Genomic DNA, 55,252 nt, shown 5'->3' on the forward strand with positions numbered 1-55,252 from the left:
GAAGTACTCGCCGCAGTACCCGTGCTTGAAGTACTCGCCGCAGTACCCGTGCTTCACGCAGGCCCTCGTGGACTGGCGTCCGCGGATCGACGAGGCGTTCCGGGACTCGCAGTTCCACATCACGGTGGAGGTCGCGCCGCAGCGTCCGGGGTACACCCCAGGGGAGGAGCCGCGCTGGGGCGAGCACCGGCCGGCGAGCTGTGGGCTCCTGCCGCACCCGAGGACGTCCCAGGCCCGTCCCGTGCCGGGGAAGAAGTTCGACGACGGCACCGACAACGTGGGTGGTTACCCCTCCAACCCGTCGTTCTCCGCCCTGCCGTCGATGTTCGCCGGTCCGTCGGGGGCGGCGGTGGCCGATCCCGACGCAGGGCTGGCCGGCACCACCCAGGAGCAGGCCGTCGTGGGTGCCCTGCTGGACCCGGGGCGCGCGCCGTCCGCCATCACGACGTTGCTCGCAGGACCCATGCTGCGCGGGACGACCGTCTCGCAGTCACCCGGCCGCTGACCGGCTCGAACGGCTGCTGACCGGCTCACCCGGCCGACGGCACCAGGGCCGCCAGGCCGCCCCACACGCTCGAGACGACGATGTCCGTGGCGTCCTCGACCCCGACGTCGGGCCGGGTGGTCCGCCACACGGCCAGCCGCTCGCACGCACCGATGACCACCTCGGCATACCCCTCGAGCAGGGTCTCGGGGACGCCCGCGAGGGAGGGGGCGGCCCGGAAGGCCGCCACGGTCGCCGCGGACTGCTGCTCGCGGATGGACTCGATGAGCGGGCTCGCCTGGGAGGCGACGGCGCCCTCCTGCTGGATGAGCACGAACGCGGTCGCGTGGCCGTCGATGAAGGTGAAGAACGCGTGGATGCCGGCGCGGAAGACCTCCTCGAGCGAGGCCGTCGGGCCGACGGACTCCCACGCGGACTCGGTCGCCTCGCGCAGCTGGGTGCGGGCCCGGGTGATGCACGCCGACAGCAGCCCCTCCTTGGACCCGAAGTACTCGTAGATCAGGGGTTTGGTGACCCCGACCCGCTCGGCGATGTCCTCCATGGTCGTCGCGGAGTAGCCGTTCTCGGCGAACACGAGCTCGGCGACCGTGAGGATCTGCTCCTCGCGCTGGGCGCGCGGCATCCGGACCCGGGTGGGCCGTGCGGAGGTCCCGGTGCGAGAGGCGGGGGCTCGACGGGAGGAGGTGGACGTGGGCACGCCCCGAAGCCTACCGCTACCGCCGGTAACTTACTGATGGTAAGTTGCCTTCATGGCCACTCCCCACCACCGGGTCGTCATCGTCGGCACCGGATTCTCAGGGCTCGGTATGGCGGTCCGGCTCGCCCAGCGCGGCGAGGACTTCGCCGTCCTCGAGCGGGCGGACGACGTGGGCGGCACCTGGCGCGACAACCGCTACCCGGGCTGTGCCTGCGACGTGCCGTCCCGCCTGTACAGCTTCTCCTTCGACCAGAAGCCGGACTGGAGCCGCGACTACGCGACGGCCGACGAGATCTGGGGCTACCTGCGCGGGGTCGCCGACCGGTACGGCCTGCGCGACCGGATCACCTTCGGCGCCGACCTCGTGGCGGCCGAGTACGACACAGAGCGGGAGCACTGGGCGCTGACCGCGGCGGACGGGCGACGCTGGACCGCGGACGCCCTCGTCCTCGGGGTCGGTGCCCTGCACGAGCCTGCCCGTCCCGACATCCCCGGCCTGGACGACTTCGCCGGTGCGGTCATGCACACGGCGCAGTGGCCCGAGCGCGACGACCTGGACGGCCGACGCGTCGCGGTCGTCGGCACCGGTGCCAGCTCCGTGCAGCTCGTGCCCGAGCTCGCGCCACGGGCAGGGCACACCACGGTGTTCCAGCGCACCCCGGCGTGGACCCTCCCCAAGCGCGACCTGCCGTGGAGCGCCCGGCGCAAGACGGCCTTCCGTCGGCACCCGGGTCTGCAGCGGGCGGTGCGCTGGCTCACGTACTGGCGGATGGAGGCGCAGGCGCCGTTGTTCGTGCGGTTCCCCGTCATCGCCCGGGTGGCCGAGCGCATCGCGCGACGGGAGCTCGCGAAGTCGGTGCGCGACCCGCAGGTCCGGGCCGCCCTCACCCCCGACTACACGTTGGGCTGCAAGCGGATCCTGCTCTCCAGCACCTACTGGCCGGCCTTCGACCGCGACGACGTCACCCTCGTGACCGACCCCATCGAGCGGATCGAGCCGCAGGCGGTCGTCACCGCGGGCGGAGCCCGGCACGAGGTGGACGCGATCGTCCTCGGCACCGGGTTCTCGCTCACCGGCAGCTACGACCGCATGGGCATCCGTGGGCTCGGGGGTCGCACCCTCGACGAGGCGTGGTCGCAGGGCGCGCACAGCCACCTCGGCATCACCGTCGCCGGGTTCCCCGAGCTCTACCTCCTGCTCGGGCCCAACACCGGGCTCGGCCACAGCTCGGTCGTCATGATGACCGAGTTCGCGAGCCGCTACATCCTGCAGGGACTCGACCGTGCCCATCGCGGTGCGCGCGTGACGACCGAGGCCGCGCAGGACGCCTTCACCGAGGAGATGCGCCGCAGGTCGCGCCACACCGTCTGGGCGACCGGCTGCAAGAGCTGGTACCTCGACCGGTTCGGCCACAACACCGCGCTCTGGCCCGGCTCGACCATCGCCTACTGGTGGCGCACACGGACGATGGACGACTCCGTGTTCGAGCCGGTCAGAGCAGAAACCGCCCGACGTCCCACGAAGGAATCCCTTGATGCGTAAGCCGTTCCAGCCCAAGGTCAGCATCGTCACCGGAGGCGCCTCCGGCATCGGCAAGGCCATCGCCGCGGAGCTCGTCGGTCGGGGCAGCCACGTCGTGCTGGCCGACCTCGACCTCGCGGGAGCCGAGGCGACGGCCGCCGAGCTCGGTCCGTGGTGCTCCGCCGTCGCCCTGGACGTGGCCGACGCGGCCGCCGTCCGGCAGGTCGTGCAGGACGTCGTCGCCGAGCACGGCCGCCTCGACGTGATGGTCAACAACGCCGGCATCGGCCTGGGCGGCCTCCTCGAGGAGCTCGACCAGCGGCACTGGGACAAGGCCATCGACGTCAACCTGCGCGGCGTCATCAACGGCGTCACGGCGGCCTACGAGGTGATGCGCGTGCAGCGCAGCGGCCACATCCTCAACACCGCCTCACTGGCCGGCCTCATCCCGGCACCGTCGATGCTGCCGTACACGACGACCAAGCACGCCGTGGTCGGGCTCTCGACGGCCCTGCGTGCCGAGGCCGCGTCGCTGGGCATCCAGGTCAGCGTGCTCTGCCCCGGTTTCGTCGACACCCCGCTGCTCGACTCGATGTACGAGGCGCCGGCGAGCTTCGGCGGCAGCAGCGTCCGGTCGCGGGTCAGGATGCTGCAGCCGCGGTTCCTCACGGCCGAGCTCACGGCCAGGCGTGGCGTCGACGGGCTCGCGGCCAACAAGGCCGTCATCCCGGTCGGGGCCATGGCGCACGTGACGTGGCGCGGCCTGCGGTACGTCCCGGTCGTGACGCGGGCGGTCATCCAGCTGCAGGCCAGCGGCGCCCGGCGACTCGCGTCCCGGGGGCGCTGAGCCGCGGCATACTGGGCCCGCCCCCGTGGCCCAACTGGCAGAGGCAGGCGACTTAAAATCGCCACAGGTGCGGGTTCGACCCCCGTCGGGGGCACCAGTGCACCAACCCCGTGCGCCGCGTGGCCCCGAGGTCGCTCAGAGGTCGACGTCCACCCACAGCGCCGCGTGGTCCGATGCGGCGTCCTGCTCGCGGGTCAGGGTCGGGTACATCTCCCAGCGCCGTGAGGCGGTCCAGACGCCCTTACGGAAGATGCCACCGGCCGTGATCGACGTGAAGACGGCCGGCGAGCACAGGATGTAGTCGATCTTGTTGGCCGTCCGACCGGTCGTGTACGTGCCGGGGTAGCCGCCGTCGTCGAACGAGGGGTGCGCCGAGACGTCCCTGAGGTCCGACGGAGCGCTCGACGTGCCGACGAGCAGGGGTGCCAGGGGAGCCGAGCCCGGGAAGTCGTTGAGGTCGCCGAGGACGACCACGTGCTCGTGTCCCTCGGCCCGTCGCTGCCGGTAGATCTCCGCCACGCGCTCGGCCTGCCGACGTCGGCGGGTGTCCGACTCCGATGCCTTGCCGTACCCCTTGGACTTGAAGTGGTTGACCAGGACGAGGAGCCGCCCACCGCCGGGCAGGCTGACGGAGTACTCCGGGCAGTCCCGCCCGAAGATCGGGCCTGCGAGGTCGGCGTCGTCGACGTGGCTGACGATGCCTTCGATCGGGTGGTCCCCGCGCGTCATGATGCCGACGTCGATGCCCCGGTCGTCGTTGCCGTCGACGAGCATGACGTGGCCGTAGATGCGGTCGCTGACGGGGCGCAGCAGGTCGACGTTGAAGCGTTGCAGGGCGATGCGGCTCTCCGCCTCGACCACGCCCAGCACGTCCGCGGCCAGGTCGTGCACCACCAGCGCGGTGTGGTGGGTCGCGAGCTCGGTGACGGCTTGGGTCCGCAGCTCCAGCCAGCCGACCCAGTCGCGGCGTCCCTCGGCGACCACCGTGAGTCCGCCGGCGCGAGGCCGGCTGAGCAGCCGTCCGCGGTTCTGCCGGAGCGTGACGTAGGTCCCCGAGTCGGACTTCTCGAGGCCGAGGTCGACGAGCAGCAGGGCGATGAGCGCCTTGTCGTCCGCGGTGTACGTCGGCCGCTGCAGCAGCCGGGTCAGGCGCGCGTACTTCTCCAGCAGGGTGCGGTGCGTCGACCAGTCGTCGCCGCCCAGGAGCCTGGCTCGATCGAAGAGGTTCTCCACGTTGAAGCTCGCGATCCGCACACCTCCAGCGTCCTCCGCGCCGGCCGCGCGGCGCCATACCCGGCAGGTGAAATCTCCGGCGCACCCACAGGTGGCGTTGCACGGGAACTCTGGGGTGGGTCCCACGCGTAGTCTGGGGTGAGCGGCCGACCGCAGGGCCGCACGACGCCCCTCAAGGAGCAACGCATGGCCAGCAACCCGGTGTTCGACCGGATCGAGAAGGAATCCCGTCAGGGCTACGCAGGCTTCGGCCGCGCGCCCCAGCAGCCGAGCGCCCCCGCGGGCGCGGGCCCGATGACGCCCCAGCAGCTGCAGGACCTCTACAACCAGCCGGCCGCCGGCCCGGCGCAGATGCGCCGCCTCACCATCGACGACGTCGTCATGAAGACGACGGGCCTGTTCGCCATCGTCGTGGTCGTGGCTGCGATCGCCTGGCAGCTCACGCCCTCGATCGGGATGCCGCTGCTGCTCGGTGGCATCGTCGCCACCCTGGTGCTCGGCCTGGTCATCGCGTTCAGGAAGACCGTGAGCGTCCCGCTCATCGTCGCGTATGCCGTGTTCGAGGGCCTGCTCGTCGGCTCCATCAGCTACGTCTACGCCACGGCCTTCGACGCGCCCGGCACCCCGGTGTTCCGCGGGATCGTCGCCCAGGCGGTGCTGGCGACGCTGTCCGTGTTCGCGGGCATGCTCATCGCCTACAAGACCGGCATCATCAAGGTCACCGAGAAGTTCCGCCGCATCGTCACCATGGCGGTCATCGGCTACGCGATCTTCGCGCTGATCAACCTCGTCTACGCCCTCGTCACCAACACCGCGTTCGGCATCGGCGGCTCCGGCCCGCTCGGCATCGGCATCTCGCTGTTCGCCATCGGCCTCGCCTCCGCCATGCTGGCCGTCGACTTCGACTCGATCGACCGCGCCATCGCGGCCGGTGCGCCGGAGAAGTACTCGTGGCTGCTCGCGCACGGGCTCATCGTGACGCTCGTGTGGCTGTACCTCGAGATCCTGCGGCTGCTCGGTCGCCTTCGCAACAACTAGCATTCGGCTGTGCCCCCGAGATCACCTGTCCCGCAGGAGGTCTCGACACAACTCCAGCGCGTGGTCCGACGGTGGCATCAGCTGCCGTTGGACCACGCGCTTCGTTGTGTCCCGACGGTGCGGGCCCTGCTCGACGACCTCGCGGGTGACGACGCCCCGCTGCTGCCAGACCTCGGACCCGGCGCCCTGATGGACCAGCTGACAGTCCTCGTCCACGATGCCTGCGCAGCAGGAGACCCCGGAGCCGACGACCTGTCGTCGCGGCTCCGGGGCCTCCTGGCGGACCTCAGCTGAGGCGCTCGTAGATGATGGCCATGCCCTGGCCGCCACCGACGCACATCGTCTCGAGGCCGAACTGGCCGTCACGCGCGGACAACCCGTTGAGCAGGGTCGTCGTGATGCGGGCGCCCGTGGACCCGAACGGGTGGCCGAGGGCGATGGCCCCACCGTGGACGTTGAGCTTGTCGAAGTCCATGCCCAGCTCGTCCGCCGAGGGCAGCACCTGCGCGGCGAACGCCTCGTTGATCTCGTAGAGGTCCATGTCCCCGATGGTCATGCCGGCCCGGGCCAGCGCCTGGCGCGAGGCCTCGACGGGGCCGAGGCCCATGATCTCGGGCGAGAGGCCGGAGACGCCGGTCGACACGACGCGGGCGAGGGGGGTGAGCCCCAGCTCGGCGGCCCTGGTGTCGCTCATGACGACGACCGCCGCGGCGCCGTCGTTGAGGGGGCAGCAGTTGCCGGCCGTGATGGTGCCCTGCTCGCGGAACACGGGGTTGAGTCCCTGCAGCGCCTCGAGGGTGACGCCGGAGCGGGGACCGTCGTCCTTGCTGACGACGGTGCCGTCGGGCAGCGTGACCGGGGCGATCTCGCGCTCGAAGAACCCGTCGGCGATGGCCTTCTCCGCACGGTTCTGCGACGAGACGCCCCACTCGTCCTGGCGCTCCCGGCTGATGCCCTTGAGGGTCGCGACGTTCTCGGCGGTCTGGCCCATGGACAGGTAGACGTCGGGGACGAGGCCCTGCTCGCGGGGGTCGGTCCAGGTCCCGTTCGACTTCGCGATGGCTTCGCTGCGCTCCTGCGCGGGCTTGAACGCGGGGTTCTGGTCGTCGCCCGCCGAGCCGCCCGCACCGGCCCAGTTGGTGTACTGCGAGACGCACTCGACGCCACCGGAGAGGAAGATGTCGCCCTCGCCGGCCTTGATCGCGTGGTAGGCCATGCGGGTCGTCTGCACCGAGGAGGCGCAGAACCGGTTGATCGTCGAGCCCGGCAGGCCGTCGAACCCGGCGAGCACGGAGATGACGCGCGCCATGTTGGAGCCGTGGCGGCCGGACGGCTCGGCGCAGCCCCAGTAGAGGTCCTCGACCAGGGTCGGGTCGAGCTCGGGGATCTTGGCCAGCGCGGCACGGATGACCTGCACCGACAGGTCGTCGGGGCGGATCTCCTTGAGCGAGCCCTTGAACGCCCGGCCGATCGGCGTGCGGGCGGTGGAGACGATGACGGCTTCGGTCACGGGGGTTCCTCCTCGTCGAGGGCGACCGCCGGGTGAGCGGTCGCTTAGTCAGCCTCGATGGTATGCCGTGCGGCCTCGTCCGGGCGCGGGTCACCCGGTGTGGCCTTGCTCTCGCCGGGCGCGTCAGGGGAGGGCGCGTCGCCCGACGGCGGCACGTCGCCGGTCCCGGTCGGGGTGCCGTCGGGGGAGGGGCTGTCGTCCTGGCGGTCGGGGACGGGGTCGTGCGGGCGTCGCAGCAGCTTGGCCCAGCGACCACGCGGGCCCCGGGCCTGGCCGGCGATCTGGGTGGCGCTCACCTCCGTGCCGGGGTCGCGCACGGCATACGTGGCCGCGACGGCGACGGGGCCGACGCCCTCGCCGCGCCGGGAGTCGGGCAGCCGGTCGTCGTCGCCCTCCCCGGACCACACGCCGAGCGCGGCGTACACGCTGGGCAGGAGGGCGGCCGCGGCGCGGGCGTACCCGGCCGGGGACGGGTGGAAGCGGTCGGCGCTGAACATCTCCTTGGGGCGCTCGTAGAACTCCGGCCCCAGCAGGTCGCCGAGGGACACGGTCCGCCCGCCGGCCTCGACCACCGCGACGGTCTGGGCGGCGGCGAGGTCGCGCGACCAGCGGCGGCCGATGAGGCGCAGCGGCTGGGGGATCGGCTCGATGGTGCCGAGGTCCGGGCAGGTGCCGACGACGACCTCGGTGCCGAGTGTGCGCAGCGAGCGCACCACCGTCTCGAGGTGGCGCACCGCGATGGCCTTGTCGATCCGGTGGGTGACGTCGTTGGCGCCGATCATGATGACGGCGACGTGGGGTCGGGGGACCCGGTCGAGCGCGTTGGCGAGCTGCAGCTCCAGCCCCGACGACTCGGAGCCGACGACGGCGGTGTTGGTGAGGCGGACCGGGCGGCCGGTGAGGGCCGAGACGCCGTTGGCGATGATCGCCCCCACGGTCTGGTGGGGGGTGTCGGCGCCCATCCCCGCCGCGGAGGAGTCGCCGAGCACGATGAGCTCGACCGGCTCGCCGAACCCCGCGCCATACGTGCCGTTGTCGTCGGGTGCGCCGTCGAAGGGCTGGCCGACGAGCCGTCGGGCGATCCGGGCCTCGACCTTGAGGACGCCGTAGCCGAGCGCGCCGAGGGCGCCGATCCCTGCCGCGAGCCCGCCACCGCCGTATGCCGCGGTGGCGGCGATCCTGCGTGCCCTGCGTGCCCGACCCATCACTGCCCTCCTCGCTCCGTCGACCTCACCGACTGTCCCTCACCAACGTCGTGCCTGACCTCAGGGTGCCCCACGAGGCGTGGTCCGGCCTCCCTCAACCGTCTGAGAGGATGAGGCGGTGAAGTACGCAGAGCACATCGCCGACCTCGTCGGGAACACGCCCCTGGTCAAGCTCAACTCGGTCACCGAGGGCATCTCGGCCACCATTCTCGCGAAGGTCGAGTACCTCAACCCCGGCGGGTCCGTGAAGGACCGCATCGCGCTGAAGATGATCGAGGCCGCGGAGGCGTCCGGCGAGCTCAAGCCCGGCGGCACCATCGTCGAGCCGACCTCGGGCAACACCGGTGTCGGGCTGGCCCTCGTCGCGCAGCGCAAGGGCTACAAGTGCGTGTTCGTGTGCCCCGACAAGGTGAGCCAGGACAAGCGCGACGTGCTCAAGGCGTATGGCGCCGAGGTCGTGGTGTGCCCGACGGCCGTGGCCCCCGACCACCCCGACTCCTACTACGAGACCTCCGACCGCCTCGTCCGCGAGATCGAGGGTGCGTGGAAGCCGAACCAGTACGCCAACCAGAACGGCCCCGCCTCGCACTACGAGTCGACCGGGCCCGAGATCTGGAACGACACCGACGGCCGCATCACGCACTTCGTGGCCGGCGTGGGCACGGGCGGCACCATCACCGGCACCGGCCGCTACCTGCGTGAGGCCTCGGCCGACCGCGATGGCGGGCGCGTGCGGGTCATCGGCGCCGACCCGGAGGGTTCGGTCTACTCCGGCGGCACCGGCCGCCCCTACCTGGTCGAGGGTGTCGGCGAGGACTTCTGGCCGACCGCGTACGACCCGTCGGTGGTCGACGACGTGATCGCCGTGAGCGACGCTGACTCGTTCGAGATGACCCGCCGCCTCGCCAAGGAGGAGGGCCTGCTCGTCGGTGGCTCCTGCGGCATGGCGGTCGTCGCGGCCTTGCGTGCGGCCAAGGACCTCCCGGCCGATGCGGTCATGGTGGTGCTGCTGCCCGACAGCGGTCGTGGCTACATGTCGAAGATCTTCAACGACGACTGGATGAACTCCTACGGGTTCATGCGCAGCGCGGGGCAGGCCACCGTCGGCGAGGTGCTGCACCAGAAGGCCGGCGACCTGCCCGCCCTCGTGCACACCCACCCGACCGAGACCGTCCGCGACGCCATCGAGATCCTGCACGAGTACTCGGTGTCGCAGATGCCCGTGGTCGGTGCCGAGCCCCCCGTCATGGCGGGGGAGGTCGCTGGTTCGGTGAGCGAGCGCGCCCTGCTCGAGGCGCTGTTCAACGGTTCGGCCCACCTGACCGACCCGGTCGAGAAGCACATGGAGCCCTCGCTGCCGCTCGTCGGTGCGGGCGAGCCGGTGTCGGTCGCCCGGCACGAGCTCGAGAAGTCGGACGCGATCATGGTGGTCGAGGACGGCAAGCCGGTCGGGGTGCTGACCCGCGCCGACCTGCTCATCTCCCTCGTCGGCTGACCGTCCCGCCCCAGGGCCTCGGACCTCAGCGCAGGCGGCGCGCCATGTCGGCGCGCGGCGGTGGCGCGAGCTCGGGGTGCAGGATCCCGGCCAGCGCCTCGACGCCGTCGACGAGGCGTGGCCCGGGGCGGGCGAAGCTCGCGTTCGCATCCACCGCCCAGACGGGTGCGTCGCTCGGCAGCTCGCCGGAGGCGATCGCGGCGTGGGCGAGCTCGATCGACCCCTCGAGGTCGTAGCCGCAGGGCGCGCAGACGACGACCTCGGGGGCGCTGGCACGCACGGCCTCCCACGTGACCCGCACGGACTTCTCCCCGGCGTCGCCGAGCGCGTTGGTGCCCCCGGCGACGGTCACCATCTCGGGCACCCAGTGCCCCGGGGCGAAGGCCGGGTCGGTCCACTCCAGGACCAGCGCGCGCGGCCGTGGCGCACCGGAGACGGACTCCTGCATGGTGGCCAGCCGCGCCCGGAGACCACGCACGAGCTCGGTTGCGGCATCGGGCCGGCCACTGGCCCGGCCCAGGGTGAGCACCGAGGCGAGCACCTCGTCGAGGCTGTGCGGGTCGATGGTGAGGACCTCGGCACGGCAGCCGAGGTAGGCGAGGGCGTCGTCCACGACCGACACGTCCACGGCGCACACCGCGCACAGGTCCTGGGTGACGACGAGGTCGGCGTCGAGGGACGACAGGGCACCGGCGTCGAGGTGGTAGAGGTCCTCCCCGGCGGCCATCGCCCGGCTCACGAAGGCGTCGATCTCGTGTGGTGGCAACCCCTCCGGGATCGCGGTGGTCGACACGATGGTGCGCTCGCGCGCCTCGGCAGGGGTGTCGCACTCGAAGGTCACCCCGACCACCTGGGGTCCCGCGCCGACCGCGAACAGGATCTCGGTCGTCGACGGCAGGAGGGACACGATGCGCATGCTCAGACCCTACGGGCAGCGGTGCCGTCGGGCGTGCGTCGCCGCCACGGGCCGGGTTAGGGTCGAAACGTGGATCGGTGGGAGTCGCCGGTGGAGAAGGCGATCCGGGAGGCGCAGGAGCGCGGGGAGTTCGACAACCTGCCCGGCGCCGGGAAGCCGCTGCGCAGCCTCGGCAACCCGGAGGTGGAGGACCCTGACTGGTGGGTCAAGGGCCTGGTCGAGCGCGAGAACCTCGACCTGTCGGGGGCGATGTCGCCGTCGATGGCGCTGCGCAAGGAGGCCGCTGGGTTCCCGGAGTCGCTGCTGGACCTGCGCACCGAGGAGAGCGTGCGCGCCGTCCTCGCCGACTACAACCACCGTGTCCGCGAGGACCGCCTGCGTCCCGGTGTCGGGCCGCGGTCACCCGTCTGGGCACGGATCGTCGACGTGGACGAGCTCGTGGAGCGCTGGCGGGTCCTGCGCGAGGAACGTCGTCAGCAGGCGGTGCGTGCTGCCCAGGAGGCCGCGGCCGTCACAGCAGGCGATGCATCACGTGCAGGCCGACGCGGCCGTGGCTCCTGGATTCGAAGGCTGCTGGGACTGTCGTGAGGACCTCGAACCCGAGGTCCTTCCACAGGGCGACGGCAGCGGTGTTGCTCTCCACGACGGCGTTGAACTGCACTGCGGCGTAGCCCTGCTCTCCCGCCCAGCGCAGCATCTCCTCGCCGAGCGCCCGACCCACGCCGTGGCCCCTGGCAGCCGCGCCGACCATGAAGCTCGCCGTCGCCACGTGGGCCCCGCGCCCGGGGCGGTTCGGTCCCATCTTAGCGCTGCCGAGCACCGTGCCGGCGTCGTCGACGGCCACGACGGTACGGCCCGGTGGCCGCTCGAACCACAGTCCGCGGATCTCGTCGTCGGTGAGGCCCTCGGGGTAGGCGTAGGTCTCGCCGTCGTCGACCACCTGGCGGAAGATCGGGGCGAAGGCGGCGAGGTCGTCAGGTCGGGCGTCGCGGATCAGCACCGCAGCAGCCTAGGCCGATGCGGCCGCAGCGCTCCCCGGCATGTGTCGGCACTACGGCACTGATCGCGCAGCGCGATCAGTGCCGTAGTGGTGGCGGGGTGGAGCGCAGGGTGCCCTGGGCCCGGGGGCTCCGGGGCGCCTCAGCTGCCGGAGGAGTCGTTGACCCGCAGCACGCTCTCCTGCGAGGGCAGCTGGTCCTGCTTGACCAGGCCGACGGGGCAGGTCATCCCGTTGGGGCCGTGGTTGCAGTAGCCACCGGGGTTCTTGTCGAGGTACTGCTGGTGGTAGTCCTCGGCGTACCAGAACGGGCCGGCGTCCTGCGCCGACCGCAGCTCGGTCGTGATGGTCTTGTAGCCGTGGTCCGTGAGCACCTTCTGGAACGCGTCGCGCGTCGCCTCCGCGGCCCGCTGCTGGTCCGGGGTGGTCCAGTAGATGGCAGAGCGGTAGGCGGTGCCGATGTCGTTGCCCTGCCGGTTGCCCTGGGTCGGGTCGTGGTTCTCCCAGAACTCCTTGAGCAGCAGCTCGGGGGTGGTCTGCTCCGGGTCGTAGGCCACGAGGACCGCCTCGGTGTGGCCCGTCTGGCCGGTGCAGCTCTCTTCGTACGTGGGGTTGGGAGTGAACCCGCCCATGTAGCCGGCGGCCGTCGTCACGACGCCGGGCTGGCGCCAGAAGATGCGCTCGGCACCCCAGAAGCAGCCCAAGCCGATGTAGAACACCTCGGTGCCGTCCGGCCACGGGCCCTCGAGCGGGGTCTTGAGGACGGTATGGGTTCCGTCGAGGTGGAACGGGCGCGTGGAGCGGCCCGTGAGGGCGCTCTCCGCGGTGGGCAGCGTGGTCTTGGCTCGCGATCCGAATATCACGCTCGGTTCAACGCGGACCTGCACGCGGCTGTTCCATCCCGCTCGCACCGTGGTGGCGGACGGGGACAGGGAGGCGGCAGGCTGGGGGGATGACCTCCACCGACGTCCGGGTGCTGCGCGTCGACGCCGAGGACCCCGCCCAGGACGGTGTGTTCCGTGCCTGGGCCGATGTCTACGAGGACGCGAGCCGGGACGCCCTCGGTGAGGCCCACTCGAGCTGGGGCCTCGAGGAGCGGCGTGAGCTGCTGCGCAGCACCGAGCGTCGGCGGCTCGCGTGGGCTGCCGTCGTCGGGAACACCGTCGTCGGTGCCGCCACGCTGGCCATGCCGCTGCACGACAACCTCGACACCGCCGACGTCGACCTCGCCGTCTCACCGGGCCACCGTCGCGCCGGGATCGGTTCGCGGCTGCTCGCCGAGGCCGAGACCGAGGCCGTGCGGGCGGGGCGCTCGGTCATCACCGCCGAGACGCAGTGGGGCATGGGACGCGAGGACGACGGGGGAGCCTTCGCCGCGAGCCGCGGGTATGCCGCCGCGCAGACGGTGCGGCGCAACACCCTGCCCCTGCCCGCTGACCGTGACCGGTTGCAGGCCGTCCTCGCCGGGGACGGGGCGGACGGGTACCGGATGCGGACCTGCTGGGACGGCATACCGCAGGAGTGGCTGGAGGGGCGTGCGGAGCTGAGCCGGCGGATGAGCACCGACGTCCCCCTCGGTGACCTGCGGCTCGAGGAAGAGGTGTGGGACGCCGACCGCGTGCGGTCGACGTACGCGCAGATCGCCGCGATGGGACGCCGGGTGGTGGACACCTTCGCCGTGCACCGTTCCACCGGTGAGCTGGTCGGCTACACCCAGGTGCAGGTCGACCGGAACGGTCTGGCCTACCAGCAGGACACCCTCGTCGTCCGTGGGCACCGCGGCCACGGTCTCGGCCTGCGCCTCAAGGCGGCCTGCACGCTCGCCGTGATGGACGAGCTCCCCGGCGTGAGGGGGATCCGCACCTGGAACGCCGACGACAACCTCCCGATGCTCGCGGTGAACCGCGAGGTCGGGTACGTGCAGGACGCCTGGCTGAGGGAGTGGCAGAAGGTGCTGTGAGGCCGACGCAGGACACGGGGGAGACTGGACGCATGAGCGCCGAGACCCCCTCCGCCCCGGCCGTGGTGACGGCGATCCACCTCGCCCCGGGCACCCGCCTGCCGACCAAGCCCGTCCAGCAGGTCGAGGCCGAGGCGGGCAGGGGGCTGGTCGGCGACCGCTACCACGGCACGCGCCACCGGCACGTCACCGTGCAGGCGCAGCCCGACCTCGATGCGGCCGCTGCCGACCTCGGGGCGCCGGTGCCGGCGGGCTCGACGCGGCGGAACGTCACCATCTCCGTCGGCCCGGTCCCCACGAGGCCGGGCACCCGGGTGCGGGTCGGTGACACCCTCCTGGAGGTGGTGCGCCTCGCCGCGCCGTGCCGCCTCATGGACGACCACATCGGCCCCGGCGCGATGCGGGCGCTGCACGCCCGGGGAGGGGCGGTCTTCCGCATCCTCGAGTCGGGCACCATCCGGTTGGGGGACGCGGTGGAGGTCCTCGACACCGACGGCTGAGCGCGGCGACCGAGCCGTTAGCCTTGCCGCCATGAGCGAGCAGCAGCACGGCAAGGACGCGGGCGGTTTCTCCACCCGCGCGATCCACGCGGGCCAGGAGCCGGACGCCGGCACCGGTGCGGTGATCACCCCCATCTACCAGGTGTCGACCTACAAGCAGGACGGCATCGGCGGCTTCCGCGGCGGCTACGAGTACAGCCGCTCGGCGAACCCCACCCGCACCGCGCTCGAGGAGTGCTTCGCCGCCCTCGAGGGTGGCGAGCGCGGCTTCGCGTTCGCCTCGGGGCTGGCCGGTCAGGACACCGTCCTGCGTGCCCTGCTCACCCCCGGGGACCACGTCGTCGTCCCCAGCGACGCGTACGGCGGCACGTACCGCCTGTTCAACAAGGTCCTCGTCCCGTGGGGCGTCGAGCACACGATCGCGCCCATGGGTGACGTCGAGGCGGTCCGGGCCGCGATCCGACCCGGGCAGACGAAGATCGTCTGGGTCGAGACCCCCACGAACCCGCTGCTCGGCATCGCCGACATCGCCGCGCTCGCGGACGTCGCGCACGAGGCCGGGGCGCTGCTGGTCGTCGACAACACCTTCGCCTCGCCCTACCTCCAGCAGCCGCTGTCACTGGGTGCCGACATCGTCACGCACTCGACCACCAAGTACTGCGGCGGGCACTCCGACGTCGTCGGTGGTGCGGTCGTCGTCGGCCGCGGGATCACCGTCCCCGGGTACGAGGACGCTGTGGATCGCGTTGCGTTCCACCAGAATTCGCTGGGTGCGGTGGCCGGCCCGTTCGACGCGTGGCTCGTGCTCCGCGGTCTGAAGACGTTGGCCCTGCGCATGGAGCGCCACAGCGACAACGCCGAGCGCGTCGTCGAGTTCCTGCTCGGCCACCCCGCCGTGAGCGCCGTGCACTACCCCGGTCTCGAGAGCCACCCGGGCCACGAGGTCGCGGCCCGCCAGATGAAGCGGTTCGGCGGGATGATCTCGTTCCAGGTGCGCGGTGGCGAGGACGTCGCGGTCAAGGTCTGCGGCGAGACGCAGGTCTGGACGTTGGGCGAGTCCCTCGGAGGCGTCGAGTCCCTCATCGAGCACCCGGCCCGGATGACCCACAGCTCGGTGCGCGGCACCGAGCTCGAGGTGCCGGCCGACCTCATCCGCCTGTCCACCGGTATCGAGGACGTCGAGGACCTCATCGAGGACCTCAAGCAGGCCCTCGACCGCCTCGGCTGAGCGACCGGCGACCGTGGCGCGGCTCCTCTGCGTCGACTTCGGCTCGACGTTCACCAAGGCCGCGCTCGTCGACTCCTCCGGCGAGGTCGTCGCCACCGCTGCCACGCCGACGACCATCGGCACCGACGTCCTCGACGGCTACCGCCTGCTGCGTCACGAGCTCGCCGTCCACGGCGAGGTCGACGAGGTCCTCGCCTGCTCGAGCGCCGGGGGAGGCCTGCGCCTCGCGGTCGTGGGGTACGAGCGTGAGGTGACCGCGCAGGCTGGGTATCGGGTCGGACTCAGCGCGGGGGCGCGGGTGGCGCACCTCGCCGCCGGGCCCCTGTCCGGCCCCGACCTCGCCGAGCTGCGGGCGTCGCGTCCCGACCTGGTACTGCTCGTCGGGGGCACCGACGGTGGCAACGCAGAGGTGTTGGTGCACAACGCCTCTCGTATGGCGCGTGCCCGCCTGGGAGCGCCCGTGGTCGTGGCGGGCAACCGGGACGCGCAAGGTGAGGTCGCCGAGGTCCTGTCGTCGACCGGACGCCGCTTCACCCTCGCCGACAACGTGCTCCCCTCCATCGGCGTCATCGCCCCCGAGTCGGCGCGTGCCGCCATTCGGGCGGCCTTCCTCGAGCACGTGATCGGGGGCAAGGGCCTGTCGCGCGGACCGGAGTTCGCCCAGATGGTGCAGGCGCCCACTCCCGACGCCGTCCTCGACGGGGTGGAGGTGCTCGCGGAACAGCTCGACGGCGACGTGATGGTCGTCGACGTCGGTGGCGCCACGACGGACGTCTACTCCGCGTTGCGCCCGCAGGGCGAGGACGCGGGACTGGCCAAGGACGTCGTGGCACCCCTGTGGCAGTCGCGCACGGTCGAGGCCGACCTCGGCATGCGCTGGAACGCCGTGGGCATCGTCGAGGCGGCCACGCGTGAGCACCTCCCGCTCAGCGACGGCCTCGAGGCGTATGCCGCGATGGTCGCGGCCGACCCGTCGCACCTTCCGGTCGACGACACCGAGCGTGCGCTCGACCTGGCCCTGGCCCGGGCGGCCGCAGTGGTCGCCGTGCGTCGGCACGCGCGGCCCTCGGGCCCGGGCGCCAGCCCACGGCCGCTGGCCGACGTGGGCGTCGTCGTCGGGTCGGGCGGTGTCCTGCGCCATGCCGACGACGAGGGTCGGGCCGAGGTCCTGGGGGCCGTCACGGCCGACCACGCCGGGGGCTGGAAGGTGCCGCGGGAGGCCGCGGTGGTGACGGACGCGGCATACCTGTTGTTCGCCGTGGGGCTGCTGCGCGGTGACCACCCGGAGGCCGCGAAGGCGCTCGCGCGCACCGTCGTCACGCCGACCTGACCGACCTGCCACGGGCCTCGTCCCGCGTGGAGAGCGGATCGGGGCGACCGGCGCAGGGGGAGCCGATCGCCCCGATCCTGTCGGGGGACGTCACACCACGTCGAAGAGCTCGGTGTGGACGCGACGTGAGGCGACGCCGAGGTCGTCGAGGATGCGGACCGTCGCGGCCACCATGGGCGCCGGCCCGCAGATGAAGAAGTCGACCCTGCCTGGCACGCGCTGCTGCGGGATGGCCGCGTGCAGCACCGCCTCGGTGAGCCACCCGACCTCGCCGCGCCAGTCCTGCGGTGGCTCCTCGAGGATCTCGACGACGTGCAGGTCCAGCCGCGCGTCGAGGTGCTCGTGGTCGGCCCGGTGCAGCAGGTCGTCCGCCGTCCGCCCGGCCACGATGAGCACGGCCCTGCGCCGGTCGCCGCGATCGGCGAGCGTCCGGAGCATGCTGAGCATCGGGGTGACCCCGACCCCGCCGGCGATGAAGACGAAGGCCGAGGAGCGCAGGCCGTCGAGGGTGAAGGAGCCGTGGGGTCCGTCGAGGTAGACGCGACGGCCGGGACGCAGGCCGGCGAGGATCTCGGTGAAGTCGCCGAGCGGCTTGATCGCGAACTCCTTGCGCCACGGCTCGGTGGCCGCGGAGGCGATGGTGAAGGGGTGCTCCTCGAACACGAACGGGGAGGCGCCGATCTTGAGCCAGGCGAACTGGCCCGGCCGGAAGGGCACCCCCGTGTGGCCCGACGCGTGCAGGACGACCGAGGTCGCCCCGGGTCCGTCGACGACCTGGTCCACGACGTAGGCGTTCCGCCTGGCCCGCATCGGTCGCCAGACCCACCGGTAGACGATGACGGCGAGCATCAGCGTGCCCAGCCCCTCGAACCAGATCCGCCCGAGGTCGTGGCGGGTGAGATCCTGCAGCCACACGACGTGCAGGGTCGTGGCGAGCACGACCGTGTTGGCGAGCAGGACGTGCACGAGGCGCCACCCCTCGTAGCGCGGGCTGCGCGAGCGGCGGCTGATCGCCAGCCCCACCATGGCGAGCAGCGCGATCGTGGCCACGCTCGCCGCCCACACCCGGGGCGGGGCGGTGCGGAGGTCGAACACGCCCAGGCCCTCGTCGGAGTGCGCGAGGACGAACACCACGTGCGCGGCGACGAGGGCGACGGCGACCAACGCCAGGGCCCGGTGCTGCCGCAGCAGCCGCTCCACACCCAGGTGCGAGGTGAGCGCGCGCAGCCGCGAGGGCAGGACGAACGCCGCAGCCAGCAGGGAGGTCGCGGCCAGCGCGGTCGCGAGCGACAGCACCCGCCAGGACCCCTGCTCCTCCGCCCGCTGGACGGTCAGCAGGATCCACCACGGGACGGCCAGCGCAGCGGCGATGACGAGCAGCCAGAGCGTGGGGGCAAGCCGGCGTCGAGTGGCGCCACCCCTCCAGGTACCCGGACGTCGGCCACCCCGGATCGAGAAGGCCACGAGGGCTCCTTGGTCGTGGGGGGAGACGACGACTGGACTGTAGGACCGGCCGGCGCCGAGCGTCCTCAAGAGGACCCTAAGCAGACCTCAAGCCACCGCCCCCAGTCGCCGCACCGGACCGCGCCGCCGCGGCCGGGGAGACCCGGCCATGGCCGTCCGGGGACGGCCCCGGCGGGCGATAGCCTGCGCCCATGGCATCACCGTTGCTGTCCGTCACCCTCGACGACGTCCGCGCTGCGCAGGACCTGCTCAGCGGAGTTGTCCGCCCCACGCCCCTCGAGTACAGCCGGGCGCTGTCCGAGCGGGTCGGCTCCGAGGTCTTCCTCAAGTGCGAGAACCTCCAACGTGCCGGGTCCTTCAAGATCCGGGGTGCCTACACCCGGATGGCGCGGCTCAGCGACGAGGAGAAGGCCCGCGGTGTCGTGGCCGCCAGCGCCGGGAACCACGCCCAGGGCGTGGCCCTGGCCGGCCAGCTGCTCGGCATCGACGTCAAGGTCTACATGCCGCACGGCGCCCCCATGCCGAAGCTCATCGCGACGCGCGCCTACGGGGCGACCATCGAGCAGGTGGGGACGACCATCGACGAGTGCCTCCTCAAGGCCCGTGAGTGGGAGGCCGAGACCGGTGCGGTCCTCATCCACCCGTTCGACCACCACGACATCGTCGCAGGGCAGGGCACGGCGGGGCTGGAGATCCTCGACCAGTGCCCCGACGTGAAGACGATCGTCGTCAGCACCGGGGGCGGGGGCCTGCTCGCCGGGATCTCGGTGGCGGTGAAGGCAGCCCGCCCCGACGTGCGGATCATCGGGGTCCAGGCGGAGCAGGCCGCGGCCTACCCGTTGTCGTTGGCCGCGGGGAAGCCGGTGGCGTTCGAGAACATGCAGACGATGGCCGACGGCATCGCCGTCGGCATGCCCGGGGACGTGCCCTACGCGCTGGTGCGCGAGCTCGTCGACGGCATGGAGACGGTGACCGAGGAGGAGCTGTCGCGGGCCCTGCTGTTCGTGCTCGAGCGCGCCAAGCTCGTCGTCGAGCCCGCCGGAGCGGCTGCGGTCGCCCACCTGCTGTCGCGTGCGGGCCAGCACGTCGACGGCCCGGTGGTGGCGGTCCTGTCAGGCGGCAACATCGACCCGATCCTGCTGCTGCGGATCATCCGGCACGGCATGGCCGCGGCCGGCCGCTACCTCCAGTTCCGGGTGCGGGTCTCCGACCGGCCCGGTCACCTCGCGAGGCTGCTCGCCGACTGCGCCGCGGTCGACGCGAACGTCCTCGAGGTCGAGCACATCCGGACCGGCACTACGATCACGGTCGACGAGGTCGAGATCGGCTTGCAGCTCGAGACCCGCGGCCAGCAGCACTGCGAAGAGGTGCTGCGCACGTTGCGGGGCAAGGGCTACCAGCTGAAGTTCGGCTGACGCGGGGGCCGGGGACCCGGCCGACCCGGACGACGAAGGGCCGCACCCACCGGGTGCGGCCCTTCGCTGTGTGCAGCTGGGGATCAGGGCACGTGGGGCTTGGCGGCCTTGATGGTGACCTCGATCTTCTTGCCGTTGGGCGCCTGGTAGGTCGCCTTCTCGCCGATCTGCTTGCCGTTGATGGCGGCGCCGAGCGGCGACTTCTCGCTGTAGACCTCGAGGTCGGTGCCCTCGGCGATCTCGCGCGAGCCGAGCAGGAAGGTGATGTCGTCGCCGAACATCTCCACGGTCACGACCATGCCGGGCTCGACGACGCCGTCGTCGGCGGGCTTGGTGCCCACGGTCGCGTTGTCGAGCAGCTGGGTCAGCTGGCGGATGCGGGCCTCCATCTTGCCCTGCTCCTCCTTCGCCGCGTGGTAGCCGCCGTTCTCCTTGAGGTCGCCCTCGTCGCGGGCCGCCTCAATCTTCTTGGCGATCTCCGTACGGCCTTCGCCGGAGAGCTGGTCCAGCTCGGCCTTCAGACGGTCGAAGGCCTCCTGGGTCAGGTAGCTCGCGGTGGGGGTCGCGGTCTCGCTCACGGTGTACTCCTTGATCGGGTCCCCGACGTGACGCGGTCGCGTCGTCAGGGAGGGGTGATACGCAGAAAGGTCCGGGCCGCACACGTTCACGTGGTCAGGCCCAGACCGCTTCGGTGAAAGGACAAGGGTACCCCGCGCGCGGCAAGCCGGTCCATTCACGACGGCGGTCGCAGGCCCGTCGTGGACACCGTGAGACGGCGATCCCGCAGGTCAGCGGCCCTGGCCCGCGGGGTCGCAGCGGTCGACGACCCCGGTGACGGCCATCGAGGCGGTGCGGACGACGGCCACACGGTGGACCGAGCGCTCCGACGACGCGGGGACGTCGACGTCGAGGACCCCGACCACGCCGAACGTCGTGTCGAGAGCCTTGAGGCGGCAGGTGACGGCCTGGCCGTCCGGACGGTGCACGTCGAACTCCACCCGCACGCTGCGGTTGTCGAGCACCTTGTAGCCCGTGTCCGTGTAGGTCACCTGGCCCAGGCTGCTCGCCAAGCCCCACCACGTGGCGAGGGCGACCCCGATGGTGCAGCCGACGATGCCGACCACCCACCAGCGTCCGGTGCCGGGGGCTGGGCGGGGGAGCGGCATGGTGGGCCTTCCACGGGTGAGAGGATGTCCGACGGACGCGGAGTCGACCGACCCGCGGTCCCATTGTCTTCGATGGACGAGTGAGGTTGTGCAGGTGGCTGACCGGTTGCGGCTCATGGCGGTGCACGCGCACCCCGACGACGAGTCGAGCAAGGGTGCGGCGACGATGGCGAAGTACGTGGCGCAGGGCGCCGACGTCCTCGTCGTCTCGTGCACCGGTGGCGAGCGCGGCGACGTGCTCAACCCCAACCTCAAGGACGACGCCCACATCCTGCGCGACCTCGCCCAGGTCCGGCGCGACGAGATGAAGCGGGCGCAGGAGATCCTCGGGGTCCAGCACACGTGGCTCGGGTTCGTCGACTCCGGGCTGCCCGAGGGAGACCCGCTGCCGCCGCTGCCGGACGGCTGCTTCGCCCTCGAGCCCCTCGAGGTCACCACCGAGGCGCTCGTGCGCGAGATCCGCCGGTTCCGCCCGCACGTCGTCACGACGTACGACGAGAACGGTGGCTACCCCCACCCGGACCACATCATGACCCACACCGTCTCCATGGCGGCCTTCCTCGCCGCCGGCGACCCCACGGCATACCCGCACGCGGGCGAGCCGTGGCAGCCGCTGAAGCTCTACTACAACCAGGGCTTCTCCAAGGCGCGCATCATCGCCTTCCACGAGGCCCTCACCGCCCTGGGCGAGGAGAGCCCGTATGCCGAGTGGCTCGAGCGCTGGGAGGACCGGCCCGAGCGGGTGGTCACCACGCGGATCCACTGCTCCGACCACTTCGACCAGCGCGACCAGGCCCTGCTCGCCCACGCGACGCAGATCGACCCGGACGGCGCCTGGTTCAAGGTGCCGCGCGACGTGCAGGCGAAGGTGTGGCCGACGGAGGAGTACGAGGTAGCCCTGTCGTACCTGCCGATCGCCGAGGGTGAGGACGACCTGTTCGCCGGCATCCCCGACGCCGCGGCCGGTGACGCGCTCGCGACCCAGTCCGGCCTCGAGTTCGTGTACGACGGACGCAAGGAGTCGACGCTGTGAACGGCGCCCCGTCCTCGCTGGTGTCACCCGGCCTCTGGGGCTTCTTCGCGTTCTTCCTGCTGGGGTTGGCGCTCTACCTGCTCATGCGCAACATGAACGCCCGGATGCGCCGGATGTCCTACCGCTCCGAGGAGCTGGCCCGCGAGGCCGAGCAGGAGCGCGCCGCAGACCGGGAGCGCAAGGGCAAGGGCTCGACCCCGACCGAGGGCGGCCAGGGGGCCGAGGGTGACGCCGGTCGTGCGAACGGCCCGGCGTCCGGGGAGTCCCCGTCCGCCGAGCCGCAGCAGTAGGCGAGCGCGCAGCCGGCCGTCAGGCCGAGGCGTGCATGCCGTAGACGGTCATCGACGCGGCGATGTAGTGGACCGCGAAGGCGGCCACCGTCAGCGCGTGGAAGATCTCGTGGAACCCGAACCAGCGCGGTGAGGGGTTCGGCCGCTTGATGCCGTAGACGAGCGCGCCCGCCGTGTAGAGCAGGCCGCCGACGGCGATGAGGGTCACGATCGCCGGGCCCCCGAAGTGCAGCAACGGGCCGAGGTAGAACACGGCCACCCAGCCCAGGGCGACGTACACCGGTGTGTAGAGCCAGCGCGGGGCGCCGACCCAGAACACCCGGAACAGCACGCCTGCGACGGCGCCGATCCACACGATGAGCAACATCGTCTTCGCCTGCGCCGGAGGCAGGATCAGGGCGAAGGGCGTGTAGGTGCCCGCGATGATGAGGAAGATGTTGGAGTGGTCCATCCGCTTCAGCACACCGGCCACGCGGGGTGACCAGTTGCCGCGGTGGTAGACGGCAGAAGTGCCGAAGAGCAGCCACGCGGAGATCGAGAAGACCACGGCGGCGACCCGGCCGGAGGTCGTCGGCGCCAGGGCGATGAGCACGATCCCGGCGGCGACCGCCAGGGGGACCATGCCGGCGTGCAGCCAGCCGCGCAGGTGCGGCTTGACCGCAGCGACGACCGACTCGACAGGTCCCTGCTCGGAGCGGGGGGCGGGTGCCGTTGTCATGCACCCCATCGTAACCTACGGTCGCGTAGGTTACTAAGTCGTAGGTTGTGGCGTCGGCCTCACCAGGAGGCTTTGCGTGCTTTGTCCGACGAAGCCGTGCTCGTCGAAGACCTCGGCCCGGGCGAGCCCCGCGGCGCCCCCGGCGATGGTGGTCGCGGCACGCATCCCGATCCACGGACCCGACGCCTCGCGGACGACGTGGGCGGTCAGCTCGGTGTTCATGAACTGCCACCGGGTGATGTCCAGCGCGGCGCTCACGCCGGAGGCCGAGTCCACGCAGACGAGCATCCGCTGCAGCGCTGACAGCTCCTCGCCGGGCAGCAGCCCCATCCTCGGGCGCATCCACACCGTCGCCGGCCCGGCCTCGCCGAGCGCCCCCTCGACCCAGCGCCACTCGACGGCGTCGAGGTAGCCCCGGTGCCAGCCCGGCGGCACCGGGTGCTCGTGGCCCGCGGCGGGCCCGGGAGGCGTCGCCGGCAGGCCCACCCGGGGCCCGTCCTGGGACCTCGGGACCAGCCACAGGGCGGCGCGGGCGACGTCCCGGTCGCCGGCCAGGTCGGTGAGGCGCACCTCGACGAGCTCCACCGAGCGGCCGGGTCGCACCACCTCGGCGCTGGCCCGCAGGCGCCCGACCGGCACCGGGCCGAGCAGGTCGCAGGTCACACGGGACACGACCCGCTCCTCGCCGGCCAGCCGCCCGGCCTCGCGGGCCATCAGCGCCATCGGCGGTCCACCGTGCTGGGCGTCCGGCGACCACGGCCCCGCCGTGTGGCGGCTGGAGGTCACCGTGCTGCTCCCCGGGCCGCTGTCGTCCAGGGAGTAGAAGGAGTCGGCGGAGCGGTCGTCGGACGGCGGGGACATGGCAGGCATCCTGCCCCACCCGCCCCCGGGGACAGGGGTAGCGTGGTGCGGTGCACGGACGTCCGTCCTGCGAGCCTGCGAAGGAGTGACCGTGGCGTTGTCCGACCTCCTGTACGCCGCGTACGAGCGACGACTGAGCCGTCGCCTGCAGCGTGAGTCGCTCCCGCGCCACGTCGGGGTCATGCTCGACGGCAACCGGCGCTGGGCCAAGGCCCGCGGGCACGGGACCAAGGAGGGCCACCAGGCCGGGGCAGACAACATCGCGAACTTCCTCGACTGGTGCGAGGAGGCACGCGTCGAGGTCGTGACGCTCTGGCTGCTGTCGACCGACAACCTCAGCCGTCCCGCCGCCGAGGTGGTCCCGCTGTTGTCGATCATCGAGAACACCGTCTCCGACCTCGCCGAGACCAGGCGCTGGCGGCTCAACCCGGTGGGCTCGCTGGACCTGCTGCCGGCCGAGACGGCCCGGCGGCTCAAGGAGAGCGCCGACCTGACCGAGGACGTCGACGGCATGACGGTCAACGTCGCCGTCGGCTACGGCGGGCGGCAGGAGATCACCGACGCCGTGCGCTCGATGCTCACCTCCCACGCGGCGAGCGGCACGACCATCGAGGAGCTCGCCGAGACGCTGCAGGTCGAGCACATCGCCGAGCACCTCTACACCAAGGGCCAGCCAGACCCGGACCTGGTGATCCGCACGTCGGGGGAGCAGCGGCTGTCCGGGTTCCTGCTGTGGCAGAGCGCGCACAGCGAGTTCTACTTCTGCGAGGCCTACTGGCCCGACTTCCGGCACGTCGACTTCCTCCGTGCCCTGCGCGCGTACTCCGAGCGGAACCGGCGCTTCGGCGGTTGAGCCGGCGGCGCGCCATACCCGCTCCGGGGGTGCGGCGAGGGTGTCGGCACAACGTCGGAGGACGTCCTCCGACCAACGGGTTAACTCTGCGTGACACGCCGCGAGCCTTCCTTCCCCGGGGTCGGGTGAGTCGTACCGTCGGCAGTGACGCGGAGCACCCGTTCCGCGTTCGGGGAGGCCAACCTATGGAGCAGATCCAGCTCCGGGCGGAGGGTCGGAACCGGCCCCACCGTGGTGGGTTGGCCTGGTCCCGGCACCTCGTTCGCGAGTAGGCGCACCGCGCCGAAGCGCGCGCTGTGCCAAGGAGAGACATTGGCCTCGAACCACGACACCACCCGTCGCACCTCGACCAGCTCCGCAACCACCTCGGCCAGCGCTGCGACCGCCACCTCGGCCGCACCGCGCGTCGCTCCCGCACCGAAGCGCCGGAGCAAGGGTCGAACGCCGGCCTTCCGGACCTTCGTGCTCGACACCTCGGTCCTCCTCTCCGACCCGAAGGCGATGCTGCGGTTCAAGGAGCACGAGGTCGTCCTGCCCGTCGTGGTCGTCACCGAGCTCGAGGCCAAGCGGCACCACCCGGAGCTCGGGTACTTCGCCCGGCAGGCGCTGCGGCTGCTCGACGACATGCGCGTCCGCGAAGGACGTCTCGACGCGCCCGTGCCCGTCGGTGACCACGGGGGCACGCTGCGGGTCGAGCTCAACCACACCGACCCGAGCTCCCTGCCCGCCGGCTTCCGCCTCGGCGACAACGACACCCGGATCCTGGCGGTGGCCAAGAACCTCTCCAACGAGGGCTTCGACGTCACCGTCGTGAGCAAGGACCTGCCGATGCGGGTCAAGGCCTCCGCGGTGGGTATGGCGGCCGAGGAGTACCAGGCCGAGCTCGCCGTCGACTCCGGCTGGACCGGCATGGCCGAGCTCGACGTGACGGTCGAGGAGATGGACGCGCTCTACGAGCACGGCCGGATCGAGAACGCCGCAGCCGCCGAGATGCCCTGCCACACCGGGCTCGTCCTGCTCTCGCCGCGGGGAAGCGGCCTGGGGCGGGTCGGCGCCGACAAGCAGGTGCGCCTCGTCCGCGGTGACCGGGACGCGTTCGGGCTGCACGGCCGCAGCGCCGAGCAGCGGATCGCGCTCGACCTCCTGCTCGACCCCGACGTGGGCATCCTGTCGCTCGGTGGCCGGGCCGGCACCGGCAAGTCGGCCCTCGCCCTGTGCGCGGGGATCGAGGCGGTGATGGAGCGCCGACAGCAGCGCAAGGTCGTCGTCTTCCGCCCGCTCTACGCCGTCGGCGGCCAGGAGCTCGGCTACCTGCCCGGCAGCGAGCAGGAGAAGATGGGGCCCTGGGGGCAGGCCGTGTTCGACACCCTCGGCGCACTCGTGTCGCACGAGGTGGTCGAGGAGATCATGGACCGGGGGATGCTCGAGGTCCTGCCCCTCACCCACATCCGCGGGCGCTCGCTGCACGACGCGTTCGTCATCGTCGACGAGGCGCAGAGCCTGGAGCGCAACGTGCTGCTCACGGTGCTCTCACGCATCGGCCAGAACTCCCGTGTCGTCCTCACCCACGACGTCGCCCAGCGCGACAACCTGCGGGTCGGCCGCCACGACGGTGTCGCCGCGGTGATCGAGGCGCTCAAGGGGCACCCGTTGTTCGCCCACGTCACGCTCACCCGCAGCGAGCGCAGCCCCATCGCCGCGCTCGTGACCGACCTGCTCGAGGGTCTCGAGGTCTGAGCCCACGGCCCGGGGCGCCGCGCCCGGCCCCCACCACCGGTCACCGTGACGGTGGTGGGGGCCGGGGCGTCGCCGTCGCGACCCGGGCCGGATCACGGTGGGGGGTAGGGCGCGTGGCCCGCCGGCTGCGCGCCATACCGGGTCGTGCGCTGCCTCACGCCCAGACCGGGGTGCGACTCGGACGAACGGGCCATTCTGGCGCCCCACCCGTCACAGACGTCACTCAGTACACCGATTCGGGCACCGGCGATTTCGGGAGAGGGTGGGTACTCAGGTAAGGTCTCGGTTTCATAACGCGCTGGTGTGAAGGCAGGGTCCGGCGCATCCCCCCGGCACCAACGAGGCCACCCACACGGTGGCCTTTTCCTTGGAGGAACCTGTATGAGCCAGCCCTACCAGGGTCGTCACCGCCATGCGGCGACCCCCGGCAGGAAGCCCTCTCGCTCCTCGGGGCTCACCCGATCCCTGCGCCGCCCGGCCGTGACCTCCAGCCTGCTGCTGGCCGTCGTCGCGACCACGGCCGCGGGCTACCAGGCCACCGACCAGCGCCAGACCGGCACTGCGGCCTTCACCGTGAGCACCGAGGCGATCGCGCAGGCGAACGAGCTCGCCGACGCGCAGATCGAGGACACCGCGCGCCTCGCGACCGACCGCAACGACACCAACGCGAGCTTCGCCGCGGTGCAGGAGAAGGACCGCCAGAAGGCCGTCGCCGCCGAGAAGGCAGCCGCGCAGGCTCGCCGCGAGGCCGCTGACAAGGCCGCCCGCGACAAGGCCCGCAAGGCCCTCGAGGCGAAGAAGCAGGCGCTGATCGAGAACGCCCAGGCGGACCCGCGTTCCGCGGCCCGGGCGCTGCTCGGCGACTACGGCTTCGACGAGAGCCAGTGGAGCTGCCTGGACAACCTCTGGCACGGCGAGAGCGGCTGGAACTTCAAGGCCGAGAACTCCTCGTCCGGCGCCTACGGCATCCCGCAGTCGCTGCCCGGCTCGAAGATGGGCACGATCGCCTCCGACTGGCGCAGCAACCCGGTCACCCAGATCAAGTGGGGCCTGCAGTACGTCAAGTCCTCCTACGGCACCCCGTGCGCCGCCTGGGGCGCGTGGCAGAGCCGCTCCCCGCACTGGTACTGAGCCCAGCACCCACCAGCATGGAACGCCGCCCCGGTCACCGGGGCGGCGTCCTGCGTATGGCGCGGACGAGCTAGCGAGGCGGGCGGGTCATCGCGAGCACGTCGAGGGCCTCGTCCAGCTGGGCCTCGGTGAGCTCGCCCCGCTCGACGTGCCCGCGCTCGAGGACCACCTCGCGGATCGGGCGCCGCTGCGTGATCGACTGCTTCGCCACGGCCGCCGCCGCCTCGTAGCCGATGAACCGGTTGAGCGGGGTGACGATCGAGGGGGAGCCCTCGGCCAGCTCGCGGGCCCGCTCGCGGTCGGCCTCGATGCCGTCCACGCAACGGTCGGCGAGCAGGCGTGCGGTCGCGGACAGCAGGGTCGTGGACTCGAGGACGGCCTGCGCCATGACGGGCAGCATGACGTTGAGCTCGAACGCCCCCGAGGCGCCGGCGACCGTGATGGTGGTGTCGTTGCCGATGACCCGGGCGCAGGCCATCAGGGTCGCCTCGGGGATCACCGGGTTGACCTTGCCGGGCATGATGCTCGAACCGGGCTGCAGGTCGGGCAGGTGGATCTCCCCGAGACCACTACGGGGGCCCGACGACATCCAGCGCAGGTCGTTGCAGATCTTGGTGAGGCCGACGGCGACGACCTTGAGCGCGCCGCTCAGCTCGACGACGGCGTCCTGGGCCGACTGCGCCTCGAAGTGGTCGGCAGCCTCCCGGAAGTCGACCCCGGTGCGCTCGCTGACCTGCCCGATGACCGCCGCAGCGAACCCGGGGGCGGCGTTGAGGCCCGTGCCGGCAGCCGTGCCACCCAGGGGCAGCTCTGCCGTCGCCCGGGCCGCGGCGACGACCCGCTCGGCGCCCAGCTCCACCTGGCGGGCGTAGCCGCCGAACTCCTGCCCCAGCGTCACCGGGACGGCGTCCATCAGGTGGGTGCGCCCGGCCTTGACCACGTCCGCGAACTCCTCCTCCTTGGCCCGCAGGGCGCGGGCGAGGTGGAGCAGGGCCGGGGCGAGCTCGTGGTGCACGGCCAGGGTGGCGGCGATCCGCAGCGCGCTCGGGAAGGTGTCGTTGCTGGACTGGCCGGCGTTGACGTGGTCGTTCGGGTGGACGGACGCGCCGGTGGCAAGGTGGGCGAGCCGGGCCAGCACCTCGTTGACGTTCATGTTGGTCGACGTGCCCGACCCGGTCTGGAAGACGTCCACGGGGAACTGGTCGTCGTGCTGCCCGTCGGCGACCGTGTCGGCGGCCTCGGCGATGGCGTGGGCGAGGCCACGGTCGACGACCCCGAGGTCGGCGTTCACCCGGGCCGCCGCGCCCTTGAGGAGCGCCAGGGCGTGCACGACCCCCGGCGGCACCGGCTGGCCCGAGATCGGGAAGTTCTCGACCGCCCGGGCGGTCTGGGCCCCCCAGAGGGCGTCGACCGGCACCTCGACGTCGCCCATCGAGTCGTGCTCGGTGCGCGTGGCCGGGGGCGCGGCAGGCGCTGCCGCCACGAGGTCGGAGGTGGGCGGGGTCGGGTCGGAAGCAGGCTCCATACCTGCCATTGTGCGCGTCAGAGCTTGCGGAGGCGGATCCGGCGGACGCTGTGGTCCTTGCCCTTGGAGAGGACCAGGGTCGCTCGGCTGCGGGTGGGCAGGACGTTCTCGCGCAGGTTGACCTCGTTGATGTCGGCCCAGATCTGCGCGGCGCGCTCGCGGGCCTGCTCGTCGGTGAGCGCGGCATACCGGTGGAAGTAGGAGTCGGGGTCGGCGAAGGCGGTCTCGCGCAGGCGCAGGAAGCGCTCGACGTACCAGTGCCGGATGTCCTCGAGGTGGGCATCCACGTAGACGGAGAAGTCGAAGAAGTCGCTGACCGCCATCCCCGTGCGGCCGTCCGCCTGCAGGCGCGGCGCCTGGAGGACGTTGAGCCCCTCGACGATGAGGACGTCGGGCTGGTGCACGACCACCTGCTCGCCCGGGACGATGTCGTAGGTCAGGTGCGAGTACACGGGGGCCACCACCTCGGCCTTGCCCGCCTTGACCTCGGCCACGAACCTCAGCAGCGCCCGTCGGTCGTAGGACTCGGGAAAGCCCTTGCGCTGCAACAGGTTGCGACGTTCGAGCTCGGCGTTGGGGAAGAGGAAGCCGTCCGTCGTGATCAGCTCGACCCGGGGGGTGCCCGGCCAGCGGGACAGCAGCTCCTTCAGCAGGCGGGCCGTCGTGGACTTGCCGACGGCGACCGACCCGGCCACCCCGATGACGAACGGGGCCTTCGCGGGGCGCTCGCCCAGGAAGTCGCTGGTGATCCGGTGCAGTCCCGCGGTGGCGCCGACGTAGAAGTTGAGCAGCCGCGAGAGCGGCAGGTAGACGTCCTCGACCTCCGCGAGGTCGATCCGCTCGCCGAGACCCTGCAGCCGCGCGACGTCGCCGGCGTCGAGGTTGAGGGGATGGTTCTCGCGGAGCCTCGCCCACGCGGCTCGGTCGAGCTCGACGTAGGGCGACGGGAGGGCGGCCTGGCCCGTGGCGGGATGCGTCACGGGCGCCATTGTCGCCCACCGACCACGCCGCCCGTGCGCAGCCGGGGTCACCGGCGCGGTGGTGCCCCGCTGATGCCGTCGGTCGGCGGTCGGGCCGTTAGGCTGCACCGCATGTGTGGAATCGTGGGATACGTCGGTCCGAACGCCGACGGCAAGGCCCTGGACGTCGTCATGGAGGGCCTGGCCCGCCTCGAGTACCGCGGGTACGACTCCGCGGGCGTGGCGCTGGTCACGAGCGACGGGGTGTCGAGCGAGAAGCGGGCCGGCAAGCTCGTCAACCTCAAGGACGCCCTCGCGGCCGACGACCTGCCCGGGTCGACGACCGGCATCGGCCACACCCGCTGGGCGACCCACGGCGGCCCGACCGACCAGAACGCCCACCCGCACCGCGGTGGCGACGACGGCAAGCTCGCCCTCATCCACAACGGCATCATCGAGAACTTCCACTCCCTCAAGAAGGGCCTGCTCGCCGAGGGCGTGATCTTCGAGAGCGAGACCGACACCGAGGTCGCCGCGCACCTCGTCGCCCGGGCGTATGCCGAGACCGGTGACCTCACCGAGGCGATGAAGGCAGTCGTCAACACCCTCGAGGGCGCCTTCACCCTGCTCGCGGTCCACGCCGACAGCCCCGGCGTCGTCGTCGGCGCGCGCCGCAACAGCCCGCTGGTCGTCGGCCTCGGCGAGGGCGAGAACTTCCTCGGCTCCGACGTCGCCGCGTTCATCGGCCACACCCGCCACGCGCTCGAGCTCGGCCAGGACCAGATCGTCACGATCACCCCCGACGCCTACGAGGTCATCAACTTCGACGGCACGCCCGCCGAGGGCAAGCCCTACGAGGTGACCTGGGACGCGGCCGCCGCCGAGAAGGGCGGCTACGCGACGTTCATGGAGAAGGAGATCCACGAGCAGCCCCACGCCGTGGGCGACACGCTCCTGGGCCGCACCGACTCCGACGGCCGGCTCGTGCTCGACGACATGTCGACCACCGAGGACCAGCTCAAGGACGTCGACCGCATCATCATCGTCGCCTGCGGCACCGCCGCCTACGCCGGCATGGTCGCCAAGTACGCCATCGAGCACTGGACCCGCATCCCCGTCGAGGTGTCGCTGGCCCACGAGTTCCGCTACAGCGACCCGATCGCCAGCGAGCGGACGCTCGTCGTCTCGATCAGCCAGTCCGGCGAGACGATGGACACCCTCATGGCCGTGAAGCACGCCCGCGAGCTGGGCGCCATGACCCTGAGCATCTGCAACACCCATGGGTCGACCATCCCGCGCGAGTCCGACGCGATCCTCTACACGCACGCCGGTCCCGAGATCGCGGTCGCCTCGACCAAGGCCTTCCTCGCGCAGATCACCGCCTGCTACGTGCTCGGCCTCTACCTCGCCCAGCTGCGCGGCGGCACGTTCGCCGACGACGCCCAGTCGGTGATGAAGGAGCTGCACGAGATCCCGGCCAAGCTCGAGGAGCTGCTCGGCCGGATGGACCGCGTCAAGGAGATCGCCCGGTTCATGGCCGACACGCGCTCGGTGCTGTTCCTCGGCCGCAATGTCGGCTACCCCGTCGCCATGGAGGGTGCGCTCAAGCTCAAGGAGCTCGCGTACATCCACGCCGAGGGCTTCGCCGCCGGCGAGCTCAAGCACGGACCGATCGCCCTCATCGACGCCGGCCAGCCGGTGTTCATCGTGGTGCCCGGTCCCGGCACGCCGCACGAGCTGCACAAGAAGGTCGTCTCCAACATCCAGGAGATCCGGGCCCGGGGCGCCCGCACGATCGTCGTCGCCGAGGACGGCGACGAGGACGTGCTGCCGTTCGCCGACGAGGTGATCCGCGTGCCCGCCACGTCGCCGCTGCTCGCGCCGCTGCTGACCGTCGTCCCGCTGCAGGTCTTCGCGCTGCACCTGTCCACGGCCAAGGGCCTCGACGTCGACCAGCCGCGCAACCTCGCGAAGAGCGTCACGGTCGAGTGATCGCGCACAGCCGATGATCGTCGGGGTCGGGATCGACGTCGTGGACGTCGAGCGCTTCGGGCAGACCCTGGAGCGCACCCCCGGCCTGCTCGACCGGCTGTTCACCGACGAGGAGCGGTCCCTGCCGCTCAACTCCCTGGCGGCGCGGTTCGCGGCCAAGGAGGCGCTGGCCAAGGCGCTGGGCGCCCCCGTCGGCCTGAACTGGCAGGACGCCACCGTCCGCCGGGGTGAGGACGGTCGTCCGCACCTGCAGATCACCGGCACCGTGGAGGCGCGGGCGGAGGCGCTCGGCGTGCACGCCTGGCACGTCTCCCTCTCGCACGACGCCGGCATCGCGTCCGCCGTCGTCATCGCGGAGGGCTGAGGTGCTCCGCGCGTACTCCGCCGAGGCGGTCCGCTCGGCCGAGGCCGCCCTGATGGCCACGCTCGACGACGGCGAGCTCATGGCTCGGGCCGCGTGGGGGCTGGCCGAAGTCTGCCGGGCCCGCCTCCGGGACGGTGGGGGCAACCGGGTCGTCGTCCTCGCCGGCCCGGGCAACAACGGCGCCGACGCCCTGTATGCCGCGTCCCACCTCGCTGACGACGGTGCGGACTGCGTTGCGCTGCAGGGTTCGTGGCCCCTGGCGATCGGTGACACCGCCTCCTGGGCGGCGGCGGGAGTGCGCGTCCTGGGTCCCGACGAGGACTGGTCCTCCGCCCTGGCCGGGGCCGACCTCGTCGTCGACGGGATCCTCGGCATCGGTGGTCGCCCCGGCCTGCCCGACGAGGCAGTCGCCTGGGTCGATGCGCTGCCGCCCGACGCCTATGTCGTCGCCGTCGACCTGCCCTCGGGCCAGGACCCCGCCGGGGAGGCCGTCGCGGACGGAGGGGTCTTCGCCGACGAGACGGTGACCTTCGGGGTGGCCAAGCCCGTGCACGTGCTCCCGGCCACCCAGGCCTCCGTCGGACGCCTCACCATCGTCGACATCGGGATCGAGCTCGACGGCGCCCCCGAGGTCGAGCGACTCGACTTCGCCGACGTGGCCAGGTTCTGGCCCGTGCCGCACGCCAGCGACGACAAGTACTCCCGTGGTGTCCTCGGGGTGGTGGCCGGTGGTGAGGACTACACCGGGGCACCCGTGCTGTGCTGCACCGCGGCCGTCGGCGCGGGCCTGGGCATGCTCCGCTACGTCGGCACCGCAGCACCGACCGCGCTGGTGCGGGCGGCGGTGCCCGAGGCGGTCATCGGTGACGGCCGGGTCCAGGCCTGGGTGGTCGGCCCCGGCCTCGACACGGCCTCACGGGCTGCCGGGAGCAAGGCCCAGCTCGACGTCGCGCGGGCGGCGCTCGCGTCCGACCTCCCCGTCCTCGTCGACGCGGGCGGCCTCGACCTCGTCCACGACCGCCGCGACGCCCCCACCCTGCTGACGCCCCATGCCGGTGAGCTGGCCCGGCTCCTGAGTCGGCTCGAGGGTGCCGACGCCGCCGAGGTGACCCGTGAGCAGGTGCAGGCAGCACCCCTCGCGCACGCCCGTCGGGCTGCTCGGCTGACCGGTGCCACGGTGCTGCTCAAGGGCGCCACCACCCTCGTCGTCCCGCCGGAGGGCCCCGTCCGTTCGCAGGACGACGCGCCGCCCTGGCTGGCGACGGCCGGAGCAGGTGACGTCCTCGCGGGGGTGTGCGGAGCACTGCTGGCCGCCGGGCTCTCTCCGGTGGACGCCGGATCGCTCGGGGCGCTGGTCCACGGTGTCGCCGCCGACCGGGCCAACCCGGGCGGTCCGGTGCGCGCGCTGGCCGTGGCGCACGCCATACCCGGGACCGTGGCGCACCTGCTCACCCGCTGAGGGGACGTTCGACGCCCCCGTGGGCCGGGTCCCGGACCTCGTCGAGGGTGGGGTGGGCCTCAGGGGCCGGCTCGCCCGGATCGCACTCGACCGGGTAGCGCGCCCGCCAGCAGGAGCACGACGACGGCGGCGAGCGGCACCACGGTGATGACGGCGCCGAGCCCCTGCCACTGCGCCAGGACCCCCATCGCCAGCGGTGAGGCGAGCAGGGTGATCCGGAAGCCCATCCCGATGATCGACAGGCCGAGCCCGCGCGGGAGGCCGGGGATGTCGTCGGCCGCGCGCAGGGAGGCCGGGATGAGGGTGCCGATCCCCAGGCCGACCACGCCGAAGGCGGCGATGGTCAGCAGTGGGGACCCCACGACCAGCGCCAGCCCCATCGCCGCAGCCGCGAGCGCTGCTCCGCCCCGGGCCACCGAGCGGTCGCCCCAGGCGGTGACCGCACGGTCGCCGACCAGCCGGCCGACGGTCTGCAGTCCCTGGAGGGCCACGAACCCCAGGCCGCCGACCACGGCCGCAGCGCCGAGGTCCTCGCGCAGGTAGAGCGCGCTCCACGTCGAGGTGAGGTCCTCGATGCCCTGGGCCATCGAGCCCACGACGGCGAGCGCGAGCAGCCTGCCCAGCAGTCCCCAGCGGCGGCGACGGCGGCTCGGCGCGGCCTCGTCGTGGGCCACGGCAGCGGCCGTCGGGGAGGGGTCGGGGTCGGGCCCGGGCAGCAGCCGGGTGCGGACGAGCAGGGCCAGCGCGATGGCGGTCCCGGCGGCCACGGCGAGGTGCGGCACGAGCGGCACCCCCAACCCTGCGGCGGCGCTGCCCATGACCCCACCCACCACGGCGCCGATGCTCCACGTGGCGTGCATCGAGTTGAGGATCGAGCGTCCGTAGTGGCGCTCGACCCGCAGGCCCTGGGCGTTCTCGGCGATGTCGGTGACCGAGTCCAGGGCCCCGGCCAGCGCCAGCGCGAGGGCCAGGAGGAGCCAGGACGGGGCGGCGCCGACGAGCACGAGGTTGGCGGCGACGGCCAGGGTGCCCCCGACCGCGACCCGCGCGGACCCGAACCGGTTCACCAGGGCCGCGGCCACCAGGCCCGCGAGGACGGCCCCGAGGCCGTACCCCGCCACCGCGGTGCCGAAGGCGGCCTCGTCGAGGTGGAGGCGGGCGACGATGTCGGGGTAGCGGGGGACGACGTTGGCGAAGACGGCACCGTTCGTCGCGAACATCGCCGCCGTGGCCCAGCGGGCCCGGCGGGCCTCCCGGTCGGGGGAGCCCGACGGCACGGACCGGCTGCTCATCACACCAGCATCACGGACGCGGGACCCCGGTCGCCGGGGTGCCCGACTGGCGGTCGCCCTGGGTCGTTCGGTCGAGGGTGCCGCGTCGGACGAGAAGGTCGAGGAAGGCCGTGAAAGACTGGTGCGCGATGACCACCGACACGGCGTCCAGCACCCCTCCTGCCCCGGCCCCGCCGGGGTTTCCCGCGTGCGCGCAGGTCGACCTCGGCGCCATCAGCGCCAACGTCGCGGCCCTGCGCGGGCACGCCCCGACCGCCGAGCTCATGGCCGTGGTCAAGGCCGACGCCTACGGCCACGGCCTGGTCCCCAGCGCCCGGGCGGCCCTGCGCGGTGGCGCCACGTGGCTCGGGGTGGCCCAGCTCCCGGAGGCCCTCGAGCTGCGCCGGGCCGGCGTGACTGCCCCGCTGCTGTCGTGGCTGCACGTTCCGGGGCAGGACTTCGTGCCCGCCCTCGAGCAGGACGTCCAGCTCGGCATCTCCACCACGTGGGCGCTCGACCAGGCCGTCGAGGCTGCCCGAGCCACCGGTACGACCGCACGCATCCACCTCAAGGTCGACACCGGGTTGGGCCGCAACGGCGCCTGGGACGCCGATCTCGCGGCCATCCTCGAGCGCACCGCCGCCCTCGGGTCCGAGGGCGTGCTCGACGTGGTGGGGATCTTCTCCCACTTCGCCTATGCCGACGCGCCGCAGCACCCGACCGTGCGCGCCCAGCAGGAGCGGTTCGAGGGCATCGTCGAGCAGGCGGCTCGCAGCGGCATACGACCCTCGGTGCGCCACCTCGCCAACTCGGCGGCGACGCTCACGAACCCGTCCGCGCACTACGACCTCGTCCGCCCGGGGGTCGCGGTGTACGGACTGTCGCCCGTCCCCGACCTCGGTTCGCCCCGGGACTTCGGTCTGCGTGAGGCCATGAGGTTGCTGTCACACCTGTCGAGCGTCAAGGAATCGCCTGCAGGACAGGGCGTCTCGTACGGCCACGTCTACACCACGACGGAGCGGACCAGGCTCGGCCTGGTCCCGATGGGCTACTCCGACGGGGTGCCGCGGCACGCCTCCAGCGTGGGACCGGTGCAGGTCGGTGGACGCCGGTATGCCGTGGCGGGGCGGGTCTGCATGGACCAGTTCGTCCTCGACCTGGGTCCCGACAGCCACGCCGTCGCCGGTGACGAGGTGGTGCTGTTCGGTGTGGGCGAGGCGGGCGAGCCGACCGCCCAGGACTGGGCGGTCGCGGTCGACACCATCAACTACGAGATCGTGACCCGGGTCGGCGCCCGCGTGCCACGGGTCCACCTGGGAGAGGTGGAGGCGTGACGCCCCCCAACCGCGGACTCATCGGCCTCGGGGTCGGGCTCGCCGCTGCCGGTGTGGCCACGGCTGCCGGAGTCGCTGCAGGCCGGGTCAACCGTGAGCGCACGGCCCGGCTGTCGGTTCTCGCGCCCGACGGCGTCTACGCCCACATGCCCGACCACGAGCTCGCGGTCGTCGCCGACGACGGGGTGCCCCTCCACGTGGAGGTCGACGAGCCGGCCGCCGACGCGGCCGACCCCAAGCACCCCACCGTCGTCCTGAGCCACGGCTACACCCTGAGCCTGCGGAGCTGGGTGCTGCAGCGAAAGGCCTTGCAGCGAGCCGGGTACCGCGTCGTGCTGTGGGACCAGCGCAGCCACGGCCGGTCCGAGGTCGCCGAGGGTGACTCGTGCACGATCGAGCAGCTCGGCCGCGACCTGCACCGGGTCATCGAGGAGGCAGCCCCCGAGGGGCCGCTCGTCCTCGTGGGCCACTCCATGGGTGGCATGACGGTGATGTCGATGGCCGACCAGTTCCCCGAGACGGTGCGGCAGCGCGTCATCGCCGCGGCGTTCGTCGCGACGAGTGCCGGCGGCCAGAACATGGTGACGCTGGGGTTCGGCCAGTTCGTGGGGCGGCTGCTCGGGCGACTGGGGCCGCGGTTCCTCGCCAGGGTCGGCACCCAGCAGAAGCTGGTCAACACCGCCCGTCGGGTCGGCAGGGACGTCGAGGACCTCATCGTCGACCACTACAGCTTCGCGTCGCCGGTGGCCCAGCACACGATCCGCTACACCGGCGACATGATCATGGGTACGCCGCTGTCGGTCATGGCCGACTTCCTGCCCACGATCAACGTGCACGACAAGCAGGCCGCGCTGTCGCACTTCCACGGCATCGAGACGTTGGTGGTCAACGGGATGCAGGACCTGCTCACGCCACCAGACCACTCGGAGGCCATCGTGCGGCTGGTCCCCGGGGCCGAGCACGTCGTCGTCGAGGACGCCGGCCACATCATCATGCTCGAGCACCCGGAGGTGCTGAACGAGCAGCTCCTCGAGCTCGTGGAGCGCGGGATGCGTGCCTCAGCCGAGAACGTCGACGTCGGGCGCAAGCCGCGGGTCCGCCGCACCGTCACCGACCTGTCGAAGCGACGCCGGGTCGCGAAGGCTCGGCGCGGGGGTCGGCGTGCCTGAGGTGTCGAGCCCGTCGCTGCCGACCGCAGAGGACACGCGGGCCTGGGGTGCGCGGCTGGCACGCCTCCTGCGCGCCGGTGACCTCGTCGTCCTCACGGGCGGACTCGGGGCGGGGAAGACCACCCTCACCCAGGGCATCGGTGAGGGACTCGGCGTGCGCGGTCCGGTCACCTCCCCGACCTTCGTCATCGCCCGGGTCCACCCGTCGCTCGTCGACGGGCCCCGGCTGGTCCACGTCGACGCGTACCGACTCGGCGGGTTCGCCGAGCTCGACGACCTCGACCTCGACGCCTCCCTGGAGGAGTCGGTGACCATCGTCGAGTGGGGCCACGGCCTCGCGGAGGACCTGTCGGACGACCGCCTCGAGGTCGTCCTCGACGGTGAGGACGTGCGCTCGGCCGTCGTCACCCCGCACGGGCGCCGCTGGGAGGGTGTGGACCTCGAGGTCCTCGGGCGCCCCGTCCTCGAGTCCGCCCACGAACGGGAGGAGGACCGCTGATGCTGCTCCTCGCCATCGACACGTCCACGTCGGCGATCACCGTCGCCCTGCGGGGAGAGGGGGTCGCCGCGAGCGCCACGGTCCTCGACGCCCGCGGCCACTCCGAGCACGTCGCACCCCTCATCGAGCGCTGCCTCGCGTCGGCCGGGCGGACCCCGGCCGAGGTCACCGGAGTCGTCGTCGGCAACGGACCCGGACCCTTCACGGGGCTGAGGGTCGGCATCGTCACCGGACTGGTCTTCGGGCACGCGCGCGGGGTGCCCGTCCACGGTGTCTGCAGCCTGGATGCGCTGGCCGCGGACGCCGCGCCCCTCGTGGGTCGTCGTGAGCTGCTCGTCGCCACCGACGCGCGGCGCAAGGAGGTCTACTGGGCCCGGTACGCCGTCGAGACGGTGGACGCCTCGACGCCGGAACGCCTCGTCACGCGACGGCTGACCGAGCCCGCCGTGGACCGTCCCGCCGACCTCCCCGACGACGTGCGGGCCCTGCCGACCGCCGGCCGTGGGCCGGTGCTGTTCCCGGACCTGTTCCCGCACGCGATCGGGGTCCTCGACGTGCAGGCCGCCACGCTGGCGGCTCTCGCGGAGGAGCGCCTCGATGGTGGGGAGGACATGCCGGTCGAACCCCTCTACCTGCGTCGCCCGGACGCCCTCACCACGGCCGAGCGGGGTGCGAGGTGAGGGACCTGCGCTGGACCGACCTGCCGCAGCTCGTCGCCCTCGAGGCCGAGCTGTTCCCCGACGACGCGTGGTCGCAGGAGACCTGGTGGGCCGAGCTCGCCGCCCGGCCGCGTCGCTCGTACGTCGTCGAGGAGCTCGACGGGGCCCTGGTCGGCTACGCCGGCCTCGACCTCGCCGGCGAGGTGGCCGACGTGATGACGATGGCGGTTGCGCCGTCCGCGCAGGGCCACGGCCTGGGACGTCGCCTGCTCGACGAGCTCGTCGCACGGGCCGCCGCCGACGACGCGACCCACCTCATGCTCGAGGTCCGCGAGGACAACGCTGCTGCCCGAAGGCTCTACGACACAAGGGGATTCGAGCTGTTGACCGTTCGACGACGCTACTACCAGCCCGGCGACGTGGATGCCCACGTCATGCGCCTCACCCTGGCCGGAGCGACGGCATGAGCGCCGACCAGCCGCTCGTCCTCGGGTTCGAGACGTCCTGCGACGAGACCGGGGTCGGCGTCGTCCGCGGGGAGACCCTGTTGTTCGACGCGATCGCCAGCAGCGTCGACGAGCACGCGAGGTTCGGCGGGGTGGTGCCCGAGGTCGCCAGCCGTGCGCACCTCGAGGCCATGGTGCCGACGATCGAGCGCGCCACCCGCGAGGCCGGCATCCGCCTCGAGGACGTCGACGCCATCGCCGTGACCTCCGGTCCCGGGCTCGCCGGCGCGCTCATGGTGGGCGTCGCCGCCGCCAAGTCCCTCGCGGTCGCGCTCGGCAAACCCCTGTACGGCGTCAACCACCTCGCGTCGCACGTCGCCGTCGACATCGTCGAGCACGGTCCGCTGCCCGAGCCGACCCTCGCGATGCTCGTCTCCGGTGGTCACTCGTCGCTGCTGCTCGTGCCCGACGTCACCCACGACATCCGGTCGCTCGGGTCGACCATCGACGACGCGGCCGGAGAGGCGTTCGACAAGGTCGCCCGAGTCCTGGGCCTGCCGTTCCCCGGCGGGCCGCACATCGACCGGGTCGCCAGGGAGGGCGACCGGGTCGCCATCGACTTCCCGCGCGGCCTGACGACCGGGCGCGACATGGAGCGCTACCGGTTCGACTTCTCCTTCTCCGGTCTCAAGACGGCCGTGTCGCGCTGGGTCCAGGCGAAGGAGGCCGCGGGGGAGCCGGTGCCCGTGGCCGACGTCGCGGCGTCGTTCCAGGAGGCGGTGACCGACGTGCTCACCCGCAAGGCGATCCTCGCCTGCCGCGAGCACGGCGTGCAGAACCTGCAGATCGGCGGCGGTGTCGCGGCGAACTCCCGGTTGCGCGCCATGGCCCAGGAGCGCTGCGACGCAGCGGGGATCACGCTGCGCGTGCCGCGCCCGGGGCTGTGCACCGACAACGGCGCCATGGTCGCAGCCCTCGGCGCGCAGATGGTCCTCAAGGGCAGGACGCCGTCCGAGCTGGACCTGCCCGCCGACTCCTCGATGCCCGTCACCCTCGTCCAGGCCTGACAGTCGGGCCTCACCGCGCGGCCTGACCACGCGGCCTGACCACGCGGCTTGACCGTCCAACCTGACGCGCAGGCTGACGGTCAGTCGCAGCTGACCAGGCCCGAGTCGGCCTTGAGGTCCAGCACCCTGGCCGCCGCGGCGTCGACCTGCGTGGCGAAGGCGGGGCTGGCGGCGCGCTTGCGGGCGATCGCCTTGAGCATCGTCCCCGCCTGGTCGGCCCTCGCCGTGAGCACGATGTCACCACCAGCGGCGAGGAACCTCGTCGCCCGATCGCCGACGGGCACGGCTGCCACGGCCTTCGCGGCACCGACGTCGTCGGTGATGACGACCCCGTCGAAACCCAGCTTCCCGCGCAGCAGCCCGCTGATGACCCCGCGGGAGAACATCGCCCGGTTGTCGGGGTCGAGCCTGGGGTAGCGCGCCGACGACACCATGACGACGGGTGCCCCCGCCTTGATCCCGGCGGTGAACGGCGCCAGGTAGCTGTCGCCGGCGTCCGTCGTGGCATCGGTGGTCCCCGCGGTGGTGACGTCGGTGTTGCCGGTGACCCGGCCCAGTCCGGGGAAGTGCTTGACGGTCGGGATGACGTCGGCGGCCCGGGAGCCGCGGACGAAGGCCGCGACATACGTGGCGTTGCCCTGGCTGGAACCGGGCACGAAGTCGCGGCGGTAGCGCCCGATCGGCTGGTTGGCCGCGCCCAACGAGGTGGGCACGGTGTCCGCCACGGGGGCGAGGTTGATGGTGACGCCGGCCTTGGCGAGCTCCCGCGACCAGGCGGCGACGTTCGCCTCCTCCGTCCTGGGTCCGCCCTGCCCCTGCGTGCGGGCCGACGGCATGCGGGTGAACCCCGGACCCTTGAGCTGCTGGACCTGGCCGCCCTCCTGGTCCGCCGCGATGAGCAGCGACCCTCCTGCGCCCTGCTGCAGCCTGGCCGAGATGCGGGCCATCGAGGCGGTGCCGCCGGACCAGCCCCCGAGGTAGATCACGCCGCCGAGGTGTTGCGACTTCACCTGTGCTGCAAGGCGACTCGAGCTCCCGGTGGGCTGCAGGCCGACCATGAGCAGCTGGCCCGCCCGTTGGGCCGGGGTGAGCTTGCTGGCGAGGCGTTGGCCGCAGGAGGGTGCCGGGGTCGTCGTGGTGCTGCTCGGGGTGGAACTCGTCGACGTGCTGCTCGATGCGCTCGCGGACGTCGGGGAGGTGGTCGGCGGGGTGCTCGTCGAGGACACGCCGGACGTGGTGGGCGCGGACGACGTGCGGGTGGCGGTGTCGCAGCCGGCCGCGAGGAGGGCCGCGAGCGAGGCGACGCCGAGGGCGCGCAGGGGACGGGCGGTGCGGGCTCTCACCGATCGAACCTATCCCGGTGGTCTCGCCACCACGAAACCGCTCAGGTGGCGATCCGCCCGAGCTGGACCCGCACCGCCTCGAGCGCGTCCTGGTCGGAGAGCCCGAGCCGGCGGGCCGCGAGGGCGAACCCGCGCGCCGCCTCCTCGACCTGGCTGCGCGACTGCGATGCCGTATGGCGCGCGGGCGCCACCACCGTGCCGTGGCGCACACGGCTGGTCACGAGGGCGTCCGACTCCAGCTCGCGGAAGGCGCGAGCCACCGTGCCCGGTGCCAGGCCCAGGTCGGAGGCCAGCTGGCGGATGCTCGGGAGGCGGGTCCCCGTCTCGAGCGCGCCGGAGCGGATCATGTCGGCCAGCTGGGTGCGCAGCTGTTCGAACGCCGGGACCGCGCTCTCGGTGTCGATGTCGATGACGACGGCACCGGTCACGGGGCGACCCCGGGCGAGGTCGCGACGACGTCAGCGGCGGGACGGGTGCGGACCGGGCTGCGGCGCACGGCGACCAACCAGCCGACGACCACGGTGGCGACCAGGCAGGTGAGGCTTGCCGCCCCCCACGCCGAGACGGAGTCGGTCGACGCAGGGTCGGCCATGAGCGTCAGCAGGCTCGCCGCGGGGTATCCGGCTGCGACGATGGCCGAGCCGGCGAGGACGTTGGCGCTCCGGGCCCGCAGGGCGTCGTCGGCCGCGACGAGCTCTGCGCTGGACCCGGGCTGGGGTCGCGAGACGACGCGCAGGAGCGTGGCCCAGAGGGCGCCCAGCCCGAGCGCGGCGACGAGGAGCCAGGCCGCGGCCTGGGCCATGACAGCGCCGTCCCCGTGGGACCGCACGACGACGGCGACGACCAGCCCGGCGAGGGCGAGGCAGGCGAGGGCCAGCAACACGGTGCTGTCCATCCGGAGGTAGCCCCGGACCGTGCGCCGGGTCAGCGACGCCGTGCGGCGGCCGCCCTCGACGGGCAGGCCGGCGAGGCGCCACTCGGCGACGACCGCGCCGACGAACCACCCGAGGAAGCCCGCGGAGAAGCTGATCGTCAGCCGGGCGTCGCGCAGCGCCCAGAGGACCCCCAGCACGAGACCGGTCGTGAGCCCCAGGACACGCCACCGGTGCGTCACGGCGAGTGCGCGCACCACCAGCGGGCCGTTGCTGCTCGTCACGAGCAGCTCCTGGCGACGGGCGAACCGGCGCGTCCGGACCAGGGTCACCGGAGCGGTCGTGGCGGAGGCGACGATGGTCAGGAGGACGGCCCCGAGCACGGCTCCGGCGAACATGAAGACGAAGCGGTTGAGCATGCGGCCACGATGCAGCACCTTCAGGTCTTGTGTCAATGTAGCAACACAGTGATACATTGCCGCGCATGACGGATCAGCACGGGGGTGGCCGGGGGGCCTCGACGGCCTACGGCGTGAGCGACGAGGTGTGGCGGGACCTCGAGGTCGAGGCGGAGCGCGCCTCGGTGCGGGAGCGACCGGCGCTGGTGCGGGCAGCAGCCGTGGTGGCGATCCTGGCCGTCGGCACGACGGCGCTGCTCCTGTCGGGCCTCGTCTCGGCCCGCCTCTCGGGCGGGAACGGCGCCGGTGGCGGGTCGGACACGGACGGCCGGTCGTTCATGGAGTTCACGCTGCACAACGACGGCGTCACGCCGGTGCACGTCGTTCGCTGGACGAGCCTGGTCAAGGGTGTGCAGGTGGAGAAGGTGGACCCGAAGGACATCCGCCTCTCGCCGAGGGGGCAGCAGAAGGTCAGGCTGTCCTTCGTCGCGACCGACTGCCGGGCCGCGGTGCCGTCGGCGCGCAAGGCCCTGGCGAAGTCACCGAACACCGGTGGCGGGGTGGGGGTCGTCGTGGACCGCCCGTGGGGACAGATGGAGACGGTGGTCTACCCGGTGATGTCGATGGAGGACATGGTGCTGTCGTCCTGCGGGCAGGGCCTGCCCTAGACCTCTCTGGCAGGATCGCGCCATGGCTGTCCCCGTGGTCCTCGACGTCGACACCGGTGTCGACGACGCCTGCGCCCTCCTGCTGGCCGCCCTGCACCCGGGGCTGGAGCTGCGCGCCGTCACGTGCGTCGGTGGCAACGCGCCGGTCGACGCGGTGGTGACCAACACCCTCACGGTCCTCGACGCCGCCGGTCGGGACGACGTCGTCGTGGCCAGGGGTGCGGAACGGCCCCTGCTCGAGGACCCGGTCGACGCGCGCCACGTCCACGGTCAGGACGGCATGGGCGACCTCGACTGGCCGAGTTCGCAGCGGCGTCCCGACCCGCGGCACGCTGTCGAGGTGCTCCGGGACGTGCTCCTCGACGCGGCTGCGCGAGGAGGCGACGACCTCGTCACCCTCGTCCCGCTGGCGCCCCTGACGAACATCGCCCTCCTGCTGCGCACCTACCCCGACGTCGCCCGCGGACTGCGCGAGATCGTGTTCATGGGCGGGTCGGCGTACGTGGGCAACGCGACCGCCTCGGCGGAGTTCAACGTCTTCCACGACCCCGAGGCGGCCGCGGTCGTCCTCGACGCCTGCGCCGACCTCGGCATCGCCGTCACGATGTACGGCCTCGACGTCTTCTACGCGCCGCTCGTCACGCGGGCCCGAGCGGCCGAGCTGGTCGCGTCCGGTGGTCACGGCGCGCCCGAGCTCGCCGGCCGGCTCATCACGTTCGCCTGCGACCGGTTCGGTGCGGACACCGCCACCATCGGCGACGCCGGGGCGGTCTGTGCCGTCCTCGCCCCCGAGGGCGTGCAGCGAGAGCAGCTGCCGGTCCGGGTCGAGCTCGCCGGCACGTGGTCCCGCGGCCGCACCATCGTCGACCGGCGCGACTGGACCGGTGACCTCTCGCACGACCCGCACGGGCGGGCGCGCTCGACCATCGACGTCTGCCTCGGGATCGATGCCGAGCGCTACGCCCGGCTCTGGCTCGACACCGTCTCCGGAAGGACCAGCTGATGGGCCGCGTCGTCGTCCTCGGGTCGCTCAACGTCGACCTCGTCACCCACGTCGAGCGGCATCCACGCCCGGGGGAGACCGTCCTCGCCGACGGTGGGGTCGAGCGCTACGCCGGGGGCAAGGGCGGCAACCAGGCCCTGGCGGCGGCGGAGGCCGGCGCCGACGTCGTGCTCGTGGGCGCTGTGGGCGACGACGAACCCGGCGCGGCATACGTCGAGCGCCTGCGCGGCAGGGGGATCGACGTGGACGCGGTCCGGGTCGTCGCGGGCACCCCCACCGGGCAGGCCTGGATCGTCGTGGATGACGACGCCGAGAACTCCATCGTCGTCATCGCCGGTGCCAACGCGCACGTCACCGCCGACCTGCCCGACCTCGGGCCCGGCGACGTCCTCCTCGCCCAGCTCGAGGTGCCGGTCCAGGTCGTGGCCAGGGCAGCGAGGGCCGCGCACGGTCGGGGTGCGCGCGTGGTCATCAACGCCGCCCCGTATGCAGCCCTCCCGCACGACGTGGCCCAGCTCGCCGACCCCCTGGTGGTCAACGAGCACGAGGCGATGCAGCTCGCCGACTCCGACGTCGTGCCGACGTCGCTGCTGGTGACGTTCGGTGGGGAGGGGTCGAGCTGGGACGGGGTGCGCCACGACGGGACGCCCGTCGCCGGTGCCGACGTCGTGGACACGACCGGTGCCGGTGACGCGTTCTGCGGCGCTCTGGCGGCAGCACTCGCCGAGGGTGCGGACCGCGCCGAGGCGGTCAGCCGGGCGAGCGACGCGGGCGCCGCTGCCGTGCGGCGGACCGGGGCGCAGTCCGACCCTGCCCTCTGAGGAGCCCTGGCTCGACCCGACCCGGTGCGCCTGCCCCTGGGTCGAGGTATTCGCCTACCGGAGCCCGGTGGTCGAATACCTCGAACCGTGGCGGCGTCGCGCCGAGCGCCGGCCACACGACGGTCTAGTCGACCGAGACGTGCACGTGGTCCATGTGGTTCTGGGTGGGGCTGCCGCGGTCCTCCATCGGCTTCCAGCTCCCGCCGGGGTACCAGATCCGCTGCTTCCAGATCAGGTACTTGATGTTCAGGGTGCTCGCCATGCCCTGCAGGTGAGCGGCGACCGCGTCGCCCTGCGAGGTGCTGCACATGATGTCGACGGCGTGGCCGGAGCCGTGGTCGCCGGGATCGCCCGCCCGGTAGCCACCGATGGTGCTGATCTGCGGGAAGGACGCGTGGATCTCGTTGACGACGGCGACGGCGTTCGCGGACATCCCGGAGTGGGCGCCGAGGCCGGCCCGGGAGTAGTTCGCACCGCGCGACACCCGCGCGGGCACGCGCTCGGACGTCTTCCTCGGTGTCAGGTCCGGTGCGGCGGTCGCCTTGGGCTTCGGCAGGGCCTGAGCCGAGAACCCGATGACGCCGAACTGGTCGACCGAGTGGGGCGCGGCGGCCGCCGAGGCGACGGCGCGGGCGGGGGTCCGCTCCTCGGCCGTCAGCTGGTAGCCCGGTGTGGAGGGCGGCGTCGCGAAGGCGGTGGCGACCCCGATCGCGGTGGCGGCCAGGCCGAGACCCTTGAGGGTCGAGCGGTGGGCGGGGCGCCGCCAGAGGGTGGCCACCAAGGACGTGTGGCTCGGGCCCGCACCACGGTGGCGGCCGGAGCCGTGCTTCTCGGAGGACATTGCCGTCGAGGCTAGGGCAGGCCTCACGGAGGTGGCCAACCGCGTCGGCGCGTCGTGGCGTCGGTGGTCGTTTGCCTGTCGTCGGGCTGGTTTGCGGCCGTTCGAGGCGCTCAGGAGGGCTTGACGATGAGCGCGACCTGGTTGCTGCGCACCCGGGTCAGGACGACGACCGCCTCCGTCCGCCCCTTCGCAGGGAGCCTCAGCTGGCGCCGCAGGAGGTCGGCGTCCACGCTGACGCCGCGCTTCTTGATGGTCAGGCGGTCGATGCCGTGGTCCCGGAGCCAGCCGCGCAGGGCCTTGACGTTGAACGGCATGGCCTCCACCACGGCATACCGGCGGGCGAAGGGGACGTCGACGGATCGGGAGGAGCCGACGTACCCCACGCCGGCGTCGAGCTCGGCACCGCCGGTCGCCGCGGTGAGCGCTGAGACGAGGCCGGCCCGCAGCACGGCCTTGTCGGGTTCGTACAGCCAGGCGCCGACCTCGGCGAGGTTGCCCAGGGAGGGGGTGGTCGGGTCCCCGTCCTGCTCCGTCACGAGGACGGGGGAGGAGCCCTCACGGAGCACTGCCGCGGTGCGCCCGGCCGTGCGGACCAGCGGACCGAACCAGACGGTGCACTCCACGACCTCGCCGTCGACGGAGGTCCACTGCGCCTCGGACCCGGCGGGCACGGCGGCGTGCGGGAACCCCGGGCTGAGCTTCGCGCCGGTCGCGGGCAGCGCCTTGGCGAGCTCCAGCACGGTCTCCCAGGAGGGGGAGATCTCCTCGAGCCGGAACAGGCGACGGGTGCGCCCGGTGATGTCGGCGACGCCGGGGGTGCGCCTGGCGGGGTCGAGCCAGAGGCCGACGCCGCGCGCGCCCTCACCGGCCGGCGGGGTGAACTCCTCGGCGAGCCCCACCTCGGCGCCGGAGTCCGGCCAGTGGCGCAGGTTGACCGCGGCGATGGCGGCCGTGACCTCGTCGGCGTCGATCGCCCGCACCCGCAGGTCGAGCCCGGCCATCGCCATGGCGTCGGCGCCGATGCCGCAGCCGAGGTCGTGGACGGTGTGGATGCCTGCCGCCCGGAACCGCTGGGCGTGCTGGGCCGCGACCCCGAGCCGGGTGGCCTGTTCGAGCCCGTCGGAGGTGAAGACCATGCCGCGGGCGAACGTCCCGAACTTCGCGGTCGCCTTCTCGCGCAGCCGGGCCTGGTTGAGCGCGGCCGCCACGAGGTCGGGCTCGAACCCCGCGTCCCTCAGGCGCTGCTGCAGCGGCAGGGCGGTCGACTCGTCGTAGGGCGGCAGCGACTGGAGCAGCCCCCACCCCTCACCGGTCGTGAGCCGGCGGAGCAGGGGGAGGTCCATGGCGAGCATTCTGGCGTATGCCGCGGGGCCGCGTGGGAGGTCGGGCCGGGCCTGTGCCGCGGTGGGGGATCAGGTGTCGCGGCGCCACTCGTAGGGGGTCGTCGTGGAGACCTTGACCAGGCCCGAGCGCTCGAGGATCGGGCGCGAGAACTCCGTCGAGTCGCTGTTGATGTAGCGCTTGCCGTGACGCAGCGCCGACCGGGCCCGCGCGGCGGTCAGGGCGCGGTAGATGCCCTTGCCCCTCCACTCGGGGAGCGTGGCGCCACCCCAGATCCCGGCGAACTCGCTGCCGGCCACGGGCTCGAGGCGGCCCGCGCTCACGATCGTGCCGTCGGCCTCTGCCACCCACATCTCCATGTCGTCACGGGTGCGGAGTCGGTGCAGGACCTGCAGGAGGATCTCGGCGGCGAACTCGGGGGTGTCGCCGAACACCTCGGCCTGCATCGCGCACATGGCCCGCACGTCGTCCTCGTCCGTGACCTGCCGGACGACCACACCAGCGGGGAGCTCGACGTCCACGGCGAGCAGGGCGGCCTCCCCGACCATCACGGACTCGGGCTCGTCCGGCACGAACCCGCGGCCGACGAGCGCCTCGTGCAGGCCCGGCGCGTGGTCGTGGCCGCGGGTCTTCCACTCGACCCGGTGGATGTCGGGCGAGGCGGTGTAGTGCGCGAGGGCGCCGTCCACCAGCGCGAGGACCGACTCCTGCGTCGCCGGGCGGCCGTCCTCGTCCAACGTGGAGTACGTGATGAAGCCGCGGCCGCCCCGGAAGGTGGCGAGGCGCAGCGGTCCCAGCCGCTCCACGGCGACGGCCGACGGCGTCTCGGCCTCGTCCCGGAGCTGGTGGTCGTAGGCGCTCAGCAAGGCTGCGGGGTCGCTCACGGGGCGGGTCAGGGGATCGGTCGCAGGGTCGGTCGGTGGGTCGGTCGCGGGGTCGGTCACGGGGTCGGTCAGGGGGTCGGTCACGGGGTCGAACCTGCCCCCTGTGGCCCCTCGCTGGCAACTGGTTTGCCCAGGGCGATCCGGCCGTCCGGCCGGCCGGCGGCGCCGCCGCGGTGTCAGCCCTCGGCGAACGCGAGGAGAACGTCTGGCACTCGAGTTGACCGAGTGCTAACCGCGAGCCTAGATTTGCGTTGGCACTCAGGTTCGTCGAGTGCTAACGCAGCCAGTCGGTCGATCCCCGCGACGGCGACCGCTCCGGCCGCAGCTCGGCACCACCTGAAGTACCAGCACCATCCACCCTGTCCACTTTCGACATTCCCGAAGGGGAGGTCACCATCGTGTCGGTTTCCATCAAGCCGCTCGAAGACCGCATCGTCGTCAAGTCCGTCGAGGCCGAGCAGACCACTGCGTCCGGTCTCGTCATCCCGGACACCGCGAAGGAGAAGCCCCAGGAGGGCGAGGTCCTCGCGATCGGTCCCGGCCGGATCGACGACAACGGCAACCGCGTCCCGCTCGACGTCACCGTCGGCGACCGGGTCATCTACAGCAAGTACGGCGGCACCGAGATCAAGCACGGCGGCGAGGAGTACCTCATCCTGTCCGCGCGCGACATCCTCGCCATCGTCGGCTGACACCTGCACCGCTGACAGCACGCCCCGGCGGGCCCCGCTGGGGTCCCGCCCGGGGCGTGCTGTCGTTCGTCAGCCCGCTGGCAGCTCTCTGCCAGCACCGCACCACCCCGTTCAGCCCAGCCGGTCCCGGCTGCGCCGTCAGCCGGCACCCCGCTGAATCCCCATGAACAGAAGGACACTCAATGGCCAAGACGCTTGAGTTCAACGACTCAGCTCGCAAGTCGCTTGAGCGCGGAGTCGACGCGCTCGCGAACGCAGTCAAGGTGACGCTCGGCCCGAAGGGTCGCAACGTCGTCATCGACAAGAAGTGGGGAGCCCCCACGATCACGAACGACGGTGTCACCATCGCCCGTGAGGTCGAGCTCGAGGACCCGTACGAGAACCTGGGCGCCCAGCTCGCCAAGGAGGTCGCCACCAAGACGAACGACGTCGCGGGTGACGGCACCACCACCGCCACCGTGCTCGCCCAGGCCATGGTCAAGGAGGGCCTGCGCAACGTCGCCGCCGGCGCCGCCCCGTCCGGCCTCAAGCGCGGCATCGACAAGGCCGTCGAGGCCGTGTCCGCCCGCCTGCTCGAGACCGCCCGCGAGATCGAGGGCAAGGAGGAGATCGCCCAGGTCGCCGCGCTCTCCGCGCAGGACCAGGTCATCGGCTCCACCATCGCCGACGCGTTCGACAAGGTCGGCAAGGACGGCGTCATCACGGTCGAGGAGTCCTCGACCGCGACGACCGAGCTCGAGTTCACCGAGGGCATGCAGTTCGACAAGGGCTACATCTCGCCCTACTTCGTCTCCGACGCCGAGCGCATGGAGGCCGTGGTCGAGGACGCCTACATCCTCATCAACCAGGGCAAGATCTCGGCGATCTCCGACGTGCTCCCGGTGCTGGAGAAGGTCGTCAAGTCCGGCAAGCCGCTGCTGATCATCGCCGAGGACATCGACGGCGAGGCGCTGTCGACCCTGGTGGTCAACAAGATCCGTGGCACGTTCAACGTCGTCGCGGTCAAGGCGCCCGGCTTCGGTGACCGCCGCAAGGCGATGCTGCAGGACATCGCCGTCCTCACGGGCGGCCAGGTGATCTCCGAGGAGGTCGGCCTCAAGCTCGACCAGGCCGACCTCGACGTGCTGGGCCAGGCCCGTCGCGTCGTCGTCACCAAGGACAACACGACGATCATCGACGGCGGCGGCGACAAGTCCGACGTCGACGGCCGCGTCAACCAGATCAAGGCCGAGATCGAGCGCACCGACTCCGACTGGGACCGCGAGAAGCTCCAGGAGCGCCTCGCCAAGCTCGCCGGTGGCGTCTGCGTCATCAAGGTGGGTGCCCACACCGAGGTGGAGCTCAAGGAGAAGAAGCACCGCATCGAGGACGCCATCTCGGCGACCCGCGCGGCCATCGAGGAGGGCATCGTCGCCGGTGGCGGCTCCGCCCTCGTCCACGCCTCCTCCGCCATCGACGACCTCGGTCTCGAGGGCGACGAGGCGACCGGTTCGCTGATCGTCAAGAAGGCCGCGGCCGAGCCGCTGCGCTGGATCGCCGAGAACGCCGGCCTCGAGGGCTACGTCGCCGTCTCCAAGGTCGCCGAGCTCGAGCCCGGCAACGGCCTCAACGCGGCGACCGGCGAGTACGTCAACCTGATCAAGGCCGGCGTCATCGACCCGGTCAAGGTCACCCGCTCCGCCCTGCGCAACGCCGCGTCGATCGCGTCGATGGTCCTGACCACCGACACCCTCGTCGTGGAGAAGAAGGAAGAGGAGTCCGAGCCCGCCGGTGGCGGCCACGGCCACGGCCACGGTCACTGACCGAGGCTGACCGGCGCGGGCTCCCTGCGCCATACCTCTCGAGGGCCCGTCCCCACCACGGTGGGGGCGGGCCCTCGCGCGTGCCCGTATGCGGTGGGGCGTTGCGCACACACGCAGCCCAGGGTGCTTGACCCTCTCTATTCATCTGGTGAATAGTCCACGTCATGTCGACGGGACACGTGCTACTCGGGCTGCTGAGCAGGGGGCAGCGACACGGGTACGACCTGAAGCGGGACCATGACGAACGGTTCCCCCAGGCGAAACCGTTGGCGTTCGGGGTGGTCTACTCCACCCTCGAGCGACTGCACCGCCGGGGGCTCATCGCGCCCCTGGCGGTGCAGCGCGTCGACGGGCCGGACCGGACCGCGTACGGGATCACCGACGCAGGACGGGCCGAGCTGGCCCAGTGGCTCGCCACGACCGACGAGCCGTCCGAGCACGTGACCAACCCGTTCGCCGTGAAGGTCACGCTCGCCCTGCTGCTCGGCGACGAGGCGGGTGCGGAGGCCTTCCTGCGGGCACAGCGGGCGGCCCACCTCGTGCGGATGCGCGCGTTCACGACGGCGAAGACGGCGCCCGGGGCGTCGGTGCACGAGGTGCTCGCGGCGGACTACGCGCTGGCGCACCTGGATGCGGACCTGACGTGGATGGACGCGGCGCTGCGCCGCGTCACCACGCTGAGAGAGGAGCTGGGGGCATGACGGAGGGGGCCATGGACGGGGACGGTGCACGCGAGGTATCGCAGGGGATCGGCGGCGAGGGGGACCACACCTGCGCGCCACCGACGACGGTGCTGTCGGCGAGGGGGCTCGAGCTGACCTACGGCCTCACGCCGGCCCTGCGAGGTGTCGACCTCGACGTCCGGCAAGGTGAGGTCTTGGCCGTGACCGGCCCGTCGGGGTCGGGCAAGTCCTCGCTGCTCCTGTGCCTCGCCGGGGTGCTGAAGCCGGACATGGGGACCGTGCGGTTCGGCGAGCGAGTCATCAGTGCGGAGTCCGAGAAGGTGCGGTCGCGGCTGCGACGGGAGGAGTTCGGCGTGCTGTTCCAGTTCGGCCAGCTCGTCGAGGAGCTGCCCGCGGTCGAGAACGTCGCCCTCCCGCTGCTGCTCGGGCGCATGCGGCGGGCTGACGCGCTGGACCGGGCCCAGACCTGGCTGCACCGGTTCGGCGTGGGAGACGTCGCCGACCACCGACCCGGCCAGATGTCGGGCGGCCAGGCGCAGCGCGTCGCCGTCGCGCGGGCCATGGTGACCGAGCCCGCGGTGCTGTTCGCCGACGAACCCACCGGGGCGCTGGACTCCATGGCGGCCGAGCAGGTGATGGGCGCCCTCGTCGAGGCTGCGCGCGACCACGGGACCACCGTGGTGCTGGTGACCCACGAGGCGCGGATCGCCGCCTACTGCGACCGCGACGTCGAGGTCCGCGACGGGCGGCTGTCGGGGACCTCGCTGGACGTCGTCGGCGCCACCCGTCTGGAGCTGCGCCGGTGAGCGCGCTGGCGACCGGCCCCGAGCTCGCGAGGAGCAGCCGCTCCGCGGTCCCGTCGACCCAGCTGCGCCTGGCTCGCGCTGGTGGCAGGACCGACTGGCTCCGCATCGGGCTCACGGTGCTGGGCACGGCCCTGTCGGCAGCGGCCCTGGTCGCGGCCGCCGCCGTGGCGGGCATCGCCGGCCAGGTGTCCTCCCGGCTGGCCGTGATCGCCCAGCCCGGTCTGCGTTTCGGCGTCGTCGTGACGCTGCTGCTGCTGGCCCTGCCCGCTCTCGTGTTCGCCGGCATGTCGGCCCGCGTCGGCACACCCCAACGCGACCGGCGGCTCACGGCCCTCCGGTTGGCCGGTGCGACTCCGTGGCAGGCGCGGGCAGTGGCGTTGTGGGAGGTCGCCATCGCCGCCGTGGCCGGCACCGTGCTCGGGGTGGGCGCCCTCGTGGCAGTCGTGGGTGCGTCCGCCTCGAGACTGGTCCACCTCCCGGAGGGCAGTCTCTGGGAGCAGCTGGGCAGCGGACGCGTGGTGGTCCTGGCGGTCGTGGGGGCGCTGGCGGTGCCGGCCCTGGCCGTGCTCTTCACCCTCCTCATCTCGCGGCGAGCGTCGTCCAACGTCTTCGGTGCGGCTCCCCCCCCCCCCCCCCCCCCCCCCCCCCCCCCCCCCCGTCGCGTTCGTCGTCGGCGTGGTCGGCCTCGCGTCCTTCTCCGCCTACGGCACCTCCATCAGCCACCGCAATGGTGCGCTGATCGCCGGGGGGCTGTTGGTCGTGGCCCTGCTGGGACTGTTGCTCGGGTCGGCGGCGATCACCTACCTGATCGGGCGGGCGGTCTCCCGGGTCGCGTGGCGACCGGCCCTCCTCGTGGCCGGTCACCGCATGGCGACGGCACCGTTCACCTCCAGCCGGGCCACCGCGTCGGTGCTGCTCGGTGTCCTCCTCGGGACGCTGGTCCTGTGCTTCAAGGCCAACTTCCTGGCGCTGACGGATCCGGCGGACCCCTTCTACGCCCAGACCTTCCGCATGATCGAGGTGGTCCTCGGGGTCGGCATCGGCCTTGCTGCAGCCACCCTGTTCGTGGTCCAGGTCGAAGGGCTCGTCGCGCGACGACGAAGCCTGGCGTCGCTCGTCGCCACGGGGACCCCACGGTGGGTGCTGGCCCGGGCGACGCTCGCCGAGACGCTCCTGCCCGTCGTGCCCTGCGTCCTACTGGCCGCCGCGGCCGGCATGGGGGCGGGGCGTGGTCTCCTCGGCGACAGTGGCTACACCTACTACTCCACCGTGAACCAGGACCCGGTCTTCGTCCAGGTGGCGGCCCCCTGGCTCGAGGTGTCGCAGCTGGTCCTGGGGAGCATCGCGGCGGTGCTCGTCATGACGCTCGCCTCCCTGGTGATGCTGTGGCCGAGCACCCGGCCCGAGGAGCTGCGCACCGCCTCCTGACCCGAGGCGCGATGGGTATGGCGCGTGCGCCCTCCCGGTGCGACGCTGGGCGCAGCAGCGCACAGCGAGGTGGCCGTGGCGGAGCACGTCGTGGACCGGCCGAGCTTCGACGAGTACGTCGTCGCCCGGGGTGGTGACCTGCTCCGGACCGCCTGGCTGCTCGCCGGGGACGACCGCGGCGCCCAGCGGCTCGCCCGCACCGCCCTGGCCCGGGCCTGGCCGCAGTGGTCGCAGCTGGCCGAGCACGGTGCCGGGTCGTACGACTCCGACCTGCGGCGGTTCCTCGTGCAGGCCCACCTCAGACAGCACCGGCACCCGGCCCGCGACGACGTCGACGACTCCCGATCGCCTGCGGCCCGGGGTGGTTCGGGTGGTCCGAGTGGTTCGGGTGGTCCGGACGAGCGGGTCAGGGTCTCGCGGGGACTCGAGGTGCTGGACTCGCTGACCAACGTCGAACGCGCCGTGGTCGTGCTCGTGCTGTTCGACGGGCTGGGGGAGGGGCACGTCGCCGACCTGCTCGACGACGACCTCGGCTCCGTCCGGCGCCATCTGCTGCACGCGCTGGCCCTCGTCCGCGACCGGTTCGGGCTCGACGAGCGCGGGATGCGCGGACTGTTGGAGTCGCTGGCCCCCGACGACCCGCCGGTCGAGGCGCTGCTCGCCAAGGAGGTGGCCGGTGCGGCTCGCTGGCGGGGGCTGCGCGGGTGGGTGTTCGCGCTGGCCGCCGTGGCGGTGGCCGCCCTGGTCGTGGGGCTCGTGACGCGCCCGCAGGCCGGGGGCGTCCGACCGCCGCCCTCCATCCCCCGCCTGGTGCCCGCGGCGCTCGCCTGCGGGTCGTCGCTCGGTCCTCCCGCCCTGCCCCGACCCGTCGAGCCACCGCTCAGCGCGCACTACGTCGCCGTGCTCGTCTGCGCGAGGACCGATGCGGCCTCGGTCTGGAGCGGTCCGCTCCCGCCGGACGTCCCGGTGAGCGACCCCACGGCGATCGACTCCCTGGTGCTGGCACCGCAGGGCAGCGGACCGGCCTGCCCCGGCCTGCCCCGTGGTCCTGCGTACCGGCTCCTGCTCCTCGGCCGCGACGGCACCACGACGACCTGGTCCAACGAGGCGCTGGCCTGCAACGGGTGGCCGGCCCTGTCCCAGGTGTTCGTCGCCGCGGCCGAGCAGAGCGCCGCGGGCACCCCGCCGGACGCCGACTTCCTCGGGTGCCCGACGACCCTGGGTCGACAGGTCGACCGGGACGGGGCCGGGCTGGGCCTGCAGAAGGGGACAGTC

The 55,252-nt window shown here is 72.6% G+C and carries 55 protein-coding genes, 1 tRNA gene and 2 pseudogenes (1 of these 58 cut by a window edge); 37 read left to right on the forward strand and 21 right to left on the reverse strand.

Annotation, left to right across the window (positions count from 1 at the left end; all coding sequences use genetic code 11):
• Nucleotides 1–505 (forward strand): annotated as a pseudogene (locus tag ASC58_RS21250) (mammalian cell entry protein); the annotation flags it as partial.
• A gap of 25 nt (nucleotides 506–530) precedes the next feature.
• On the opposite strand, the gene ASC58_RS04800 reads toward ASC58_RS21250, so the two are convergent.
• Nucleotides 531–1,202, reverse strand: a complete 672-nt coding sequence (locus ASC58_RS04800) for a TetR/AcrR family transcriptional regulator (RefSeq protein WP_235529107.1) — start codon at nucleotides 1,200–1,202, stop codon at nucleotides 531–533.
• 52 nt (nucleotides 1,203–1,254) lie between these two features.
• On the opposite strand from ASC58_RS04800, the gene ASC58_RS04805 reads away from it, so the two are divergent.
• The 3 genes from ASC58_RS04805 to ASC58_RS04815 all read left to right on the forward strand — a co-directional run bounded on the left by ASC58_RS04805 (nucleotide 1,255) and on the right by ASC58_RS04815 (nucleotide 3,668).
• On the forward strand, nucleotides 1,255–2,745 hold the full coding sequence (locus ASC58_RS04805) for an NAD(P)/FAD-dependent oxidoreductase (RefSeq protein ID WP_056916591.1): 1,491 nt from the start codon (nucleotides 1,255–1,257) through the stop codon (nucleotides 2,743–2,745).
• A complete protein-coding gene (locus ASC58_RS04810) occupies nucleotides 2,738–3,571 on the forward strand; it encodes an SDR family oxidoreductase (RefSeq protein ID WP_056916592.1) in 834 nt (277 codons plus the stop codon). The genes ASC58_RS04805 and ASC58_RS04810 overlap by 8 nt, the downstream gene beginning before the upstream one ends.
• Before the next feature lie 19 nt (nucleotides 3,572–3,590).
• A tRNA-Leu gene (locus tag ASC58_RS04815) sits at nucleotides 3,591–3,668 on the forward strand.
• 38 nt (nucleotides 3,669–3,706) lie between these two features.
• Here ASC58_RS04815 and ASC58_RS04820 read toward each other — a convergent pair.
• A complete protein-coding gene (locus tag ASC58_RS04820; RefSeq protein ID WP_056918550.1) occupies nucleotides 3,707–4,825 on the reverse strand; it encodes an endonuclease/exonuclease/phosphatase family protein in 1,119 nt (372 codons plus the stop codon).
• A 165-nt stretch (nucleotides 4,826–4,990) separates the two neighbouring features.
• Between ASC58_RS04820 and ASC58_RS04825 the strand changes: the two genes are divergently transcribed.
• Nucleotides 4,991–5,842 (forward strand): Bax inhibitor-1/YccA family protein, encoded by an 852-nt coding sequence (locus ASC58_RS04825; RefSeq protein ID WP_056918551.1) that lies wholly within the window; start codon nucleotides 4,991–4,993, stop codon nucleotides 5,840–5,842.
• A 117-nt stretch (nucleotides 5,843–5,959) separates the two neighbouring features.
• Entirely contained in the window at nucleotides 5,960–6,136 is a 177-nt protein-coding gene (locus tag ASC58_RS21540; RefSeq protein WP_235529108.1) for a hypothetical protein, read from the forward strand.
• Here the strand turns inward: ASC58_RS21540 and ASC58_RS04830 are convergent.
• Nucleotides 6,129–7,352 (reverse strand): acetyl-CoA C-acetyltransferase, encoded by a 1,224-nt coding sequence (locus tag ASC58_RS04830; RefSeq protein WP_056918552.1) that lies wholly within the window; start codon nucleotides 7,350–7,352, stop codon nucleotides 6,129–6,131. The genes ASC58_RS21540 and ASC58_RS04830 overlap by 8 nt on opposite strands.
• 44 nt (nucleotides 7,353–7,396) lie before the next feature.
• Nucleotides 7,397–8,557, reverse strand: a complete 1,161-nt coding sequence (locus tag ASC58_RS04835; protein ID WP_082552972.1) for an SGNH/GDSL hydrolase family protein — start codon at nucleotides 8,555–8,557, stop codon at nucleotides 7,397–7,399.
• Nucleotides 8,558–8,675: 118 nt separating this feature from the next.
• Between ASC58_RS04835 and ASC58_RS04840 the strand changes: the two genes are divergently transcribed.
• Nucleotides 8,676–10,052 carry a cystathionine beta-synthase gene (locus ASC58_RS04840; RefSeq protein ID WP_056916596.1) on the forward strand — a complete coding sequence of 459 codons (1,377 nt, stop codon included), beginning with the start codon at nucleotides 8,676–8,678 and terminating at the stop codon, nucleotides 10,050–10,052.
• A 25-nt stretch (nucleotides 10,053–10,077) separates the two neighbouring features.
• Here ASC58_RS04840 and ASC58_RS04845 read toward each other — a convergent pair whose 3' ends face one another.
• Nucleotides 10,078–10,968 (reverse strand): cobalamin-binding protein, encoded by an 891-nt coding sequence (locus ASC58_RS04845; protein WP_056918553.1) that lies wholly within the window; start codon nucleotides 10,966–10,968, stop codon nucleotides 10,078–10,080.
• A 69-nt stretch (nucleotides 10,969–11,037) separates the two neighbouring features.
• On the opposite strand from ASC58_RS04845, the gene ASC58_RS04850 reads away from it, so the two are divergent.
• Nucleotides 11,038–11,556, forward strand: a complete 519-nt coding sequence (locus tag ASC58_RS04850; RefSeq protein ID WP_056916598.1) for a DUF1992 domain-containing protein — start codon at nucleotides 11,038–11,040, stop codon at nucleotides 11,554–11,556.
• Here ASC58_RS04850 and ASC58_RS04855 read toward each other — a convergent pair.
• Both ASC58_RS04855 and msrA read right to left on the reverse strand, forming a co-directional pair.
• Nucleotides 11,480–11,968 (reverse strand): GNAT family N-acetyltransferase, encoded by a 489-nt coding sequence (locus ASC58_RS04855; protein ID WP_056916599.1) that lies wholly within the window; start codon nucleotides 11,966–11,968, stop codon nucleotides 11,480–11,482. The two genes, ASC58_RS04850 and ASC58_RS04855, sit on opposite strands and share 77 nt — an antisense overlap.
• 140 nt (nucleotides 11,969–12,108) lie before the next feature.
• The gene (gene msrA / locus ASC58_RS04860; protein ID WP_369796213.1) at nucleotides 12,109–12,825 is read right to left on the reverse strand and encodes a peptide-methionine (S)-S-oxide reductase MsrA; all 717 of its coding nucleotides are present in this window, start codon (nucleotides 12,823–12,825) and stop codon (nucleotides 12,109–12,111) included.
• A gap of 92 nt (nucleotides 12,826–12,917) precedes the next feature.
• On the opposite strand from msrA, the gene ASC58_RS04865 reads away from it, so the two are divergent.
• The 4 genes from ASC58_RS04865 to ASC58_RS04880 are packed head-to-tail and all read left to right on the forward strand — an operon-like array spanning nucleotide 12,918 to nucleotide 16,983.
• Nucleotides 12,918–13,925, forward strand: coding sequence for a GNAT family N-acetyltransferase (locus ASC58_RS04865; protein ID WP_056918555.1), 1,008 nt, complete (start codon nucleotides 12,918–12,920; stop codon nucleotides 13,923–13,925).
• Nucleotides 13,926–13,957: 32 nt separating this feature from the next.
• Nucleotides 13,958–14,425, forward strand: a complete 468-nt coding sequence (locus tag ASC58_RS04870) for an MOSC domain-containing protein (protein WP_056918556.1) — start codon at nucleotides 13,958–13,960, stop codon at nucleotides 14,423–14,425.
• 31 nt (nucleotides 14,426–14,456) lie between these two features.
• Nucleotides 14,457–15,653, forward strand: coding sequence for a cystathionine gamma-synthase (locus ASC58_RS04875; RefSeq protein WP_056918557.1), 1,197 nt, complete (start codon nucleotides 14,457–14,459; stop codon nucleotides 15,651–15,653).
• Nucleotides 15,654–15,666: 13 nt separating this feature from the next.
• Nucleotides 15,667–16,983: a glutamate mutase L gene (locus tag ASC58_RS04880; protein ID WP_056918558.1), complete on the forward strand. Its 1,317-nt coding sequence runs from the start codon at nucleotides 15,667–15,669 to the stop codon at nucleotides 16,981–16,983.
• Nucleotides 16,984–17,073: 90 nt separating this feature from the next.
• On the opposite strand, the gene ASC58_RS04885 is transcribed toward ASC58_RS04880, so the two are convergent.
• Entirely contained in the window at nucleotides 17,074–18,447 is a 1,374-nt protein-coding gene (locus ASC58_RS04885; RefSeq protein WP_056916605.1) for a ferric reductase-like transmembrane domain-containing protein, read from the reverse strand.
• Between the two features lie 191 nt (nucleotides 18,448–18,638).
• Between ASC58_RS04885 and ilvA the strand changes: the two genes are divergently transcribed.
• Complete coding sequence (gene ilvA, locus ASC58_RS04890; protein ID WP_056916606.1) at nucleotides 18,639–19,862, forward strand: threonine ammonia-lyase; 1,224 nt, start codon at nucleotides 18,639–18,641, stop codon at nucleotides 19,860–19,862.
• 83 nt (nucleotides 19,863–19,945) lie between these two features.
• On the opposite strand, the gene greA is transcribed toward ilvA, so the two are convergent.
• On the reverse strand, nucleotides 19,946–20,440 hold the full coding sequence (gene greA, locus ASC58_RS04895; protein ID WP_056916607.1) for a transcription elongation factor GreA: 495 nt from the start codon (nucleotides 20,438–20,440) through the stop codon (nucleotides 19,946–19,948).
• Between the two features lie 210 nt (nucleotides 20,441–20,650).
• Entirely contained in the window at nucleotides 20,651–21,028 is a 378-nt protein-coding gene (locus tag ASC58_RS04900) for a DUF4307 domain-containing protein (RefSeq protein WP_056918559.1), read from the reverse strand.
• A gap of 94 nt (nucleotides 21,029–21,122) precedes the next feature.
• Between ASC58_RS04900 and mca the strand changes: the two genes are divergently transcribed.
• On the forward strand, nucleotides 21,123–22,061 hold the full coding sequence (gene mca, locus ASC58_RS04905; RefSeq protein WP_056918825.1) for a mycothiol conjugate amidase Mca: 939 nt from the start codon (nucleotides 21,123–21,125) through the stop codon (nucleotides 22,059–22,061).
• The gene (locus ASC58_RS04910) at nucleotides 22,058–22,351 is read left to right on the forward strand and encodes a hypothetical protein (RefSeq protein WP_056918560.1); all 294 of its coding nucleotides are present in this window, start codon (nucleotides 22,058–22,060) and stop codon (nucleotides 22,349–22,351) included. Before mca ends, ASC58_RS04910 begins: the two co-directional genes overlap by 4 nt.
• Nucleotides 22,352–22,370: 19 nt before the next feature.
• On the opposite strand, the gene ASC58_RS04915 is transcribed toward ASC58_RS04910, so the two are convergent.
• Together ASC58_RS04915 and ASC58_RS04920 are read right to left on the reverse strand one after the other, a co-directional pair.
• Entirely contained in the window at nucleotides 22,371–23,069 is a 699-nt protein-coding gene (locus ASC58_RS04915) for a hemolysin III family protein (RefSeq protein WP_056916610.1), read from the reverse strand.
• Nucleotides 23,070–23,102: 33 nt separating this feature from the next.
• Nucleotides 23,103–23,930, reverse strand: a complete 828-nt coding sequence (locus tag ASC58_RS04920; RefSeq protein ID WP_082552974.1) for a thioesterase family protein — start codon at nucleotides 23,928–23,930, stop codon at nucleotides 23,103–23,105.
• 91 nt (nucleotides 23,931–24,021) lie between these two features.
• On the opposite strand from ASC58_RS04920, the gene ASC58_RS04925 reads away from it, so the two are divergent.
• The 3 genes from ASC58_RS04925 (at nucleotide 24,022) to ASC58_RS04935 (ending at nucleotide 27,651) form a co-directional block, all read left to right on the forward strand.
• On the forward strand, nucleotides 24,022–24,783 hold the full coding sequence (locus tag ASC58_RS04925; RefSeq protein ID WP_056916611.1) for an isoprenyl transferase: 762 nt from the start codon (nucleotides 24,022–24,024) through the stop codon (nucleotides 24,781–24,783).
• Nucleotides 24,784–25,284: 501 nt separating this feature from the next.
• Entirely contained in the window at nucleotides 25,285–26,520 is a 1,236-nt protein-coding gene (locus tag ASC58_RS04930) for a PhoH family protein (RefSeq protein ID WP_235529131.1), read from the forward strand.
• 381 nt (nucleotides 26,521–26,901) lie between these two features.
• Nucleotides 26,902–27,651 carry a hypothetical protein gene (locus ASC58_RS04935; RefSeq protein ID WP_157598367.1) on the forward strand — a complete coding sequence of 250 codons (750 nt, stop codon included), beginning with the start codon at nucleotides 26,902–26,904 and terminating at the stop codon, nucleotides 27,649–27,651.
• Nucleotides 27,652–27,721: 70 nt separating this feature from the next.
• On the opposite strand, the gene ASC58_RS04940 is transcribed toward ASC58_RS04935, so the two are convergent.
• Both ASC58_RS04940 and coaA read right to left on the reverse strand, forming a co-directional pair.
• Nucleotides 27,722–29,176, reverse strand: a complete 1,455-nt coding sequence (locus ASC58_RS04940; RefSeq protein ID WP_082552977.1) for an aspartate ammonia-lyase — start codon at nucleotides 29,174–29,176, stop codon at nucleotides 27,722–27,724.
• Nucleotides 29,177–29,193: 17 nt separating this feature from the next.
• A complete protein-coding gene (coaA, locus tag ASC58_RS04945; protein WP_056916612.1) occupies nucleotides 29,194–30,165 on the reverse strand; it encodes a type I pantothenate kinase in 972 nt (323 codons plus the stop codon).
• A 102-nt stretch (nucleotides 30,166–30,267) separates the two neighbouring features.
• Between coaA and glmS the strand changes: the two genes are divergently transcribed.
• The 3 genes from glmS to ASC58_RS04960 are packed head-to-tail and all read left to right on the forward strand — an operon-like array spanning nucleotide 30,268 to nucleotide 33,950.
• Entirely contained in the window at nucleotides 30,268–32,127 is a 1,860-nt protein-coding gene (gene glmS / locus ASC58_RS04950) for a glutamine--fructose-6-phosphate transaminase (isomerizing) (RefSeq protein ID WP_056918830.1), read from the forward strand.
• A gap of 13 nt (nucleotides 32,128–32,140) precedes the next feature.
• A complete protein-coding gene (locus tag ASC58_RS04955) occupies nucleotides 32,141–32,491 on the forward strand; it encodes a holo-ACP synthase (RefSeq protein WP_056916613.1) in 351 nt (116 codons plus the stop codon).
• A 1-nt stretch (nucleotide 32,492) separates the two neighbouring features.
• Nucleotides 32,493–33,950 carry a bifunctional ADP-dependent NAD(P)H-hydrate dehydratase/NAD(P)H-hydrate epimerase gene (locus tag ASC58_RS04960; protein ID WP_056918561.1) on the forward strand — a complete coding sequence of 486 codons (1,458 nt, stop codon included), beginning with the start codon at nucleotides 32,493–32,495 and terminating at the stop codon, nucleotides 33,948–33,950.
• Nucleotides 33,951–34,009: 59 nt separating this feature from the next.
• On the opposite strand, the gene ASC58_RS04965 is transcribed toward ASC58_RS04960, so the two are convergent.
• Nucleotides 34,010–35,242 carry an MFS transporter gene (locus tag ASC58_RS04965; RefSeq protein WP_056918562.1) on the reverse strand — a complete coding sequence of 411 codons (1,233 nt, stop codon included), beginning with the start codon at nucleotides 35,240–35,242 and terminating at the stop codon, nucleotides 34,010–34,012.
• A gap of 128 nt (nucleotides 35,243–35,370) precedes the next feature.
• Here ASC58_RS04965 and alr point away from each other — a divergent pair, with 128 nt between their 5' ends.
• The 6 genes from alr to tsaD are packed head-to-tail and all read left to right on the forward strand — an operon-like array spanning nucleotide 35,371 to nucleotide 40,395.
• Nucleotides 35,371–36,555, forward strand: a complete 1,185-nt coding sequence (gene alr, locus ASC58_RS04970; RefSeq protein WP_056918563.1) for an alanine racemase — start codon at nucleotides 35,371–35,373, stop codon at nucleotides 36,553–36,555.
• A complete protein-coding gene (locus tag ASC58_RS04975) occupies nucleotides 36,552–37,724 on the forward strand; it encodes an alpha/beta fold hydrolase (protein ID WP_056916618.1) in 1,173 nt (390 codons plus the stop codon). Before alr ends, ASC58_RS04975 begins: the two co-directional genes overlap by 4 nt.
• A complete protein-coding gene (gene tsaE, locus ASC58_RS04980) occupies nucleotides 37,717–38,223 on the forward strand; it encodes a tRNA (adenosine(37)-N6)-threonylcarbamoyltransferase complex ATPase subunit type 1 TsaE (protein WP_056917427.1) in 507 nt (168 codons plus the stop codon). The genes ASC58_RS04975 and tsaE overlap by 8 nt, the downstream gene beginning before the upstream one ends.
• Nucleotides 38,223–38,903, forward strand: coding sequence for a tRNA (adenosine(37)-N6)-threonylcarbamoyltransferase complex dimerization subunit type 1 TsaB (tsaB, locus tag ASC58_RS04985; protein ID WP_056918564.1), 681 nt, complete (start codon nucleotides 38,223–38,225; stop codon nucleotides 38,901–38,903). Before tsaE ends, tsaB begins: the two co-directional genes overlap by 1 nt.
• On the forward strand, nucleotides 38,900–39,349 hold the full coding sequence (gene rimI, locus ASC58_RS04990; RefSeq protein WP_056916620.1) for a ribosomal protein S18-alanine N-acetyltransferase: 450 nt from the start codon (nucleotides 38,900–38,902) through the stop codon (nucleotides 39,347–39,349). Before tsaB ends, rimI begins: the two co-directional genes overlap by 4 nt.
• The gene (tsaD, locus tag ASC58_RS04995; RefSeq protein ID WP_056916621.1) at nucleotides 39,346–40,395 is read left to right on the forward strand and encodes a tRNA (adenosine(37)-N6)-threonylcarbamoyltransferase complex transferase subunit TsaD; all 1,050 of its coding nucleotides are present in this window, start codon (nucleotides 39,346–39,348) and stop codon (nucleotides 40,393–40,395) included. The genes rimI and tsaD overlap by 4 nt, the downstream gene beginning before the upstream one ends.
• A gap of 80 nt (nucleotides 40,396–40,475) precedes the next feature.
• Here the strand turns inward: tsaD and ASC58_RS05000 are convergent, their stop codons facing one another.
• The 3 genes from ASC58_RS05000 to ASC58_RS05010 are packed head-to-tail and all read right to left on the reverse strand — an operon-like array spanning nucleotide 40,476 to nucleotide 43,029.
• Nucleotides 40,476–41,738, reverse strand: coding sequence for a glycoside hydrolase family 3 N-terminal domain-containing protein (locus ASC58_RS05000; protein ID WP_082552978.1), 1,263 nt, complete (start codon nucleotides 41,736–41,738; stop codon nucleotides 40,476–40,478).
• A 41-nt stretch (nucleotides 41,739–41,779) separates the two neighbouring features.
• On the reverse strand, nucleotides 41,780–42,166 hold the full coding sequence (locus ASC58_RS05005; protein ID WP_056916622.1) for a GntR family transcriptional regulator: 387 nt from the start codon (nucleotides 42,164–42,166) through the stop codon (nucleotides 41,780–41,782).
• Nucleotides 42,163–43,029 (reverse strand): hypothetical protein, encoded by an 867-nt coding sequence (locus ASC58_RS05010; RefSeq protein ID WP_056918565.1) that lies wholly within the window; start codon nucleotides 43,027–43,029, stop codon nucleotides 42,163–42,165. The genes ASC58_RS05005 and ASC58_RS05010 overlap by 4 nt, the downstream gene beginning before the upstream one ends.
• A gap of 65 nt (nucleotides 43,030–43,094) precedes the next feature.
• On the opposite strand from ASC58_RS05010, the gene ASC58_RS05015 reads away from it, so the two are divergent.
• The 3 genes from ASC58_RS05015 to ASC58_RS05025 are packed head-to-tail and all read left to right on the forward strand — an operon-like array spanning nucleotide 43,095 to nucleotide 45,500.
• On the forward strand, nucleotides 43,095–43,676 hold the full coding sequence (locus ASC58_RS05015) for a hypothetical protein (RefSeq protein WP_056916624.1): 582 nt from the start codon (nucleotides 43,095–43,097) through the stop codon (nucleotides 43,674–43,676).
• A 22-nt stretch (nucleotides 43,677–43,698) separates the two neighbouring features.
• Nucleotides 43,699–44,679, forward strand: a complete 981-nt coding sequence (locus ASC58_RS05020) for a nucleoside hydrolase (RefSeq protein ID WP_056918566.1) — start codon at nucleotides 43,699–43,701, stop codon at nucleotides 44,677–44,679.
• A complete protein-coding gene (locus ASC58_RS05025) occupies nucleotides 44,679–45,500 on the forward strand; it encodes a ribokinase (RefSeq protein WP_056916626.1) in 822 nt (273 codons plus the stop codon). Before ASC58_RS05020 ends, ASC58_RS05025 begins: the two co-directional genes overlap by 1 nt.
• A gap of 124 nt (nucleotides 45,501–45,624) precedes the next feature.
• Here ASC58_RS05025 and ASC58_RS21545 read toward each other — a convergent pair whose 3' ends face one another.
• From ASC58_RS21545 to ASC58_RS05040, 3 genes are all read right to left on the reverse strand, one after another.
• Nucleotides 45,625–46,341 carry a hypothetical protein gene (locus tag ASC58_RS21545; protein WP_056918567.1) on the reverse strand — a complete coding sequence of 239 codons (717 nt, stop codon included), beginning with the start codon at nucleotides 46,339–46,341 and terminating at the stop codon, nucleotides 45,625–45,627.
• Between the two features lie 110 nt (nucleotides 46,342–46,451).
• Nucleotides 46,452–47,684: a class I SAM-dependent methyltransferase gene (locus tag ASC58_RS05035; protein WP_056918832.1), complete on the reverse strand. Its 1,233-nt coding sequence runs from the start codon at nucleotides 47,682–47,684 to the stop codon at nucleotides 46,452–46,454.
• 69 nt (nucleotides 47,685–47,753) lie between these two features.
• Nucleotides 47,754–48,566 (reverse strand): GNAT family N-acetyltransferase, encoded by an 813-nt coding sequence (locus ASC58_RS05040; protein WP_056918833.1) that lies wholly within the window; start codon nucleotides 48,564–48,566, stop codon nucleotides 47,754–47,756.
• A 398-nt stretch (nucleotides 48,567–48,964) separates the two neighbouring features.
• Here ASC58_RS05040 and groES point away from each other — a divergent pair, with 398 nt between their 5' ends.
• The 7 genes and pseudogenes from groES to ASC58_RS05070 all read left to right on the forward strand — a co-directional run.
• Complete coding sequence (gene groES, locus ASC58_RS05045) at nucleotides 48,965–49,258, forward strand: co-chaperone GroES (RefSeq protein WP_056916628.1); 294 nt, start codon at nucleotides 48,965–48,967, stop codon at nucleotides 49,256–49,258.
• A 182-nt stretch (nucleotides 49,259–49,440) separates the two neighbouring features.
• A complete protein-coding gene (groL, locus tag ASC58_RS05050) occupies nucleotides 49,441–51,060 on the forward strand; it encodes a chaperonin GroEL (RefSeq protein ID WP_056916629.1) in 1,620 nt (539 codons plus the stop codon).
• A 164-nt stretch (nucleotides 51,061–51,224) separates the two neighbouring features.
• Nucleotides 51,225–51,761: a PadR family transcriptional regulator gene (locus ASC58_RS05055; RefSeq protein ID WP_056916630.1), complete on the forward strand. Its 537-nt coding sequence runs from the start codon at nucleotides 51,225–51,227 to the stop codon at nucleotides 51,759–51,761.
• Nucleotides 51,758–52,549, forward strand: a complete 792-nt coding sequence (locus tag ASC58_RS05060; RefSeq protein WP_235529110.1) for an ABC transporter ATP-binding protein — start codon at nucleotides 51,758–51,760, stop codon at nucleotides 52,547–52,549. Before ASC58_RS05055 ends, ASC58_RS05060 begins: the two co-directional genes overlap by 4 nt.
• A 239-nt stretch (nucleotides 52,550–52,788) precedes the next feature.
• Nucleotides 52,789–53,130 (forward strand): annotated as a pseudogene (locus tag ASC58_RS21925) (FtsX-like permease family protein); the annotation flags it as partial.
• A gap of 94 nt (nucleotides 53,131–53,224) precedes the next feature.
• The gene (locus ASC58_RS05065; protein WP_056918568.1) at nucleotides 53,225–53,977 is read left to right on the forward strand and encodes an FtsX-like permease family protein; all 753 of its coding nucleotides are present in this window, start codon (nucleotides 53,225–53,227) and stop codon (nucleotides 53,975–53,977) included.
• Between the two features lie 24 nt (nucleotides 53,978–54,001).
• Nucleotides 54,002–55,252, forward strand: the 5' portion of a protein-coding gene (locus ASC58_RS05070; RefSeq protein ID WP_157598368.1) for a hypothetical protein. The gene runs 336 nt beyond the window's last position; only the first 1,251 of its 1,587 coding nucleotides appear in the window; its start codon is at nucleotides 54,002–54,004; the stop codon falls past the right edge of the window.

The sequence above is a fragment of the Phycicoccus sp. Root101 genome, assembly GCF_001426245.1.
In the GTDB taxonomy this organism is placed as follows: Bacteria; Actinomycetota; Actinomycetes; order Actinomycetales; family Dermatophilaceae; genus Pedococcus.

Coding starts and splice junctions, on each gene's coding strand:
- ASC58_RS04805 (WP_056916591.1), top strand. CDS start 1,255: ATGGCCACTCCCCACCACCGGGTCGTCATCGTCGGCACCGGATTCTCA.
- ASC58_RS04810 (WP_056916592.1), top strand. CDS start 2,738: ATGCGTAAGCCGTTCCAGCCCAAGGTCAGCATCGTCACCGGAGGCGCC.
- ASC58_RS04825 (WP_056918551.1), top strand. CDS start 4,991: ATGGCCAGCAACCCGGTGTTCGACCGGATCGAGAAGGAATCCCGTCAG.
- ASC58_RS04835 (WP_082552972.1), bottom strand. CDS start 8,557: ATGGGTCGGGCACGCAGGGCACGCAGGATCGCCGCCACCGCGGCATAC.
- ASC58_RS04845 (WP_056918553.1), bottom strand. CDS start 10,968: ATGCGCATCGTGTCCCTCCTGCCGTCGACGACCGAGATCCTGTTCGCG.
- ASC58_RS04865 (WP_056918555.1), top strand. CDS start 12,918: ATGACCTCCACCGACGTCCGGGTGCTGCGCGTCGACGCCGAGGACCCC.
- ASC58_RS04870 (WP_056918556.1), top strand. CDS start 13,958: ATGAGCGCCGAGACCCCCTCCGCCCCGGCCGTGGTGACGGCGATCCAC.
- ASC58_RS04875 (WP_056918557.1), top strand. CDS start 14,457: ATGAGCGAGCAGCAGCACGGCAAGGACGCGGGCGGTTTCTCCACCCGC.
- ilvA (WP_056916606.1), top strand. CDS start 18,639: ATGGCATCACCGTTGCTGTCCGTCACCCTCGACGACGTCCGCGCTGCG.
- ASC58_RS04900 (WP_056918559.1), bottom strand. CDS start 21,028: ATGCCGCTCCCCCGCCCAGCCCCCGGCACCGGACGCTGGTGGGTGGTC.
- ASC58_RS04915 (WP_056916610.1), bottom strand. CDS start 23,069: ATGACAACGGCACCCGCCCCCCGCTCCGAGCAGGGACCTGTCGAGTCG.
- ASC58_RS04920 (WP_082552974.1), bottom strand. CDS start 23,930: ATGTCCCCGCCGTCCGACGACCGCTCCGCCGACTCCTTCTACTCCCTG.
- ASC58_RS04930 (WP_235529131.1), top strand. CDS start 25,285: ATGCTGCGGTTCAAGGAGCACGAGGTCGTCCTGCCCGTCGTGGTCGTC.
- ASC58_RS04935 (WP_157598367.1), top strand. CDS start 26,902: ATGAGCCAGCCCTACCAGGGTCGTCACCGCCATGCGGCGACCCCCGGC.
- ASC58_RS04940 (WP_082552977.1), bottom strand. CDS start 29,176: ATGGAGCCTGCTTCCGACCCGACCCCGCCCACCTCCGACCTCGTGGCG.
- coaA (WP_056916612.1), bottom strand. CDS start 30,165: ATGGCGCCCGTGACGCATCCCGCCACGGGCCAGGCCGCCCTCCCGTCG.
- glmS (WP_056918830.1), top strand. CDS start 30,268: ATGTGTGGAATCGTGGGATACGTCGGTCCGAACGCCGACGGCAAGGCC.
- ASC58_RS04955 (WP_056916613.1), top strand. CDS start 32,141: ATGATCGTCGGGGTCGGGATCGACGTCGTGGACGTCGAGCGCTTCGGG.
- ASC58_RS04965 (WP_056918562.1), bottom strand. CDS start 35,242: ATGAGCAGCCGGTCCGTGCCGTCGGGCTCCCCCGACCGGGAGGCCCGC.
- alr (WP_056918563.1), top strand. CDS start 35,371: ATGACCACCGACACGGCGTCCAGCACCCCTCCTGCCCCGGCCCCGCCG.
- tsaB (WP_056918564.1), top strand. CDS start 38,223: ATGCTGCTCCTCGCCATCGACACGTCCACGTCGGCGATCACCGTCGCC.
- tsaD (WP_056916621.1), top strand. CDS start 39,346: ATGAGCGCCGACCAGCCGCTCGTCCTCGGGTTCGAGACGTCCTGCGAC.
- ASC58_RS05010 (WP_056918565.1), bottom strand. CDS start 43,029: ATGCTCAACCGCTTCGTCTTCATGTTCGCCGGAGCCGTGCTCGGGGCC.
- ASC58_RS05015 (WP_056916624.1), top strand. CDS start 43,095: ATGACGGATCAGCACGGGGGTGGCCGGGGGGCCTCGACGGCCTACGGC.
- ASC58_RS05020 (WP_056918566.1), top strand. CDS start 43,699: ATGGCTGTCCCCGTGGTCCTCGACGTCGACACCGGTGTCGACGACGCC.
- ASC58_RS05025 (WP_056916626.1), top strand. CDS start 44,679: ATGGGCCGCGTCGTCGTCCTCGGGTCGCTCAACGTCGACCTCGTCACC.
- ASC58_RS21545 (WP_056918567.1), bottom strand. CDS start 46,341: ATGTCCTCCGAGAAGCACGGCTCCGGCCGCCACCGTGGTGCGGGCCCG.
- ASC58_RS05035 (WP_056918832.1), bottom strand. CDS start 47,684: ATGGACCTCCCCCTGCTCCGCCGGCTCACGACCGGTGAGGGGTGGGGG.
- groL (WP_056916629.1), top strand. CDS start 49,441: ATGGCCAAGACGCTTGAGTTCAACGACTCAGCTCGCAAGTCGCTTGAG.
- ASC58_RS05055 (WP_056916630.1), top strand. CDS start 51,225: ATGTCGACGGGACACGTGCTACTCGGGCTGCTGAGCAGGGGGCAGCGA.
- ASC58_RS05060 (WP_235529110.1), top strand. CDS start 51,758: ATGACGGAGGGGGCCATGGACGGGGACGGTGCACGCGAGGTATCGCAG.